At 44.5% G+C, this 52719-nt stretch carries 40 protein-coding genes and 1 tRNA gene; 10 read left to right on the top strand and 31 right to left on the bottom strand.

What is annotated here, in order from left to right; translation table 11 throughout:
- Window positions 1-111: 111 nt before the first annotated feature.
- On the top strand, window positions 112-630 hold the full coding sequence (locus A7K91_RS07880) for a DinB family protein (protein ID WP_068681409.1): 519 nt from the start codon (window positions 112-114) through the stop codon (window positions 628-630).
- Window positions 631-755: 125 nt separating this feature from the next.
- On the opposite strand, the gene A7K91_RS07875 is transcribed toward A7K91_RS07880, so the two are convergent.
- From A7K91_RS07875 to A7K91_RS07845, 7 genes are all read right to left on the bottom strand, one after another.
- Window positions 756-1889, bottom strand: coding sequence for a GDSL-type esterase/lipase family protein (locus tag A7K91_RS07875; RefSeq protein ID WP_068681407.1), 1134 nt, complete (start codon window positions 1887-1889; stop codon window positions 756-758).
- Between the two features lie 96 nt (window positions 1890-1985).
- On the bottom strand, window positions 1986-3647 hold the full coding sequence (locus tag A7K91_RS07870) for a DUF6138 family protein (RefSeq protein WP_068681405.1): 1662 nt from the start codon (window positions 3645-3647) through the stop codon (window positions 1986-1988).
- A gap of 18 nt (window positions 3648-3665) precedes the next feature.
- Window positions 3666-4760: a helix-turn-helix transcriptional regulator gene (locus A7K91_RS07865; RefSeq protein WP_082967300.1), complete on the bottom strand. Its 1095-nt coding sequence runs from the start codon at window positions 4758-4760 to the stop codon at window positions 3666-3668.
- A gap of 210 nt (window positions 4761-4970) precedes the next feature.
- Window positions 4971-6569, bottom strand: coding sequence for an S-layer homology domain-containing protein (locus tag A7K91_RS07860; RefSeq protein WP_068681403.1), 1599 nt, complete (start codon window positions 6567-6569; stop codon window positions 4971-4973).
- The gene (locus tag A7K91_RS07855; protein WP_068681401.1) at window positions 6566-12256 is read right to left on the bottom strand and encodes a hypothetical protein; all 5691 of its coding nucleotides are present in this window, start codon (window positions 12254-12256) and stop codon (window positions 6566-6568) included. Before A7K91_RS07855 ends, A7K91_RS07860 begins: the two co-directional genes overlap by 4 nt.
- A gap of 3 nt (window positions 12257-12259) precedes the next feature.
- Entirely contained in the window at window positions 12260-19147 is a 6888-nt protein-coding gene (locus A7K91_RS07850; protein ID WP_068681400.1) for a hypothetical protein, read from the bottom strand.
- Window positions 19148-19195: 48 nt separating this feature from the next.
- Window positions 19196-20851 carry a clostripain-related cysteine peptidase gene (locus A7K91_RS07845; protein WP_068681398.1) on the bottom strand — a complete coding sequence of 552 codons (1656 nt, stop codon included), beginning with the start codon at window positions 20849-20851 and terminating at the stop codon, window positions 19196-19198.
- Window positions 20852-21201: 350 nt separating this feature from the next.
- Here A7K91_RS07845 and A7K91_RS07840 point away from each other — a divergent pair, with 350 nt between their 5' ends.
- Together A7K91_RS07840 and A7K91_RS07835 are read left to right on the top strand one after the other, a co-directional pair.
- Window positions 21202-23028, top strand: a complete 1827-nt coding sequence (locus A7K91_RS07840) for a sensor histidine kinase (protein ID WP_068681396.1) — start codon at window positions 21202-21204, stop codon at window positions 23026-23028.
- Window positions 23025-24158 (top strand): response regulator, encoded by a 1134-nt coding sequence (locus A7K91_RS07835; RefSeq protein WP_068681394.1) that lies wholly within the window; start codon window positions 23025-23027, stop codon window positions 24156-24158. The genes A7K91_RS07840 and A7K91_RS07835 overlap by 4 nt, the downstream gene beginning before the upstream one ends.
- Before the next feature lie 15 nt (window positions 24159-24173).
- On the opposite strand, the gene A7K91_RS07830 is transcribed toward A7K91_RS07835, so the two are convergent.
- Window positions 24174-25286: a sensor histidine kinase gene (locus tag A7K91_RS07830; RefSeq protein ID WP_068681392.1), complete on the bottom strand. Its 1113-nt coding sequence runs from the start codon at window positions 25284-25286 to the stop codon at window positions 24174-24176.
- Complete coding sequence (locus A7K91_RS07825) at window positions 25283-26008, bottom strand: response regulator transcription factor (RefSeq protein WP_068681390.1); 726 nt, start codon at window positions 26006-26008, stop codon at window positions 25283-25285. Before A7K91_RS07825 ends, A7K91_RS07830 begins: the two co-directional genes overlap by 4 nt.
- 162 nt (window positions 26009-26170) lie before the next feature.
- Between A7K91_RS07825 and A7K91_RS07820 the strand changes: the two genes are divergently transcribed.
- From A7K91_RS07820 to A7K91_RS07800, 5 genes are all read left to right on the top strand, one after another.
- Window positions 26171-27043, top strand: coding sequence for an ABC transporter ATP-binding protein (locus tag A7K91_RS07820; protein ID WP_068681388.1), 873 nt, complete (start codon window positions 26171-26173; stop codon window positions 27041-27043).
- Complete coding sequence (locus A7K91_RS07815) at window positions 27040-28590, top strand: ABC transporter permease (RefSeq protein ID WP_068681386.1); 1551 nt, start codon at window positions 27040-27042, stop codon at window positions 28588-28590. The genes A7K91_RS07820 and A7K91_RS07815 overlap by 4 nt, the downstream gene beginning before the upstream one ends.
- Window positions 28591-28592: 2 nt before the next feature.
- Window positions 28593-29213 carry a DUF4097 family beta strand repeat-containing protein gene (locus A7K91_RS07810; protein ID WP_068681384.1) on the top strand — a complete coding sequence of 207 codons (621 nt, stop codon included), beginning with the start codon at window positions 28593-28595 and terminating at the stop codon, window positions 29211-29213.
- 312 nt (window positions 29214-29525) lie between these two features.
- Window positions 29526-30140: a stalk domain-containing protein gene (locus tag A7K91_RS07805; RefSeq protein WP_068681382.1), complete on the top strand. Its 615-nt coding sequence runs from the start codon at window positions 29526-29528 to the stop codon at window positions 30138-30140.
- 160 nt (window positions 30141-30300) lie between these two features.
- Window positions 30301-30666, top strand: a complete 366-nt coding sequence (locus A7K91_RS07800) for a DUF4870 domain-containing protein (protein ID WP_245697334.1) — start codon at window positions 30301-30303, stop codon at window positions 30664-30666.
- A gap of 84 nt (window positions 30667-30750) precedes the next feature.
- Here A7K91_RS07800 and A7K91_RS07795 read toward each other — a convergent pair whose 3' ends face one another.
- From A7K91_RS07795 to A7K91_RS07745, 12 genes are all read right to left on the bottom strand, one after another.
- The gene (locus A7K91_RS07795; protein ID WP_068681380.1) at window positions 30751-31800 is read right to left on the bottom strand and encodes a hypothetical protein; all 1050 of its coding nucleotides are present in this window, start codon (window positions 31798-31800) and stop codon (window positions 30751-30753) included.
- Between the two features lie 211 nt (window positions 31801-32011).
- On the bottom strand, window positions 32012-32167 hold the full coding sequence (locus A7K91_RS07790) for a small acid-soluble spore protein P (protein WP_068681378.1): 156 nt from the start codon (window positions 32165-32167) through the stop codon (window positions 32012-32014).
- A gap of 29 nt (window positions 32168-32196) precedes the next feature.
- On the bottom strand, window positions 32197-32373 hold the full coding sequence (locus A7K91_RS26700) for a hypothetical protein (protein WP_169833385.1): 177 nt from the start codon (window positions 32371-32373) through the stop codon (window positions 32197-32199).
- A 13-nt stretch (window positions 32374-32386) separates the two neighbouring features.
- Window positions 32387-32734, bottom strand: coding sequence for a hypothetical protein (locus A7K91_RS07785; RefSeq protein ID WP_068681376.1), 348 nt, complete (start codon window positions 32732-32734; stop codon window positions 32387-32389).
- A gap of 426 nt (window positions 32735-33160) precedes the next feature.
- Complete coding sequence (locus A7K91_RS07780) at window positions 33161-34363, bottom strand: hypothetical protein (protein ID WP_068681374.1); 1203 nt, start codon at window positions 34361-34363, stop codon at window positions 33161-33163.
- A gap of 867 nt (window positions 34364-35230) precedes the next feature.
- Complete coding sequence (locus A7K91_RS07775; protein WP_156739406.1) at window positions 35231-36502, bottom strand: hypothetical protein; 1272 nt, start codon at window positions 36500-36502, stop codon at window positions 35231-35233.
- Between the two features lie 117 nt (window positions 36503-36619).
- Entirely contained in the window at window positions 36620-36856 is a 237-nt protein-coding gene (locus tag A7K91_RS07770; RefSeq protein WP_068681370.1) for a hypothetical protein, read from the bottom strand.
- Window positions 36857-37757: 901 nt separating this feature from the next.
- The gene (locus A7K91_RS07765) at window positions 37758-38642 is read right to left on the bottom strand and encodes a helix-turn-helix domain-containing protein (RefSeq protein WP_068681368.1); all 885 of its coding nucleotides are present in this window, start codon (window positions 38640-38642) and stop codon (window positions 37758-37760) included.
- A gap of 190 nt (window positions 38643-38832) precedes the next feature.
- Window positions 38833-39030 (bottom strand): hypothetical protein, encoded by a 198-nt coding sequence (locus A7K91_RS07760; protein ID WP_068681366.1) that lies wholly within the window; start codon window positions 39028-39030, stop codon window positions 38833-38835.
- Window positions 39027-39386: a hypothetical protein gene (locus A7K91_RS07755; protein WP_068681364.1), complete on the bottom strand. Its 360-nt coding sequence runs from the start codon at window positions 39384-39386 to the stop codon at window positions 39027-39029. The genes A7K91_RS07760 and A7K91_RS07755 overlap by 4 nt, the downstream gene beginning before the upstream one ends.
- 313 nt (window positions 39387-39699) lie before the next feature.
- Complete coding sequence (locus A7K91_RS07750) at window positions 39700-40029, bottom strand: hypothetical protein (RefSeq protein ID WP_068681362.1); 330 nt, start codon at window positions 40027-40029, stop codon at window positions 39700-39702.
- Window positions 40030-40194: 165 nt separating this feature from the next.
- On the bottom strand, window positions 40195-40608 hold the full coding sequence (locus A7K91_RS07745) for a hypothetical protein (protein WP_068681361.1): 414 nt from the start codon (window positions 40606-40608) through the stop codon (window positions 40195-40197).
- Between the two features lie 194 nt (window positions 40609-40802).
- Between A7K91_RS07745 and A7K91_RS07740 the strand changes: the two genes are divergently transcribed.
- Window positions 40803-41147: a helix-turn-helix domain-containing protein gene (locus A7K91_RS07740; protein WP_068681359.1), complete on the top strand. Its 345-nt coding sequence runs from the start codon at window positions 40803-40805 to the stop codon at window positions 41145-41147.
- Between the two features lie 191 nt (window positions 41148-41338).
- Here A7K91_RS07740 and A7K91_RS26365 read toward each other — a convergent pair whose 3' ends face one another.
- The 10 genes from A7K91_RS26365 to A7K91_RS07695 all read right to left on the bottom strand — a co-directional run bounded on the left by A7K91_RS26365 (window position 41339) and on the right by A7K91_RS07695 (window position 50487).
- The gene (locus A7K91_RS26365; RefSeq protein WP_156739403.1) at window positions 41339-41485 is read right to left on the bottom strand and encodes a hypothetical protein; all 147 of its coding nucleotides are present in this window, start codon (window positions 41483-41485) and stop codon (window positions 41339-41341) included.
- On the bottom strand, window positions 41482-41697 hold the full coding sequence (locus A7K91_RS07735; protein ID WP_068681357.1) for a hypothetical protein: 216 nt from the start codon (window positions 41695-41697) through the stop codon (window positions 41482-41484). Before A7K91_RS07735 ends, A7K91_RS26365 begins: the two co-directional genes overlap by 4 nt.
- On the bottom strand, window positions 41697-42752 hold the full coding sequence (locus A7K91_RS07730; protein WP_068681355.1) for a tyrosine-type recombinase/integrase: 1056 nt from the start codon (window positions 42750-42752) through the stop codon (window positions 41697-41699). Before A7K91_RS07730 ends, A7K91_RS07735 begins: the two co-directional genes overlap by 1 nt.
- A gap of 135 nt (window positions 42753-42887) precedes the next feature.
- Window positions 42888-42976 (bottom strand) — tRNA-Ser (locus A7K91_RS07725).
- 129 nt (window positions 42977-43105) lie between these two features.
- Window positions 43106-44386 carry a serine--tRNA ligase gene (gene serS / locus A7K91_RS07720; RefSeq protein ID WP_068681353.1) on the bottom strand — a complete coding sequence of 427 codons (1281 nt, stop codon included), beginning with the start codon at window positions 44384-44386 and terminating at the stop codon, window positions 43106-43108.
- 68 nt (window positions 44387-44454) lie between these two features.
- Window positions 44455-45039: a pyridoxal 5'-phosphate synthase glutaminase subunit PdxT gene (pdxT, locus tag A7K91_RS07715; RefSeq protein ID WP_068681411.1), complete on the bottom strand. Its 585-nt coding sequence runs from the start codon at window positions 45037-45039 to the stop codon at window positions 44455-44457.
- A gap of 109 nt (window positions 45040-45148) precedes the next feature.
- Complete coding sequence (pdxS, locus tag A7K91_RS07710; RefSeq protein WP_068681351.1) at window positions 45149-46030, bottom strand: pyridoxal 5'-phosphate synthase lyase subunit PdxS; 882 nt, start codon at window positions 46028-46030, stop codon at window positions 45149-45151.
- Between the two features lie 120 nt (window positions 46031-46150).
- Window positions 46151-47467: a D-alanyl-D-alanine carboxypeptidase family protein gene (locus A7K91_RS07705; RefSeq protein ID WP_068681349.1), complete on the bottom strand. Its 1317-nt coding sequence runs from the start codon at window positions 47465-47467 to the stop codon at window positions 46151-46153.
- Between the two features lie 200 nt (window positions 47468-47667).
- Window positions 47668-49125, bottom strand: coding sequence for an IMP dehydrogenase (gene guaB / locus A7K91_RS07700; protein WP_068681347.1), 1458 nt, complete (start codon window positions 49123-49125; stop codon window positions 47668-47670).
- Window positions 49126-49269: 144 nt separating this feature from the next.
- Window positions 49270-50487: a GNAT family N-acetyltransferase gene (locus tag A7K91_RS07695; RefSeq protein ID WP_068681345.1), complete on the bottom strand. Its 1218-nt coding sequence runs from the start codon at window positions 50485-50487 to the stop codon at window positions 49270-49272.
- 270 nt (window positions 50488-50757) lie between these two features.
- Between A7K91_RS07695 and A7K91_RS07690 the strand changes: the two genes are divergently transcribed.
- Window positions 50758-52452, top strand: coding sequence for a methyl-accepting chemotaxis protein (locus tag A7K91_RS07690; protein ID WP_068681342.1), 1695 nt, complete (start codon window positions 50758-50760; stop codon window positions 52450-52452).
- The last annotated feature ends 267 nt before the right edge of the window (window positions 52453-52719 follow it).

The raw sequence follows: 52719 nt of genomic DNA, 5'->3' as shown, positions 1-52719 counted from the left end.
TTTAAATGACTCATTCGGCATCGAGGCCCTTAGTTCCTGTTTGTTCCAAAAATTCACTTAGTAGAGCACCTAAGTAGTAACAAAAATCAATAGGAATCGGAGGCTATGAAAATGATTGGAGCACCGTCATCAGAGGAGTATGGAGCTTTTTATGAAAAATATGTAAGGCTTATTCCTGAGGTGAGCATTGTTGAGCTGCTGGAGCAGCAGGGAAAGGACGTTCAGGCGCTGCTGGCAGGTCTGACGGAGGAGCAAGGAAATTTCAGATATGAGCCCGGCAAATGGAGCTTGAAGGAAGTCATGGGGCATCTTAATGACAACGAAAGAATCATGATTAACCGACTCCTCCGAATCGCGCGCGGTGACAAGCTGCCGCAACCGGGCTACGACCAGGATGTGCTGATGCAGAACAATCCTTTTGACTCCTACACCGTTGCCGAAATTGCAGAGGAGCATGCCGCGATTCGCCACTCGTCGCTTCTGCTTCTCAAAAAGCTTTCCCCCGATGCTTGGCTGCAAACAGGCGTCATGAGCGATTATCCTGCTTCGGCTCGTGCCATTGCTTATATTGTTGCAGGTCACGAGCTCCATCATTTGAATATCATTAAAGAGCGCTACCTCGCAAAATAAATCTATTTTTCAGCAGTTCCATCATAACTACCTCAAGCCCTACATGTCTCTACTCATTAGAAAAAACCTCTGGATGCCGGCACCGGCTAAGCCAGAGGTTTTTGTTCTTACTCATGTTCTTATTCTTACTGATTATTCCCAAGAATCTCGTCGATGCGTTGCGCCAGCGCCTCTGCTGCTTTGGCATGGGCGAGCTTGCCGGGATGGCTTCTTGCGCCTACTCCCTCTTCGTTCATTTCAGGAAGCTGGAAAACACTCGCCCGGCGGTCTCCCGACTCTTCGACGTAGTGATCGACGGCTTTGGAAATTGCGCTGAGCAATGAGGTGCCCAGCATGCCGTAAGCCCACAGCAGATACGCATCGGGATTACAGCGGCGCAGCTTGACCAGGAATTGCCGGACTGCCTGCTGGAAGCGCTCCAGGTCTTCAGGATGAAAGCTGCCGTCCTGCAGCAGACGCTGCTTGAACGCTTCTCCTGTCTCATCATCTCGCCACTCCGGCTGATAGAAGGCATTTTGATCATTGGTGCCCAAATTAATGACAACAACATCGGGCTGCCATTCCGTAAAATCATGACCTTGCAGCGCTCCCAGCTCTTTGTTTCCCTTACCCTGAAGCAAGCCGCATATCTGTTCATAATAACGGGGCAGATTGGAGTGCGGATTGTTATCCCAGCTGCTCAGCACTCCCCAGCCGCTCTGCGACAACACCCGATAATCTGCTCCGAGAGCATCGGCTGTCAGCTTGGCGTAGCCATGTCCCGCGCTGAACCACATCGGCAGCCAATCCATTTCTGCCCTGGCTCCAATAATGCCTTCGCCTGAGGTGATGCTGTCGCCAATAAACTCCAGCTTGCATGCTGCCTCCGCAACGGGGTGGAAGCTGCCATTGCTTGCTGCGGCATGCAGCTGAAACAGGCTTTTTTTGTCCCCGCTCATCGCCTGCACTTCTTTAATCACCTTTACGTTTTTTAGCGTATCGGGATTCATGCCGCGAAATACCGTTATCCACTGTCTGCCCTTCGGCAGCATCATCCGGCTAACCTCTGCTCCGTTGATCCAGATGCCAATCCACTGCTCGAAGTGGGAGTAGTTTGTTTCTATCTCAAGCAGCAGCTCGCTGCCGGTTACGTTCAGTTCAATTCCGCTAGCGGTCCAAAACAAAGTAAGCGGCGAACGCTCCTTCGTTGTACGACCATGCACCTTTACATTTTCCAGCTCATCCAGCCTGTACGTCGTCATGCCAGGTATTTGACTCATGTGCCGATCTCCCTCCGGGCCGGACTTTCATAGCCCGGGCCTAATCCCTTCGAAAGGGTTTACATAGTATAACTGTAAATGATTGCGAGGTTTTCATCAACAAAACTCTAATAGAGCCTCCAGCGACTGCTTTAAAGGCGCCTCAGCAGCTTTTATCGTCTTCTTCAGCTTCCCCGTATTGCCGAACAGCAGATACAGAATTTTGTCCCTTTCATATGACTCAAGCAATTCCAGCTCCATATACAGCGAATTAGCCAATTCCGGCGTGTTAACCCAATTAAGCTTGGACGGTTTGGCTGAATCCGTCACGCTTCGGAGAATCGACACTATAACCGGCATCCATTTCGGATCAGCGTCATGTGCTTCCAGAAAAGCCTCCAAATAATAATGATGAGCCATCTGATGCTCTTCATCAACCTGCTCCATATAGCGCTGAACCAGCGGGAAGTAGTCCGTGCTGTAAAGCCCTAGTCCCAGCACTGCATAAGTGCCTGGCATAACCGATTTTTCACCGGCCTCCACATCGCCATACCATGCAAAAGGCTGCATAGCCAGCTCCGCATATTGGGCCAGCACAGGATGTAAAGCAGGATAGTGCAGACATGCCGCAAAAAAACGATGAAGCTGCGATTTGGCGAGCCCTTTTATCGGCAGCAAGGTTTTATCCTTGTTTTTAAGCTTTAGGTTGTACGAACGAGGAAAGCCATCACTCAGCAAGCTGCAAATATACTGGAGCCCCTGCCGATATGCCTCCTCCTCTTCGGATAAAATACGAAGCTCAATAACCATCAGAATATCGTTAGCTTTGGCCTGAATCAGCCCGCTGCTAAGTTCATGCCGAAAAAGACCGCTGCCCTTCAATAAATAGTGCTCAGCCCGCTCCGAGCCTAATTCCATGGCCAGCTTGAAATAGGCTGCAGGAATCTCATGCTGCACCTCACCTATTTTTTTCGCGGCGTAAATAAAAAAGTCCATTTCCTTAGCTTCGGCATTGCTGCGTTCCCCCTCCGGCTTAAGCTCCCACTCCAGCCCATAATGGCCTGCGGAATTAAAATATTTCGGCAAAAAGCGCTCCTCTGCCCACCGTTTTAATGCTGTTGTACAGGTTGATCGCCATTCCTCTACACGCTTCTGGCCTTGGAGCTTGCTGGTCACCCTGTCGATGATCTCTCCCGTGAAGGCTTCGCTTTGTTCAATCAGCTCCGGATTCAACAGCGCATCCGCAAGAAAGAAATCATCCTCGGGCTTAGGCCTCGCCGGAGAATCCGTCATCACCTTTTGCCCAATAAAAGACTGGAGCTTCTCACGCACATATTCACGCTTAGCCTCATTCCGCAGCATCACGGATTGCTTAAATGCTCCTTGCTTCCACTCAACCTCCAGCACCAGCTCCAGCTTGTGGCTGAAGTAACATTCCTCCGGAGGAGCCTCCTGCAGCAAGGCGTTTACTCGTCTTTGAAGCTCGGGAAAAACCTCCTCCGCCAATATCTCCTCCGTCATATAGCTCATATAATCCAGCTCCGGCTTCAGCTTATGCGAGCTGTCGCTCCACGATAAAGGCTCGTACAGATCAATGGCGAACGTTCCGTCGGCCCATTGGAACCTGCCCTTTTGCCATGAAAATTTCAAATAATCATGCGAGCCCGTATACAACATGCTGGGGGATGGCGAAGAAAAAATACGCGTTTTGTCTTTTTCCAGCAGATTCAAATAAAAAGGCCACACTTCCTCCCAAAAAGCTTCTGCCGCATTATGCATGCTTCCTACACTCCTTTTCTACACCTCATCCTCATACATAACTTCTTCGATCATCATTTTATATTGTAAATCACCAAGCCCGTATTCGGGAAATAGAGCCAACAATTCAGCGACGAGGTTTTCCTTGCCTGCATTCCTTTTTATATATTTTACAATCGGGCTTTCGCTCGTGCGATAATTCAAATACATATCCACAGCTTGATAGGTCACGGGCAGCAGGTCAGCTGGCGGCTTTTGGCGGTTGCACAAAACAGCCCTGTATATATCCAGATAACCACTGCTGTCCATTTCAAACGCATGATCCAGCATTTCATCACGTCTTTCAAGCGCCATGCAAAATAGCACATCGCCCTTGTAGCCGGTTTGGTCCAAATACGCCAGAATCGTCATCATATTTATCTGACAAAACATGTCGTCCCCAAACCACAGGACAATAATCCCGTAATCCCCTTTGAATAGAGGTTCTAATGCTTCTAGCACCTTTTGCCGGTATTCTTCTTCCGTTGTCTGCAAGGATTGCACTCGAGCCTTAATAAAAGCAGGCGAAAATAGCTCCGTATCCGCCTCTCCCCAGCACATCGCTTCATTAAACGACACATACGTTGCATTTTTATTCATCAGCTTTTCGTTTGAAAATCTCTCCAGCATGCAGGAACCATTTAAAACATGGAGAATGCTCACATCGTACCTGGCTTCCATTTTCTCCTGCAAATTTTTTATGGTATCCTTCATAATTTCTCCGCCTCCTTTAGAAAATGAAAGCTTGTGTTTAGGATAGGTTTCCTGAATCGGCGTTTGTGTCCGTCTATATTTATGGGGCGGTACGCCAAACCTTTCCGCAAATGCACGGGAAAAAGCCTCTTGCGAGGAATAGCCGTATGTTATTGCAATATGGATAATGCTGCTGTCCGATTTTTTAAGCTCTTCTGCTGCACGGGTAAGACGGCGCTTTTTGATGTAGCTTTTCATGGTTTCCCCAACGCTTTGATGGAATAATACCGAAAGATAATACGGTGAATAGTTACAGTAACGCGCCACATCATTTAGAGAAAGATCATGTTCGAGATTTTCTTCAACATACAAAATTGCCCTCTCCAATTCAACTCGCATCATAACGCAGGCTCCTTTCGATGATAGAATAACATAATCACGGTGCTCTGCTTTGATATTAATTGTGATCTGATGCCAGCCTCACCTTAATCAATCTGACGCCCTACTAGGTTTCCTGTATCCCGATTAAAGCACAAATGACCCGGAAGAGGGTCACTTTTTAAAAGTGTCCTTCTTCTGGGTCACCGTTCAACATCGGCCAAGCCTTTAAATTTATTCCAACTCTTCAAACCTTTGAAGCATAGTGGCAACCTCTGCTCGGGTTGCAAGACCGGAAGGATTTAGAGTCAAATCAGAATTGCCCTTCATGATGCCCTTTGCCACAGCCCACGTAATTGACTCTTTGGCAAAGTCTGAAATTTTGTCGGCATCCTTGAAGATAAGGCTTGAACTTTCGGCATCGAGGTTAAAGCCTTTACCCTTTGCGTATCTATAGAGCATAACAGCAATTTGCTCACGGGTGATGGAATCATTGGGAGCAAATATTCCCTTGCCCTTTCCGTTAACAATTTTGCTTTGGTTTGCCCAAATAACAGGCTCCGAATACCAGCGATCGCTTTGAACGTCAGAGAACACATCTCTAAATTCAACTTCCGGCTCATTTTCCATACGATACAATACTGTCGCAAGCATGGCACGGCTCATTTTCCCGGAGGGTGAAAATGTTGTTTCAGTGGTTCCCGTGAAAAGCCCCTTGTTATAAGCATACCTTACAGAAGAATAGAACCAATCGTCATGTGCTATATCTGTAAAAGGAGTTTTTCTTGAAAATGTAACGACAACCGTTGTGTCGCGGCTAACCTCTGGAATGGTGTAGATGTCACGGCCTACAAACTTTTCGCCGTTAACAAAGATATATTCCGTTTCATACCCTTCATCAGGAATCATTCTGATGGTGGCAGAGGTGGTTGCACGAACGGTTTGAACCTCAAAGCCATCGGCTATTCTTCCATTTCCGCCTTCAACAGAAGCCTTCACTGAGTATTTAAGCTCAGCTGCTATGTTGTTTCCCGGAGCAGCCCAGCGCTTCGGACCGATTATTTTTGAGCCTTCAAAGTTGGAAAAGGCAATACCAAGCTTTTCGATGGCTGCTGAAATTTCAGAATCCAGAGCATTTTCTTTATCCAAAACAGCCTCAGCCTCTGCAATACTATGCCTCAAATTTTGAGCAGATTTTGTAGAAAACCAAAAATCCGGGCTATAAATGGTTTTGGGATTATCCGCGATAGTAACGGAAGCAAGGTAAGCTTTTGCAGCAGCTATGTCTTCATAGAGTGAAGACTTTGAAGCTTCCTTTATACCAGAACCAACAATGACTTGCACATCTTCAACCGGTTCAATATACCGAGGTGTCGCATCCCTGTTGGTCAGAATGAAGTTACTTAAAGAAAAGCTGAACGTTCCGCTGTTTCTAGCCTGAAAAACGGCAGTTCCCAAATGCTGAAGCATGGAATCCGCTTTTCCGCCTGCAGTCATATCCAGATAGATATAGTTGATGACACCATCGGAATAGTTCATTAAAATGTCGTTTTGCATTCTAACACTGGTGTGCTTCAGAACATAAGAATCAAACTGAAGCTTTCCTTGAATGCCATAGACGGGCGCTCTTCCGGCACCCGTATAGGAAAGACTAAGCTGAACAAAAACCTCTTCTCCGACTTCGAAGGATGTCTTCGGAGATCCCGAGCTATCCGTTACTTTGATGTCTACACGATAGGCAAGGTCTGCGGCATCGTTTGCGCTGAAAGCATAGGATGGCAAAACAGTCGCCAGAAGCATTATGCAAAGAATACTTTTCAAATATTTTATCATCTTCTAAGCGCCTCCATTAATGTAAGCTGCGCATCTGTAATGTCAACAATGCCGTCGCCGTTTTTATCAGCTCTCAGCCAGTTTTCCGAAGAACTAAATCCTTTGTAGACGTTGTTAAAAATAGCATCCATTGTTGCCGAAACATCGCTTTTATCAATAGTACCGCTGCCATTGGTATCTCCGCGAAGAAGAATAGGAGATTTGACCGTTGGTTCAAAAACAAGGTTGGCCGTTAATTGCTCGCCTGTGACAAGTGACCTTGAAGAACCAATATAGGCTTTCTTAAGGTTGTCATATAAAAGAGTTTGTTTGTTGCCTTCAATCACAACCGTTGCTTTGCCCATATTTATTTCAGTATATAGGGTGAACAACGAAAATCCTTGCGTTTGACGGACTTCATAACGATAACCAAGGTCCTTCACACTAATTTTGATAACATCTGACAGCTCTTTATAGACCGTCTCCCCATCTTGACCTTCAAAGGCGGAAAGTCTGTAGCTAACCTTGATGGCTGTTTCGCCGGGAGCTAATGCTTCAATGGTTCCATCCTGTGAAAGACTGATGATGTTCTGATTATAAAGAACATGCCACACAACATCGTCTGCTTTTAAGATGGTATTGCCAACTGTACGAAGAGCTTTAACAGAAAGCTCCGTTTTCCCGCCTATGCCAAGCTCGATGTAATCCGGTTGATCATCGGAGCTTTCAAGGTCGGAGATGAGTTTAATGCTTTCAAACTCTGACAAAGCACGATTCACAAGGTAAACCTGAACAACCGTTTCGTTTCCAGCATCGTCAACCGCTTTAAGTATCAGCGTTTGGTCTGGGTCTTCACTTGTGGTTATACGATTAACAACGAAGGTTCCGTCCGGATTTCTAACCATTCCTTCTGAACTTCCGTCTAACGTTAAGGCTGCAGATGGTTCAGTTACACCATGGAAGCTATAGCTTCCATTCGCGCCAACAAAAACAACTTGATTGCTGACGGTATTCTCAACGTTGTCCTTATCTAGGCTTGTTTCAACCTCTTCGCCAAGGAGTAACGCTGGTGCTTTTGTGTCTACAGTAAACCCAATTGCGCCTGATGACCTGCTGCCTTGGATGGTGTCACGGTTTTCACCAACCGCTATAAAGTCAATCAATTGCTGTCCGTCTTCAAGACTTTCTTGGAATGACCAAACCGTCTTGAACTCTTGGGGCGTGCTTTTTTCTTCTGTGTTAAGAATAGATGTCATTTTTACAGGCTTATCGAAGGTGTACGTGATCTCTAGTTGGTCCGTATTTAAATAATAGAGCTCTTTTGATCTGTCTATATTTGTTTCAACGCTTAGAAGCTTAGGTTTATCCATTGAAGGCATAACAAAGCTTTGCGATGATGCAAATTCGGCTGAGCGATAGTATTCCGTATGTGCAAGAGGATCCTCCACAATTCTAACAGCCTGCACTTTAACCAAATAAGTCTTGCCTTCCTCTAATAGAGGCCGGTTTGTTTTGTCTTCTAATGGTTTTAAGATGATGTCATTATCAACCTTAAATTGACCAAAGGAATTTTCAACTTCAACACCATCTTCGTCTTGGATAGCCACGAAATAGTGTGTTGCCGTTTTGTCACTTCCCATTACATCCACTTTCACATAGCCATCACCACTATAGACTGCAGAAACAGACTGTGGTTTTTGGGGAAGCAGCGGATTTGTGAAAGCCACTGTTGAAGAAGTCATCTTCTTACTCATTCCACCTTGATGGTTAACAAGCATGGCAACAACATGATAGTCCCCCTGAGGGAAGGACTCAGGAAGGGTAAACACATGCGAACCTGATTTAATCTCATCTAATTCCAGGTTGCCAATACTAATTAAAGATGAAGTATCTTGAATGTTCAATGATTCAATGGATTGCAGAGTTGATGGATCACTTGTGACATAAACATTAAGCGCACCTGAATAGTTGCTTGGCTTATCTGTTGTCCAGGAGACCTTAATGTCACGGCTTTCATTTTTGCTGTTTGAAGCACTTATTCCTGTAAGCTCTGGCATATCGTCAACACTGTTCACTTCAAAGTTGTCGATATAAACATCAGGCGTTGCAACTGAAATGGACCAGTTACCCGCAACAACAAGAGAGGGATCAGTGATTGAAATATACAAATAATTAACGCCATCTAAAGATTGAACCAGATAGTTTCCGTTGCCTTTATCATCGTCTTCAACCATTGTCAGTTTCGTCCCATCTGGATTGGTGACAATGATTTCGGATGCAGAAGGTTTAACAAATCCACGAAGTGGGATTTCAAACAGAAGTGAATCTTTTGTTGCCGGGCTAACCTCTTTGGTAACGCCATTCCCGGCTCGGGTTTTAGCCACTGCCTTTGTAGCGAGTCTTCTCATATTCGTTCCATATGCCATGGTGGTGGGCACAAGGTTGCCGTTTTCGTCTAGCGCTTCCGATTGGACATAGTGAACGGCCTTCCCTCTTGAAGAGAGGTCAATCGATCCGCCAAAGCTTAGGTCGCCGTTCCAATAGTAGATAAAGCCAAGCTTGATTCCGATGACCTTAAAGTTTGCGCCAACAAAGTCGGATGAAACAGCTGCCTCGACTCCTCCAATCTCCTTGCCTCCCACAAACGGGATGGAATCCGGAATGAACAGTCCTGCGTAAACATACCCATAAAAATAATCTTCCGTAATTTTTATCGTGATGCCGCCACGAATAATTCCGGCGTGAATGCTAATGCTGCCATAGGCATTTAGCTGAAAAGGCGATATCCATTGAATATTCATTCCCGCTTGAATATTTAAAATTCGTCCATCATCGTCGCCATTAAGATGGGCGGAACCTTCAATGGACAGCCCGGATAGCTTTGCATCCAGCTTAAAGTCGCCTACCATAATGAGATTAATTAAAAGCCTTGTTTGCAGATGGATCGTAAGCGGCGGCAGCTGGCCTGCCGGTTCTCCAGCAATGGTGTCTGCAAGGTTTGATATGCCTCCGCCAAGTCCCATGATAAATACATAAGGCGAAACCACTGGAATTCTCGTATTATCTGATGCTAAAAAGAACGTAATTTTATCAAGCATCATTTTGGGAACAGAGTTAATCGAAACCTTTTTTAGTGCCAATGACCCTTCTACTTCCAGTACGGTTATCTTAACACCAGCATCAATGCTATAAATATCTTCAATGGTGTTAATGGTTATTTCGGCCTTAGCGCCAACCTCGTTTCCTACTAATGGGCCTAATATATCTTCCGGCAGGTCGACAGATAACGTTGTGTTAACGCCGCGAAAACCGATGTCACCGTCTTTACTTCCATAGAGAACATCTTCAACGTTTGCCGTTAATGAGCCTTTATATTCATCAGGCTCGTCGCCCTGCGATGGATCAGGAGCCTTTAAAGGAAGTGAAATCCTTCCGCCAAAGCTAATTCCGAAATCATCATCATCCTGGGTCATAACCCCGTATTTAATATTGATCAAAAAACCCGCAATATTTTGCAGCATGGTTCCGGCGTCTCCAAGCTTAAGCTCAAGCGCTTGTGCCTCATCCTCGGAAACAGCCTCCCCATCCAGGCTGTATTTGGTTCCATTTTCGACTTCATAATGCCACTTGTTGTGCCAAATATTGATAGAGTTAATCACTTTGATGGTACCGTCGCCTTCCAGCTTTGCACCATTGTTATTAACGGTCATCTTAAGCGCTTCGTTGCTGTCATAGGTCAAAATGTTATTGATGGTAATGTCGCCATCGGCTTTACTAGCCGAATAATATTGCTCTGTGCCCGTACCCATCAACCTGACTTTCCCGCGAAGCGTCAACAAAATTTCTGTTTTATCCTCTTCAAATTGTATGTTTTTATGAAGAAGGCCATCTCTTTTTACATCGCCAGATAAAAATTTCTTCATGACATCTTCGTTTGCAAAACTAACGTAGTCATACAACTGTCTGTTGTTCGAAGCATTAGTTAAACGAACAAGCGAAACAATACCATAACTTGCACTTTTATCCGCTACATTATTTGTGACATCCAATGTAGTTGTTGCTTTGATTTTTGTACCAAAGGCATCAATTAGCTGCTGATTTGTAAATCTAAATTCTATATCATGCTTGCCAACTGCCAACGTTTGATCCGTTGAAAACGCAAGCGTTTGACCTTCTTCAATAAAACTTATTTTTCTTTTGTCAATCAAAGCAGCCTCGCCGCTTGAAGATGAAACAAGGTAAAGACTCCATCCATCGCTTCCCGAAAGGGCCTCATCCAAAACCTTCATATCCCCTGAAACCGTAATATTTTTGTCGCCTTCATAATAAACGGCCGCCGGGAAAACATGCTTCATTGAAACTTCCGGAGTTTTTCCTTCGACCGCAGGAATCAAAATGTTTGTATTCGCACTATAGTCAACCAGTTTATGTGTGCTGGAATCAATAATTTCCGTTGCATTTAACGAAACGATTAAACGCTTGGAGGTTATCATAGGCTGAGCCTCTGCGATAATTTCAACATTCGGAATATCAAACACCGTTCCAATGTTAAGACCGCCCGTAATTTGCACATTGTATTCCCGTGTATTCGTTGCCGCAAAAACAAGTCCCTCATCCAGGCTAAGCTTCACAACAGGTTCCAGGAGTTCTCTCGCTCCCGAGACACTATTGTCAATGGTTACGGCAGCTTTGAAAACACCATTGTTTTCATATGCTTTTTTGTCGTTAGTCAATACTACGTTTTCGGTTTGAATCCCTATCGAAATATGCTCCTTTTGGGTCTGATCGGAAAAGTTGCCGATCCCATAGAGCATTTCGGAAATTCTGACTGCACCTGGCTCAATTGATTTTTCGTTCCAATAATAAGCAGTTGCCGTGTCGGGAACTAAATATTTGTTTGAATAATTGGTAAAGTCGACATTAGGGTTTGGCGTATAATCATATCTTGTGTTTGCAAGATTAACCCAGTGACCCACAATCACTTTATCAACGTTTACGTCTTGTTTGCCGCTCCAGCCGGACAAAAGGGCATAAGCCATTTTGTCCGAAGCCGAAAGAGAATCCACATATCTAATTTGCTGCGGAAGATTGTCGCCGCTATATTCGGTTTCAACGATGGTTGGTTGCGTTGGGTCAACTAAAACATGAGGCGAATCAATTTGTGAACCAAGCGCGTTGTCCAGAAGAAGACGAATACCCACTGTTCCAACTTTAGCATTGTTATTTTGCACATCATAGGAAATACCAATGTTTCCGGCTCTTGAGTTGTTAGGATCAATCGAAATAGACACCTTCTGCGTGATGGTATACCCCTTGATGTCCCATGCGATGGTCAAAAGCCTTCCTTGCTCGGAAACGACAGGTTCATGCAGCTTGGTATCTATTCCAAACCAGCCATACTCCTGACCAAAAATATAATCTTTGCCGTCGATCCGAACGGTTGTGAAGGATGTTCCGTTGCTCCTTGCCGTATCTTCCCTATAAAGAAGCGGCAGGTTGTTGTCGAACGCTTTTTGCGGATGTCCGTCAATGGTTTCGATTGAAAAACCACCCGTTTTTGAGTTTATAGAATACTTCATAAATTCATTTGCAATGGAATAATCCGTATTACTAGCATCTGCACGAGCGGGGAAACTGGCAACGCCGAATAGCATGGCTAAAGCAAGGGTTGCAGCCAAGCTGCGTTTTAATAATCTATAAATTGTCATTGCCTATTTCCCTCCTTGTTTTGGAGCTTTTGAAACATATACCGAAATGTTGAAATAGTCCCGTTTATCCGTTTGGATATATACGGTATACCAACCTTCCGCTACATTATCCATTGTAAAAACTCCGTTTTTCTCCCGAAGGACCGTTCCTTTTGTTTTCATTTGACCTTGTGTTAAAATCCCTTTTTCATAACGTGCATAAGAAATTCCGGAAAAGTTTTTCAGTGAAATTTCAACTTTATTTCCAAGAACGGTTGCCGTATTGGTGCTATCCGGCATAACTCCGTTAATTAGGGCTATTGTGTCATAAAGACCCACAAGGCGAACGGTTCGACGAATGGTGGTTTGATTTCCTGCATCATCGCTTACTGTATAGTCGATATAATAAGGGTTCGAGCGAATAAATTCATTCGCTGAGATGTTGTCAGGGTTGAACACTCTGCCGCCTGCTCCATAGTTTATGGTGACTCGTTTTGTCAGATCAACCTTTTTACCTGCAACCTCGTCCCACGCTTCGAAGTCCAGAAGCTTTGACTTGTCATAGGCAATGGAGGCATCCTTTTTAGGCGTCATTCCTTCGATGAAGATCAGCTCTTCGCCATTTTTAAGCTTGAGCACAGGCGGTGTTTTGTCGATTAAGCCAATGTTGACACCGTACGAGGTATAGTCACCCGTTCTTCCTTCAAGGTTAAAATTATAAAGTCCATTTTCTCTATAGTTCATCGACTTCTCTTGTGCCCACGGGTCTTTTCCACCTATAAACTTGGCGTCTTTGTCAGTGATTACTGTGACATTCACATTCTGGTTTGTTGTTGGGTTTTTGTCGATTCCCACAACGTAACCTGCTTCTTTTCCAGACGTGTCCACACCAACAACAATCTTGTTTTGATGATCCTTTTCTACCCACTCGCCCTTTTGGTTTTGCTCAAGATATTTATAGGTCCAACGAACCTCTTTAACACTTGGTTTGCCAACTTCAATGCCTTGAACAGTTAAAAGAATTTTTTGTGTTAATCCTGTTTTGTCTCTCACCAGAAAGACGTGCTCCCCGTTTGTTTTAACGTTAATAACGGCATCCTTATAGGACACAACATCGCCGTTTTCATCTTTTACCTCTGTTAAAAGTGCATGTTCATAGCCACGATAAGAAACTCTAAGGTCTGTCAGCTTTCTAAGAATGTCCAGCGGAACCCCGTCACTGTCACGGATTTGGTCAAATGTTACATTAACACTCAGCTTATTTTCCGCTAATGCTGCAGTTGCTTGGATTTGCGGCGGCGTAGAAACAATATTTGAAATGGTAATAACCTCATGTCCTTCGTTACCGTAGTCGTCAACAAAAAACATCGTAACCGTACCATTTTTCTTAAAGCGAACCGCTTTTGTGCCAGGGATATGCACGATATCGTTGGCAGTCAGACTTCCAGTACGTTCTACACCGGTGACTGTAATGTTTTTGATATCTTTGCTAAACTGTGTCAACTCTACATTTACGCTTTGTGTAGTTATTGTGCTTGGAAGCGTGCTGTACGTCTTCGCGGTTGCAGTTGGCACTACTTTGTTAATGTTTGAAACGGTGATCGGAGAAGTCCACTTGTTTCCGGCATAGTCATAGGCCGTCACATAATAAATCCCCGAGCTATCAAGCTCAACGACATATTCATTTTCAAGCGGCTCGCCTTTGAATGGATATACCACATCGCCCTTTTTAACCTCTGCAAATGCTATTTCTCCTGAATCATCCGTTAACGTGATCGTTGCAAAAATATTTTGGTTGGTCTTGGCCGTGTTTGATAACACATAGGAAGTTTCACCGATTGTGTTGTCAAAATGGTCATAACTAACCGTATGGGAAGCTGTGTTTCCTGCACGATCCCTGAACTGGAATGTGAATGTATTAACATCCTGCGTTAATGTCCTTGAAAGCGCCCCGCTGTTGTTTGTCATAGAAAGAGTTTTTTCTTCACCGATAAACTTGAGCGTCGCCATAACTCTTCTATAGGCTTTTCCTTCCTGAATGGGAACCCAGTTACCTAGATAGTTCTCGTAGGTGTATTCCACCGTATAGTGAACATCCTCCGTAATTGACGTCTTATCAATGTTTGAAACCTCGACCGGCACGACTGCTGTCATTCCTGCTTTGTTGGTCACTTTGAAGTAGACCGTTGCATTTTGTGAAAATGTTTCCGTGTGCGAAATGATGGAATCTATTTGGCTATAGTTGATGCCGTCATACGAGCGTTCCAGCCTTAAGATCCCGCTTTCCGGGTCGGATATAGAAAGTACTGCATTAACATTCTGGTTTGTTGGCTCAGTGGTTGAATAGCTCACACTAGCAGTAGGGGCAGTTTCGTCCACCACCGATATTGCAACGTATTCATCCTCCATTCGATCAGCTTCCATACCTTCTGTTGTATATGCTTCGAAATAAGCCGATTTTGTTGTTTTGCCATCTCTTAATGCTTCAAATACAAGCTTTGAATACCCTGTTCCTCCTCCTTTATATGTTGAGTCAACAACGCTTAGCTCTGTATTAAGCTCTAATCCAGACAACACTACATTTTCAACAAAGAAATATTGTCCCGAGTAATTGGGATTCGGAACGACAACATAATAAAGCGTATCGCCCTGGTTATAGGATATAAATCCTCCATTTTGGATCGCTTGGCCATTTTTCTCCACATGACCCGTAATGTCAAAGCCGGCAACAAATTCAACATCCGGTGTGAATTCTACAACAGCATCCCGTCCGGCCTCGTCCTGAATATAAAGGCTGACTGGATTGTTATTTTGAATGACAACATCATAATCCATGACGTATTCAGCGGACGTTGATAACAGTCCTGTATAAAGAAGGTTTGACTTTGCCATATCCTCCACAACATCACCCTCATTAGGTGCGTAAGGCATAACGGTTACAGGTACGTTAAATGAAACGGTCACCGTTGACGTTGTTTTTGTTGTTGTTGGATTTGCGTTAACACTTGTGATTGATGCTTCAGCATCAACCAGGTTCAGCCTCGAGCTATAGAATACTTTTTCAGTAACATTTCCTGCCGTGTCGACAGCCTTGATCCCAATGGCATAGGTTCCGCTAAGCCCTTTCAAAGCAATGGTGTAGGTTTTCTGTTGTTTCCCTTCGCCATTAAGGACCATCTGACCACTCTGCATGCTCACTGATTGACTATTGCTGAACAACTCGTAGTCCTCTTCTGTTAAGACATGTTGCTCCGTCGGATCTTGAATAAGCGCAAAGGAAACAGTTGTCTCACTCTCGTCTGCAACATCAACTGTAATAACGCCATCTTCTCTCGCACCATTGGTCACAATCTCACTAGACGCAATTGCAGATGGAGCTTTCTTGTCAATATTAGTAACAGAGATGGGAACAAGAACCTTATTCCCTAGTGCATCTTCTAAGGTAAGATTTGTTGTGACATTCTCTCTAATCGTTACTGTGAATGCCCCGTTTGTATAGGGTGAAATTGAAATCTTGCCAGCATCCTCTGGCGCAACTGTCAGCTTGCTTATTCCCGTACCAACATCATTTGCTACTATTGTTGCGGTAACAGATTCTTTTGTTGGTTGAATCGTGCTGTAGTCCGGCAATTCAAAGGTTGGTGCTTGGCTATCATAAAGAATGGTGAGCGGTCTTGCATCTGTCAAAAATTCGGGTCTTTGATCAGCAGGATGATTTAAGAGTCCAAACTGAAGATAGATGGTGTTGACACCTTCTTGAAGCTGTACTGGTGTGTCAAGTGTGAAGCTATACGAAGCGCCCCTGTTACGAGCTGTATCAAACTGAGTCACTACAATGCCGTTATCTGTTGGTGCGCCATCAGTTGTTGCATAGTATACCGGTCTTTGATTTTTTGTTCTGGAGTCAAGACTAGCATGTGAGGCTGATTCCCATGCTTGATGAAGCTCACTGAGCACACTATAGACCTTATAGGTGCCATCCGATGTTGCGCCCATTCCGTTAATCGTCTTTGTTTGCCTATGTTCTAATGTATCAATTTGAGCCGGCGCTGACCTTATCCCAACGTAATGGGACAACGATGATTTTCTTGCATTTTCTACGCCAAGCACATCCCGTGCAACCACAACAATGCTGTATGCGCCTGTCGGAAGTCCCGTCAGTGTCAAGGTTTGATCAACCTCTAATTTATTTTCATGGTTTGGTGTCAATGTCAGCGGATAATTTGGCATATTAGGAATTCTGGTAAATGATCTTGCCTCAGTTATATAGTAATAGGCACTTTGAAGTCCACTGGTATCTGCCACTTTCACGTTAATCTGATGTGAAGGTTTAAAAAGCATATGCTCGCTTCCCATGGTAAATGTAACTGACGGGCCATAATAGTCATAGTTGTATTCTCGTGAGAATTGAGCACTGTTGCCAGACTTTTTATCTCTCACCTCATATTCGAGTATATATTTCCCGTCCAGCGATATTCTATATCCGCTCCCGTTTCCATCAAACTTATCGTTATGGCCAACAGTATCTTCACCTCTATAAAGCTTAAATATTTGTGAGAAGTTAGGGGTTCTGGTATTGCTAGGATGAGCATACCATCTATACTTCGTTTCAATATCTGGATCGCTCGTGTCGAAACTGATGCTGTAACTAACCTTTGGAATACTGGGATCCTCGGTAATGAGTGTATCCACAACATCCCCATTAAAAATCTGTACAGATCTTTTATAGTATCTTGACACTTGCTCATTTCTTGAGTCATTTCCAAGCGAGTCTACTGTGAAATAATAGAGACTTCCATCAAAGCTCTCACCTTTAGGTATGGATAGCATAGCCGTTGCGCTATCGCCTTCCGAGTCTACAAATGCCCACTTCCCTTGCGTCGAAGCTATTTCTCCTGATGCATTTTCAATTTGACCAATAGGTATGTCAGAGGGCGTCGCAGTTCCGTTTATAAAGGTATAATACGTCCTTGACCAGCCGTTATTGCTTTGCTGAAGGTCGGTCATTTCAAAGCTATAGTTATTTATTTTGCGGAGCTCTGCGTTTTGCGCATGTACCGTTTCGGTAATGGTTACTCGCGGAGCCAGGTTATCGATTTTGATATTCTCAATTTCTGTGTATCCGGCATCTCCGCCTAATGGATTGTCAGCTCTGTCCCATCCATAAAGCCGCAGCTTGAACTCGCCTTCTGTTGGAACAACTGGACTTAGTTTAATGCTGACTCCATTCAAAACCTGTGTGCTGATGGGCGCTGTAACCTTTGTTGTATCACCTGTACCATCAAAACTCGTTACTCTTGTCGTTGTTGGTTCATAAGAATCACCGGTTTTCTTGTACAGCTCATATTTTAAATAGTTTTGATTGGCGCTAGTGTGGGCGACATTTCCATCCGGATACAGCACTTCGCTTGAAACCATATAAAATTCATGCATCTTTTTGAAATTGCCCTGAATGGAATCGGCTCCCACAAGGTCATTTCCCTGTTGATTCGTGACTCTTAAGGTTGGTGTTGTTGTATCCACCTTGTGAGTTGAAAAATAAAAGCTTTGTGATGTTGTTGATTCTGGTGTTGGAAACTCCAATTGATAGGGCTGATCCACACCTTTCTTATTTAGATGGGTAGACACATTATCAAGCTGAAGCCTTATACCCTCTCCTTCAACCTCGCTAACATCCATTGGCACTTTTCCAGTAAACTGAAGAATGCCGTTTGGTTTCCCGTTCTCCCCATGCAGCTTTGTCATAGTAAGGTTGGCAAGCGGTGTTGTCGTATTGTTGCCAAGGTATAACAAAGGTGTTGCTTGGAAATTTGTTATGAGCTCCGTCTTTATTTCCTGGGTCATCGGTTTTTTATGAATAGAAGTCGGTTCAACCGTAATCGTAACATCTGTAAATTTCCGATTCATATATTTATTATCAGTACTAGGCGAATAGGTAATCGTTTGATTGATATTAGGATTGCCAAGGTTATAGATACTGCGATAAAACTTATACGTTACATCTTTATAATAGTAATCCTGGTTGCCAATCTTTGTTGTTAAATAGGTTTTAGCTCCAGCATTTCCTGAAGTGGTGTGCGCAAAGGTGCCCCCCAGACTTTCAGTATTGGTCGATTGAGCAAGCAGCGCCACCCTATAGGTTAGCGAAACCTCTGCTACTTTCGCTGCAACCATTGCATCGTGAAGCTTCTTACGATCAATATCCAATATGAAATTTTGAGTTTTTGTTGGCTCTGTAAATGTTAACCAATTCCGACCTACTGCATCATCCGAAACGGTATAGCTGAACACAGGAGCATCATCATATTGCATAATGTCATAGTGACCGTATTGATCATTGACCTTTTTGTCCCAGTTTACACCTTCAGAGCCTGATAGATTAGAACTAGGATCAAGATAGAACTCTCCACCTTTGGTATCAACGTTACCTATGTTTGTGAACTTTCTTTTTGTCACGTCTGAAATATCTCTATACATTCTGCCTCTATTTTTTGTCGGTGTGTATAGATTAAGCGTCTTCGCCTGTACTGGATTGATCTTCCCATCATAAAAGGGAAGCCAGAGAGTCACAAAATCTACCTCCCATTCATCAGATCCCTCCAGCCAAAAAACAAATTCATTCATTCTCCAGGGTGGCACATTCTTCGCCCAAAAATCATATTGCTTTTCAGTATTAGCATTAAAGTTGGTGCCACTTGCAACATACCTTGAAGTATGATCAGACTGCACACCTGTTTCGTAGGTACTCACGCCCATATGAACAACATCGTCAGTTCCGGCATGCTCGCCATTCCTCGTTTTCACATTGAACACATATTTGTAATCGGTTGCCACATTCGCATGTACAGGTGCTGCTGGTATTAGTGGTGTTAGCAGCGAAAGTACCAGTATCAAACTTAAAATCTTCTTCATGTAATGCCTCCTCGTATAATCGTACTTGTAAGCTCATTGCATTCTTTTCTAATTTTCGTTGAAAATCGTTTTGATATAGGTTGAGCTAAGACCAATGGCTTTTAGCTCCTCTTTCATTTCATGGGTGTGCTCGACTTTCAGGTTAGGGACATATAAAGCGATGCCGTTGCGATTTTTATAGCCTGCTGAATTTCTTACTTCGAATGCAAGCGCCTGGGCTGCAGCAGTGATTTCTGATGATTTCCCCATTAAATCAATCAAATCATATTGATCGAATATCCCATCGTTTTTACCTAATAGCTCTGAGTTCTTTGCAAGGTCTGTTAATGAAGCATCCAATTTTTCGTTTTCTATGACCTTAACCAATGATTCCGCCTGTGAAAGCTTCATCATTGACATTGTTGTTGGCATACTAGCTTCAATGCCGGAATGAAGGGTAAAGGAATCCAGAATTAAACGCCCCACTCTTTCCGTGCTAATCTGCGGGTTTCGCTCCATTGCACTGATCCATGTCGTATAATATAACCCTGCGGCGGGGGTTGAATCTTCAGAAGCAATGAGATATTTGCCATGGCTTCTAAGGGCATAGGCTGTTTCAACGGTACCCATAAGACATGCATCAAAAACGATTAAGTCGAAATACATATCTGATGCTTCGATTGCCTTTGAAAGCTCCGAAACCTTCATCGTTTTTCGTTCGTTTAGCTCATCTGCCCCAAATCCACCCATTGCGCCATATCCATGGTCCCATAAAATCAGAATATAACGCTCGCTCGGCGCAACGGTTTTGCCCCAATTCAGAAAATCCCTTAATGTTTTAGGGTCAGATGCGGCGGTTTGGATGCGGCTTTCGTGCTTGTTAAGTCGTCCATTGCTAACTTCAAAGCGTTCTGATGCTCCATCCGTCATGTATTTGTTGTGATAATTGAGCGTCCCTCCTGTTTGAATCAGGACTTTCGTATTTTGGTTTGGCTGACCACGAAAAATTTCTTCCAAATCATCTGTTAGCCGGCCTTGTTGCGATTCAAGATCCGAGCCAACAGCATAGATTAGTATCGTTGATGAAGCCACATCCCCATCCTGCTCCCAAAGCGACCTTGCCTCGTTTAAACGTTGCGTTGTAAACACACCTGTTTCAGTATGGATTTGGCCTAGTGTTGCAAGCTGGTTTTTGGGTCTTGTGTTTAAAACATAACTGCTTATTTTTGCAAGTGTTCCCCGATTGAACTCTGCTTCTTTTGCCAGGTCTATTCCTAGAACCTTTGAGGCGAAAGAAACCGCGGTTTTATAGGTAAAGTCGCCCTTTGTTTCTGAATATCCCAAAACCCTTAAAACCATTGAAGCATATTGGTTTAGAGAGGTTGGCTGCTTACCTCCGAAACGATGTTCGCTCATTCCGTTAACGATGCCATTTGCATAGGCAAACGACACATAGGAACTCTCCCAAGTCGTATCTTTAAATGGATTATTGTGAGTGTTATTCAGGATTTCTTCTTCCTTCCCCGACAGACGAAGCATCATCACAAGGGATTCCGCTCGGGTCGGCACCCTCGAAAGTTCATATCCACCCCCTCCATTCCCCGTTCCACTGAACAATCCCAAGCGGTTAAGGCCTTCTGCATAGCTTGCGTTTTGTGCCGAAGCCGATGGAGCTATTGCAAGAAGAATGAATAAAAAAAGGATTAAACTCAGGACATTTTTCATCAGATTTCGCCCTTTCAATATGAAAATTTCCTTTTCAGTCTCCTTTATAGCTTGCTTGTTGTCATACTTGTACCTCCATTTGACTCCATTTGACAATTAATGCGTACTGTTAATCCAAGCTTATCTCATTGCAATGACAAAATTATGATCAACTCTGATTGGAGCAATTTGATAAACTAGAAAGAGAAATAAAGATAATAAGAGGATTTGTTTGAGGGCATTTTCATAAATTTATCATTAAGGTGAGATAAGATGAATGAGACAGTAACCGTGTTGAGAACATTGCTCAGCTCGCCACAAATTCTAGTTTTACTTGCAATTGAACGAAGATTATTGGAGGAATTTACCCCGTGACCTATAACTTTGCACTTTCAGCCATTTTAATCATGTTCACCTTTGGCTTTATGATATTGCTGAACTATTCCTGGCAAAATAGAGAAACCCCCATTTCGGTTAGCTATGGCTTAGGTGTTATAGCTGCTTCCTTTTATACATTTGGTTATGCGTTTCAGCTTGTAGGTACGACAGTGGAACAAATGATCTTTTGGATACACGTTCAATATTTAGGCATTCCTTTTTCACCCTTGATATGGGTTATTATGATCCTGCAATTCACAGGCCATCAAAGATTGATAACAAAAAAGAACATTGCTATATTATCCATTGGTCCACTCTCTTCATTAACCTTCCATTTCACAAATGAATGGCATCATTTATTTTACAGGAGCATGGCTTTAGATTATTCTCAAGGCTTTCCGCTTATTGTTTTAGATAGAGGACCGCTTTTTTACTTACATATCACTTACATTTATAGCTACTATTTAGTTGGCATATACTTATTAATTCGGATGTATCTAAAGGCAGCTAGAATAAGAAAAAAAGAGGGGAACAAACAAATTGTTTTAATGATGATAGGTTCCTTTTGCATATTTATACCGCCATTCATCCATTCAATAGGTGTTTTCAACATACCAATCGATATCTCGCCCTTCGGACTAGTGATTTCCGGCTTATTTTATTTTTGGGGAACCTATCAGTTTAACATGCTTAATTTATCACCCTTGGTTATGAAGAAGGTGTTTGAATCCATACATGATGCAGTCCTTATTTTTGAAATTGATAATACGTTAAGAAGCTATAACAACTCTGCCGATATATTGCTTAAACCGTTCCCCGATAAAAAGCGGATTGGTTGCCCTGCCTCACAAATACTGCTTCCTTTTCCGGCTTTATTAAAGCTTATTGAACATCAATCGGACCCGCATAACGTTACGATACGTTCAATGCAGCTAGAAGACAGGTATTATCATGTTCAATTTTCATATATACATGGGCGTCATAATAAGCCGGTCGGCAAGATGCTGATCTTACATGACATTACGGAGTCCGTCCGGTATGAAGAGAGTTTAGTTCAGCAATCCCGGCAATTAACCGAGCTAAACATGTTTAAAGATAAAATGTTTAACGTAATTGCACATGATATTCGTGATCCGCTTGCTGTACTCGTTAATTTAATGGAGCTAGTGGAGGAGGATATGCAGGAAGCAGACTTAATCAAACGTCAAGGGAGTCAAGAGCTGCTTGAGGGAATGGGGGAGCAGATCAACAATACGTTTCAGCTCGTTGAAGGTTTACTGGAATGGTTTCATACCCAACGCGGAGGCATGCTGTTTAACCCTGTTATTAGAGATTTAGGAGACGCTGTTCAAAAAACGATGACTATGATGAACGTGAAATTGAATAGTAAACAAATTAACATAAACTCAACTATAGCTAAGGATGTCTACGTTTACGCAGATAAAGATATGCTGGATCTCATTATTCGAAATCTGTTATCAAATGCCGTGAAATTTACTGAGATTGGCGGGGTCATTCAATTGAGCTCAGAAGTTTTGCAAGACAAGGTTGTCGTTGCCATTCGTGATACAGGACAAGGGATTTCTGTTGATGAAGCAAGCTGCTTATTACAGGATGAATTCCCCATATCCAAAAGAGGAACGGCTGGCGAACAGGGGGTCGGCCTTGGACTATCCATCTGCCGGGAGTTCGTTCATTTAAATGGAGGGGACATTTGGTTCGATAGTTCACTGGGCGTGGGCACGACCTTTTATTTTTCACTCCCGATCGCTTCAAATCCCGCGATTGATAAAACTGTTGTGAAGGAGGAAATCGTGTGAAGGTTGTCGTCGTTGATGATGAAAAAAGCATGCATATAATCATGGAAAGAATGCTTAAAAAAATAAACGCTATTACGTTAGCGGGCTGTTTTCTTGATACGTGGTCAGCCTACGCATATTTATCCGACCATGATGTTGATCTGCTCTTTATTGATATCAGTATGCCAAAAGAGAGTGGAATCGAGTTTGCGAAACGTTTAAGAGAGGAAGGGCGTGAAACGAAAATTGTATTTTTGACCTCGCATAAAGAATATGCTCTTCCTGCGTTTGATGTTTATGCTTTGGATTACATGCTGAAACCTGTTAATCAAGAACGGCTTAAGCAAACAATAGAACGGGCAGCCGCAGATTATATGGAGACAAAAAAGAGCAGCGCCAAACAAGCTGAGCAAGAAAAAAAGCTGATCTACAGCTGTTTGGGCGGCATGGAGTTAAGAACACCGCAAAATGAAATTATAAAGTGGCGCTCGAGTAAAAGTGCGGAGCTTTTCGCTTATTTGATTATGCAAAGAGGTAAATATGTTTCAAAAGCAAAAATCATAGATGATGTATTCGAGCATATGCCATTAAAAAATGCGGATACTTACCTTAATACAACGATCTATCAGCTTAGAAAATTGCTGGATCGTTATGGACTTCCTCAGGTGTTGCTTTCCGGTAATCAGTATTATGTCTTAGATCAAACCCAAATTGAAGTAGACTTGTTTCAATTTGAAGATCTATGTAATACGCTGGACTTCAGTGATGCTATGCAAGTTAACCAGGCTGTTGAATGTGAAAAAAGCTATAAAGGGAAGTTATTCGGCGAGCATGCTTATGGATGGGCGCTAAATGAAATAGAGAACTTATCTTTATTGTACATTTCGTTTTCACATAAGCTTTGTGAAGCATTATTAAGCAGAGCAGAGATGGATGAAGCCATCGTTATTTTAAAAAAGCTGGTTGACAATTATGACCTTGAGGATCGGACGATTATGCTTTATTTAGAAGCTTTGGCTTTAAAAAAGGATGAGCTAGGATTAAAAAGGCAATATAAAAGGTTTGCTGAAATGATGCTTGAAGAGGTTGATGTAGATATATCCAAAAAAGTAACGGATTATTATTACCGGCTGATTGAGAAATTTAATTAATACATGTCGATGGAGTCATTTGACGATTTCAGGCTCGGAAATGCTGTCATGTACCATGAACAATTCGACAGTTGTTCCCTGTCCGAGACCGCTCATGATATGAAACTCCCACTTATGAGCATCCACAATATGCTTCACAAGCGACAAGCCCAGGCCGCCGTTACGACTGTCGGCTTCCTTCGGACGGTAATAGCGTTCCATAATGTGCTGCAAATCAGATTCCGTGATTCCGGTTCCATTGTCACTGACAGACAGCACTGTCTGCTGCTGACTCGTGTTTACAATGATAACCTTAATCCGGGTTCCTGCGGGATTATGATGAATCGCATTCATCACCAGATTTTGAAGCGCACGGAACAGCAACCATTCATCCGCATAAACCGTGACTTCTTCCTCACTGCACAGAAATTCCAGCTCGTACACGGCAGCGTTCGGATGATTGGCGACATCGGCAAGCAGTCTTCTCGCGAAATCCACCAGATCCAACCGTTTGAGTTGCAACGGATAGGAAGAGGATAAGGCATCTAGCTTAAACGACAAATTCAGATCACCGATCCATTCAGCAATAACCACGCTTTTGGCATGAATTTCATGCAAAAAGCGTTTTTTTTCTTCTTCGCTCCATTCTTTACGATCGTCAAGCAACAACGAGGAATAACCGGTGATATAGGACAACGGCGTCTTCAGGTCATGCGATACCCCGGCAATCCAGTTGGTCTTCGCCTCTTCAAGCTTCTTGCGCTCCTGCTCGGACTGTTGCAAATGCTGCGACAACATCGACAAATCGGCCAATGCTTCGCGATACAAGCGGTACCTTCGCTTTATACGCCCGTTTCTTCGATAAAATGCAGTATCATCATGCTCGTAATGACCTTCACTCGTTGTCAGCTGTCTCAGGCGGGCGATAATCATGAGCAACGGCTGAACCAACCACATCCCGAGCAGAACACCTCCTGCCAGGAATGGAAGAAGGATCACAGCCAGTTCAACAATCGGCAGCCACGTGGCGGGGATTGGCACCCTGGGCAATACAACATCCATGGCAACCATGATAAAAACACCCATGAGTACAATAAATAAGAACAAACCGCCGACAAAAAATCCGATAAACCGCAACCGGATACTCATGCGCCCGTTCTTCCTGGCGGCGGAACAAACCGATAGCCAATACCTCGCAGATTCTGAATCAGCAGCGGCGTCTGTTCGTCTCTGATTTTCTTGCGCAGCCGGGAGATCTGCATCGAAACCGCCTTGTCATCTCCCACACTCCACTGTCCCCATATCGCCTCGTAAAGCTGAGACGCGGTAAACACCCGCTGGGGGTGTCGGCAAAAATATAATAGCAGCTCATACTCTTTTGCCGTGCAATCCACAGGCTGGCCTTCCACGGTGATGGTTGCATGATTGGCATTCAACACAAATCGGCCATAATCGTAAATCCCGATGGTCGTCTCTTTGTGCTGTTCTTCCTCCCTGGCATACACCCGCCTGCGCAGCATTGCCTGAATCCGGGCTGCCACCTCAAGCGGCTCAAACGGTTTCGTGATATAGTCATCCCCGCCGATCGCCAGCCCTGACAATTTATCCAATGTGCTATCGCGAGCAGTAAGGAAAATGATCGGTGCAAGTGTAATTCGGCGCAGCTCTTTGCATAGATCAAATCCGGAAAAATCGGGCAGTCCGACATCCAATACAATCAGATCAAAGCTGGTTACGCGAGACTTCTCTAAAGCCTCAGCCGCGCTTGAAGCACAGACGATATGCGAAAAATGCTCCTTCTGCAAGGTAATCCGCAGTAATTCTAGCAGCCCCTCCTCATCATCAACTAGCAGGATTTTCTCCTCTCTCATGATCTGTCCCCCTTCCAATACTTGACTGTATTGTGTCATATGAAATCAGGAATCACAAGCGGATTGGCCAAATGTTGCCCACATGTGGATCAATTGCAGTTCCATTGTGGATTTCATTCGTTATGATACAAGCAGCCGCAAAACCTAAGGAGGAGTCTTAACATGTTAGCCATCCAACATCTAACCAAACAGTTCGGCGCCAAGCCGGCACTCCGTAACATCCACCTTACTTTTCGTCCCGGCGTGACCGGGCTGCTTGGACCCAATGGAGCGGGAAAGTCCACTCTGATGCGAATTTTGGCCACCATCGATCAGCCGACAGACGGAGGTGTCTTCTATCACGGACAGAATATTGCTAAAAAACCAAACGTATTCAGGCAAATCCTCGGCTACTTGCCGCAGGATTTTGGCGTGTATCCGAACTTGAGCGCTACGGAGTTTTTATCCTATATGGCCGCGATGAAGGGGTTGCGGCCAAAAGACGCCAAGCGACGCATTCGCGAACTATTGGAAATTCTCAATCTGACGCATACAGGGAAGAAAGCACTGGGCGGCTTCTCTGGCGGCATGAAGCAGCGTGTCGGCATAGCGCAGGCTTTGTTGAACAACCCCAAGGTGCTCATTGTGGATGAACCAACAGTCGGTCTAGATCCACAAGAGCGCATCGAGTTTCGGAATCTGCTCGTCACCCTGGCCTCCGACCGAATCATTATTCTTTCTACCCATATCGTCAGCGATATCGAATCGATTGCTCCGCAAATTGTCGTGATGAAAGCCGGCCATGTGCTAGCAGACACCACGCCTGAGCAATTGATTCAGGAAGCCGAAGGCAAGATATGGCAAGCTATCGTTTCGATTTCACAATTGCCAGAGATGCAGCAACAATTTCTCGTTAGCAACGCAATTCAAAGGGCGGACGGCATCCATCTTCGCCTCATCGCGGATCGCAAGCCAATTTTGGGCGCCAATCCCATTGAACCGACGCTTGAAGACGCGTATTTATTGAAAACCGGTGAAAAAAGGGGAGGCGTATGATAAACACCTGGACGGTCATTCAAGTCACCCTGCTGAAGCAAATGCGAAGCGCCTCTTATCTCCTCCTGGTTGCAATCAGTATCCTGCTTGGTTTCCTTTGTGTGCCCGGCATGTCAGATGGGTATCAGGTTTTTTATTTAGGGGGGGTGCGCGGTGTATACAATTCTGCTTGGTTGGGAGCCGTTGCTGCCATGTTGCCTGTCATTTTATTGTGGTTACCCGGTTTCTTCTTATTACGCAGCCAGATAACGCAGGATCGCGAATTGCAGCTCGGCCAATCGATCGCAAGCTCACCGATTCGCACCATTCATTATGTCATCAATAAATTTCTTGCAAATTTTTGTGTGCTGCTGTCCTTCTCACTCTTATTTATGATCGCCATCGTCGGTATGCAGTTGCTGCGCGGCGAGAGCATGTCGATTCAGTTGATGTCGTATTTCCTACCCTTATTGTTCCTGACCATTCCGTATCTGCTGGTTTTGGCTGCGCTGACCATTGTCTTCGACATTGTACCCGGACTGAAAGGAATGTGGGGCAATCTGATCCTGTTTTCACTCTGGCTGACACTAACCAGTCTGTCGGTCGGCATGCCGGGACGAGGGTCGGATCTGTTCGGCACCGGTATGATCATGGATCAGATGTTGGCTGGCGCACGATTCATTTATAGCGAGTTGCCGGGTTCCGCAAGCTTCGGCTATTATCCCCATACAGGCTCAATACCAACCTATATCTGGAACGGTATTCTGTGGGAGAACGGCTTTTTGCTGAATCGTCTGTGGTGGGTACTGGCAGCATTCCTGCTTGTCCTCGGCTCCGGACTCATCTTTGATAGGTTTCGCACACCAAAATTTCGCCATCCCCGACAACAGACCACACAGACCGTTTCGTCCTTGCAATCTGTGAATCTGACCCTGTCGCCTGTGCGTCAGGTTCGCTATGCGAACATATCGATGATGCTGCGAGGTGAACTTAACTTAATGTTTTCCGGCAAATCTTTAGGATGGTATGTGCTCAACCTCTCCATCATTGCGCTCAGTTTCTTTGTTGTTGTGGGTGACGGCTTGAAATGGATCTCCCTCCTGCTGTTGCTGCCCGTCGGTGTCTGGTCACTGCTCGGTTGCCGAGACCGGATCTACCACACGCTGCCGCTGATTCACTCCAGCAGCTCAAAAACCTTGAAGTGGCTGGTAAGCTGGATAGCAGGCGTGTCCATCGGTTTACTGTTCTCCAGCGGCATTCTGCTGCGCTTTGTTAATAGCGGTGCCATCGAACACGTAGTTTCCTGGATCGCAGGCATTTGTTTCGTCGTCTCGCTGGCGCTGGTGGGCGGGGCGCTCTCGCGAAGCCGACGACTGTTCGAAGGCTTGTTGATTGTCCTTCTCTATCTGGGACCGATCAACAACATCGGGCCGCTTGATTTTCTGGGTGTACAAACGCAGCAGCCCATGCTTTACCTGCTGCTATCCTCCTTGCTGCTTGGCGGCGGTCTGCTCTGTTCTTGGCTGGATGATCATCGGATGACAAAATTGACTACAAAGGAGCGTTAATCATGAAATACGGGTTAAAAAGAACAAGTGTATTCCTGATGCTAGCATTTCTGCTCGTCGTGTTATGCGGATGCACGGATTCTGGGAAAGGCATTACCACAAAATCGATTCCCAGCGATCAGCTTCAGCATCTGGTGATCGAGACAGGCGCCCATGATATCGTCATTCGGTCCTCAGATGCCGAAACCCTATCGGCCTCTGTCGAAGGATATAAGGGAGAGCTACTTACACAAGAACAAGATACCGTTCTCATCGCGATTCCGATGCCCGGGGGCGGCATCCACCTCCGATCGCCGCAGCCGCTGTATGTGGATCTTCCCCGTCAGGGGATCGTTGGCTCCCTGACGGTACGGTCCGAGTATGGACAAGTCCGGCTCGAAGCCGTATCCGCTGCTGAAATATCCGTCACGACCGAACACGGGAATATCGCACAGTCGGGAGTCAGCGGACAACTTACAGCCAAGACCAAGCTTGGTGACATTCGTTCCGCATTGGAGCTTGAACAAGCGATTGTGACCGGAACGGATGGAATAGGTGCCTTCTATGAAGGCCCGTTACTGGACAAAGCGAACTCGCAAACCATAAAATTGTCTACAGAATTCGGCCAAATAGAGCTACAATAATCCTGATCCCAAGCGCTTCAAGTTCTAAACATTGCAATCGTTGCTTTACGTTTGCTTTACGTCTAGCCGCCACGTCTTCCGTGGTGGCTTCTTTAGTAAAATGAACATGAATTTTGTGACACTCCAATACGGTGCAATACGCTAGTTCTCTTGAAAGTGGCCTCTCAAACTCATGAGCCAATGCCAACCGCAAAAAATCGGCTAAAAAGCTATATTCACAGGACTTTAAGCATGGTATAGTGGAAGCGGCACTACATGTAATTTTATCCAATTTAAATGAATTCCATTATAGGGTGATAGGAGGAATAAAAGATGAAAACATTTATAAAAACAGGGTTTATCACATTAACCATTTTGTTACTTTTTACAACCATCGCATCCGCGCATTCCGGCAGAACAGATGCAAATGGAGGCCATAACTGCTCGCAAAAGTCAAAAGATAAAGGATTATGCACAGGCTATCATTATCATAATTCCGGGAAATCGTCAGGAAGCTCCCGTTCATCCAGCGGGACAAGCTCCGAGTCAGGGGGCTCCGGCAGCAGTACAAAGGACAATACAGGAGGAACAAATTCAAGTTCCGTCGATACAAAAAACACAGCTGCGAAATATGCAAAATCCTCGGTCCAGCTATACGTCAATGACAAGCAGGTTGCTTTAAAAACAAGCCCGCTGCTTAAAGACAACACCAACTACTTTCCAGTCAAGGAAACAGCAGCGGCTCTTGGCGCGACGGCAGAATGGAATGCCCTAAACAGTGAGTTGACCATTGTCAGGGAAAAAACAAAATTTGTTCTCGATCCCAAAAAGGACAAGCTGCTGCTGCAGGATGGGACTGATTACATACCGATACGTATTATCGTTGAAGGGCTTGGAGCAACCCTCACCTTCGACAAAAACAAAAACATTATTAATGTTAAACTTTAATCAAATTCTGGGACTTTTAGCTCATTCCTGCATGATGCGCGTTAGAACTATTTTCTGTTGTACAGCAGGACTGAAATTGGTATATTGAAGCATATATTTACAAAAGCGCCCCAAGTGTTTAAATGGTGAGGCAGCTTGCATATTCGAGGAGGTTTTTTTGTTGTACAACAACGAGTTTAATTACGTGCCATCCAAAGAGGAACGCACCTACGGAATGCTCTGCCATCTACTGGCGCTTAGTACATTTATCGTTCCTTTAGGAAGCATTCTTGGGCCTCTCGTGATGTGGTTGATCAAGAAAGACCAATCGCCTTATGTGGATGCTCAAGGCAAGGAATCACTAAATTTTCAAATCAGTATCGCTATTTACGCGATTGTAGCGTCGATTCTTATTCTTATCCTGATCGGGGGCATTCTCCTGATTGGTATCGGCATATTCTGGCTGGTATTCGTCATTATCGCCAGTACAAAAGCCAATGACGGTATCGTATACCGCTACCCGCTTACCATTCGTTTTTTAAAGTAATAGACGATGCGTTGTATGAGCAACGTATAAAAACAGCCCTTGCAGACCCGCCGGATGGCGAAGCCTGCAAGGGCTGTTTTTGCACTACAAGCCAAATGGCAGCTTGATGGAGGACATGACTTCCTCCATCGTTATCGTGTCCATCGGCAGTTCATTCTGAAATTCGACAACTTTTCCGATGTCGGAATAGGTTCCCGTAAAAGATACATCCAGCTTTATATGATGACCGATGTCGGAGTTGGTTGCATCAACCGCAATGCGTCCCTGCTGATGCACGAGGTAATCGTCCTGAATGGCCCCAGTCAGTTCAAGGGCTGTAAGCTTCACTTCATTCTGAAGCACATTCAGCAGCTCCGTTTTATTATTTTGCAATTCATCCTTGGCTTGCTCCAGCTTGGTTTTTTCCACCTGCAGCGTTTCCAGCAATGCGCTGTTGGCGAGCAAAATGTCCACCAGCTCAGGCAAAACGTTATTTACCAGCGTTTCCACCGTTTGCGGGTACTGCTCCTCCGTAATGGCGAATTTAATAACTTTGTCCGGCTTAATATCTGCCGGAAGATTTGCATCCTCCAGCTTCAATTGACGGAAATAGGCTTTGTCGTCAAAATGCTTCAACACCGCAGCAGAAATCTGCTGCCCCAGCTTTTGTTGAGCTTCAATATTGATTTCGCCTTGTCCCTGCTTTTCCGCCAGTTCCTTTAAATCCATTGCAATATATTTGCTGGTAACCTCCTGCGGAATTTGAAGGATCGGAATCGATGGTAGCTTCATATAAAGGATGTCCTTCGTCATAATAAGCGGGAAGGTTAGCTTCATCTCCATCATGCCCGGCAGCACCAGTTCCAGATTCATATCGGTACGGCTTTTTTCCTTATCGTGTTGAGCATTAATATGAATAATGGCGTCTTTGAGTATTCCGGCCATGCTGATTGGCGTTAAGCCAGCAGCACCGTTTTGCGGCAGCTCGAGCTCTTCCATCTGCATCGTCATTGACAGTCTGTAGGAGCTGGCATCCATCGTGTTAAGCATTGCTTCCTGTAAGGACGCCTTGGGCGTTTTCCCAGTACTGCAGCCCGCCAGTGCAACCATCAGTGCCAACAACGCCGTCAATATAATAGATCGGGTTGTTTTCATTGCTAACCTCCGCTTTCTTTTTTCGGCACAAGTCGAACGGTTTAGCACCATCATATGACGGTGCTAATGCCTAATTGCGGCCACCTTCATTTTATACTAAATGAAGGTGGAATAGAAGCATAGCCTATGTACCTCCCCCGAGATAATAAATAGAAAAACCGTACCCCGGCTGATCAACTTGACCATCCGGGCACGGTCCTCCATGGCTTCTTCAGCCCTCTGGATTGTTATGGTCGACATGATTTTTCTGCTTGGTCTTTTTGGAGCCGGATAGGGGCTTTGGGTTGGCTCCATTCCTTTCACGATGACCTCCGTCGCTTCCCCCTGGCTCATTTCCGGGAACCGGAACAGATTTGGGCTTGCTCATGCTGCGTGCAACCTCCTTCTACTATGTTATCAGCTGCGGGGATGACTGAGATCGGTTGGTTGATCGAAGTTAATGGAATCCTTATGGCGCCGATCATTTTTATCCTGCTGTAATTGCTGGGCATGATGGCTGTTAACGGGAGTGATGCGGAAAGCTTCCGTTACGTTTGACAAATTTTTATCCAAGCCGTTTTTAGCTTTACTCATCGCGATTGCCTCCTCAGGAATGGGTTAAGCTATGCAGCGCCTGGGCGCACTCATGCAGATGGCGCTGGTAATCATGGACAAGCTGCTGTATAATATCGCCGCGCTCGTCAACTGACACATTATCCTTTTCCACATCCACCAGCTCGACACGAACTTCGCGGCTATCCACATATGCCACCTTGTAATCAAGCTCGTACATCTGATGGCCTGGAACCTGTATCGTAATCCGTAATGCTTTAGGATCGCCTTCATCCTTGTTCACTTCGCAGCGTTCGGACTTATTGAGCACGTGGGGAAGCCGCTCCCTCCAGGCCGCTGCAAGCCGATCCTGATCTATTGCAAGCTCATCTGCTTTTGCCATTGTCCTTGACACCTCCACATGTTTAAGATGTCATTACGGCACTTTTTTTATTCGGATTAGTGAGTATGCAAAAAAGCCGCTTGAACGATTATTCGTCCAAACGGCTGTTAAGGTCGATATGCTGGCGGAGAGGAAGGGATTCGAACCCTTGTGGGCTTGCACCCTAACGGTTTTCAAGACCGCCCCTCGTTATAAATTCCCGCCGCCCCTTGTAATGACTGGCTTTGTGGCACTTTCTGGTTGAACCGCTACAGCGGTCTCAGTTGATACATTCATTTCGGTACATGACCGTTGGATAGCTCCATCTTATTATTTTCAGAAGGCGTAGTCAACCTATATAGAAACCACTTTATTAATGATAAAAAAGTCCGTGAATTTGTAGTACACATACTAAGCTAAGAACGGTAACTTATCAGAAGACAACTGTCAATTCACTTCATCTCTTTCGTTATTAGAATTACTTTGATTTATTATCAGCACTAAAGCTATAACAAAGGCCTTCAAATGGATGAACTCATCCGGTTCAAACTGCTCGTTATGCTCCAAATACAGTTCTTCGGAATCGAGGTTCAAATAAGACAAATAAGCTTCGTCGTACCGATTATTCATGTGATTTTCTGATTCTTTAATTTTTTTAAAGGTGTCGCTATCAAAACCGTCTAAATAGCGAACTGACTTTGTATTGGTTGTATAGAATGGCCACCCACCTGAAAAATATAACGACGCTATCTTTTTAGACAAACCTACTGTTACAACTGCAAGATAATCTGTTCTTGTCAATAAATGAGCTTGATTAAGAATCTCGTTAATCCTTTCATTGTCTATGTGCTGAAACTTAGTAACATCAAGTACGCAAGGCTTCATTTGTTCCTTGTTCATAAAATATTCATGAAAACTGTGGTATATTTCCGTTTGCTTATAGGCTTCAATGGCCTTCTGACCAACATATTTATAAACAAAATCATCCGAATAGGACTCCGTTAACAAATCCCCCGTCCTTGAGTAAATTTCAGAATCCATCAACAATACTGGGAGCGGGTCTATTGCAAGCCTGAATACGGCGATTGCGCCGATACAACTAATGAGACAATCCTCAAAGTCCTTTGTGAGAGCACTTGTATCAACTTTAGCTGAGTGCCTTCTTGCTACATAAAATGTATCAAACCCTTGCTTATGTACATATTTATTCATGCTTTCTTTTACTTTTTGGAGTTCATCAAAATAATTCTTCATCTTTTCCCGGATATCAGAGAATGCATTGCCGTTCTTGTCTAAAAACTTTATCATTTGGCCATACATCGGAAACTTGCTTTTAGTCCTCCATTTTTGAAGCTCTTCTGTTTTCATATCCGGTTCAAGCTCTGTCAGGTATACCATAGTCGTGGATACTTCTATTGACTGTCTGAGTGAATAGTAAGCGCAATCTAGATAACCCTGCTCGAATACAACAATTGCATTAATAATTAGCTGAACAGCTTCTTGAATGAATGTATTGGCTAATTGTGCATCCATCCTGCCTGTCCAACTGTCCTCCAAATTTACAAGGTCTGTATAATAGGCTTTTTTGTCAGGCAATTCTAGCGGAATTAGATTCTTGATTTCTTTATATTTAGTGAAGTCAAAGCTCATTTTTAGTCCTCCCGCTCCCTTATTGGGCTATTCATACTCGACTCTACGTTTATTATCTATGAAAGTAATTCCCAAGAAAAGGGCGTAAGTATTACTAAGCTAAGGGTTCAGCCCACACAAAAACACCGCTAATCAAATCGGCGGCTCTATATTTTTTTCAACCGCCTCGCCGATTAAAGCTGTAGTTCCCTGATGATTTGTTCATATCTTATAACGTTTTGCTTTAAACTGTTCACTTTCCCTTTTTTGCATTATAGCCGATAGCGCTAATGCCTCTTGTGGAGCTTTCTCAGCTTCTTGTTTCGTGGAGCGTAGCATTTTCCAAGACCGCCTCTGATTAAAAAAAACCGCTATCCCTTATTATGACTGGCCTTATGACACTTTTCTATTGAATAACTACATCGGTCTGATTCTTCTGCTTCATGACCGTTACAGAGGCAAACTCGCCCTACAAAAAAACAGCATAGCTTACAGCATATCGTCCTTCCCCGCTTCATGATTCAGTTTGAAGCCTTCATCTTGAAATTCTCTTCCCTGTTTTCTATTGCTTCCTTACTCTCCTGCTTATGCTTCACATAATGTACGTTAGACTAAGTCGGGACCGTAGGGGTAATTCAAAGCAAAAGTATCAAACCCATTCCAATTTGCCTGTCGCTGGTTCACTTACATAACAAGTCGCCCTCAAGGTATGGGGGCCTAAAAACTGAAGCATTCCTCTGCCCGTGCCTAATTAAAGTCGGGTCCCTAAAAAATATCGCCTCAGCTTTCAATAATTTTCTAATGAATTGGCAGTGGCAAGAATATGTTTATTCAAATAAAAAGGGGAATGTTCCAGTCTTTACGACTTACGGAACATCCCCAATCACATCAAATCCCAGATAGTTTTCCTAAAAATACACGTACATCATTCTCTGCTTGCTTAATAGCCATGTCGGACGATAATCCATATTTTTCATATAGCTTTTTCCCATTCTGTAATGCAAATTCTAGGCTAGAATACGTTACATACTTATTGATAAAGTATAAATCAATTTTGTACCCAATAATATCTATAGGGTCGAACGTGATATTATAAACTTGTCCAATAGCGGTTAAGTACGTTTCAATGAAATCGTATTTGGAATTGCCTACCTCATCAAGGTTTAAACTATTAACCGAGTAAATTCTTCGTTCGTCTGTTTTTTGAAAGCTTTGTAGCATGTCCATTTCAACTTGATTAGCAATATCTATACCATAACCACCTGCAATTGAATAAAAGTTGATTCCCGCAGTTTTTGCATCATTAACTTTCGTTGGGTCAGCTTGGGCCTCTCTTAGATATTGCGCATAAACAGGGATAATCACATCTAGAACAGTTACTCTTGACATGTACGCAGAACTGTTAACGACTTGGAGTAAGTAATCCTCCAGCGACATCTCACCTGACACGTCAAATTTAACCTGTAAAGAAGCCATTTTTTTATCACTTAGGATTCCTTGATACAATTCCGTACCTACTTGTACGGCTTTATCCTTAGCAATGGAGCTATCACCCGATTGGTACAACAACTTCGCGTACTCTTTAACAGTTGATAGTTGGTTTGTGTTTAAATTATAATCAACATTGTTATATAGCAAGTACTTCTCAATAGTAGCCACATTCTGATTGCTATCATACTTATAGCTAGGATATTTTGCTTTCGGCAGAAGCGTTGATATATTTTGATAGCTAAAGTTGTCTTTCACATAATCATTAGCATGTGTACGAAAATGGGGTCTTACATAGGTGCCGTCTGCTGTATAATATCCTTTTACAAAAACAAGTTTACTGGCATCTGCTGTTCCTACATATTTCTTTCCTTTGTATAGATTTACAATATTTGTTGCACCGTATGTAGTATCACTTGATGAACTTGATGAACTGGAAGGATTGGAAGGACTGGAAGGGCTAGTGGGTGTTGTTGAGGTACTACCACTGCTTCCCCCACTACTACTGCCGCCGCAACCTCTCCAGTATCCACTTACATACTTACCATTGCGAGTATGCCCCTTTACCCAGTGGCAACTAGCAGATGCTTCGGAAGGTAATACAGTTAGTACTGGAAGCAATAGTAGTATAAAGCCCAATAAATATATGATTACCTTTTTAGCTTGTCTCACTAAGCATAACCCCTTCTCAATAAAATCATCGTATCCATATATTAACACGAATGTATGGCTCTCGCCATTGATATTTAATGAGTCAATATGTCGTTATTACTAGATTTCATTGATTGTTTAGCTCAAATGGGTAAATAGTCTTGCTGTTTTCTCCGCATCGTTTCTAATTATAGCTTCTTCTTTCAAGTGCTCAAACATCCCTTTATGTTTTGCTACTGGTTTAGGCTTATTATCAACAGGTATATTAGCGGGCGCTACAGGCTTCCTTAGCGATTGCGCTACCAGTTGGTCAATTTCCTTACTGCTCATGATTTTTGCTGATGGTATCGCACCTATTGCTTTATAATACTTCATGTTCTTGTCTCCTTCTCGTTATGATTTGTATAACGTTATATTTGCATAAGCAAGTAGATATACGGATTCATTAGCTGTAACTTGCCAATGTCATTCCCATATTCCTATCTTGTATACTCACTTCTTTCGGTTGAGCTCATTAACCGATTAGAAGTGAGTTCAAGCTTACGTTCTGTTTGCATTGGCAAGTAAGTAAGGTTGAACGAATCTTTACTGACGCGCTATCGCTTGTCGCCCCGCCGAACGGGGCAATCTTTAAACCTTTATTATTTTTGCATTGGCAAGTAACAGTTATCCTTCAACCGATACTTATCAATCCTGCCCGCTTCAAAATTTGTGTTCGTAAACTGTTCCCTTTTCGTTTAAGCAATCTATAACATATAATCTAATATTCGACGCTAACGATAGCCCGAACGATTATGATTCATTATCTCCACTTCCTGTGCATTATCAGCGAAAGGATATCCCGAACGGGAAAGATAAAAGATTTTCCCTTGCCACTGCACAAAACTTTACCATTTGCCCCATTTATATTGCTTCCGTAGGAGCGGGGCGGCAAGCGGTAACATCAGCAAAGGTAATAACCAGCGCGGCAGAAAAAGAAGTATTCTTCTTACTGCTTTTCCTTGCCTATGCAAGTTCTTATCCCTTAGCAGGGAGCTAATCATCTATTCTCGACTTGTGTCGGCCCTGGTTCTTGTCGAGAAAGATGCTTGTCTAATGACTTGTTGCTTACGCTATTTATTGGATTCATAATCACATAATTAAGATAAGAGAGAAACCTATTTCCAATATCGCTGGAATCCCTTGCGGCTCTAAGGCTCAAGGCGGGTTTTCAAATGCAAGAAAACCCCTTGATTGTACCTTATTCCTGCAAAAAAAACCCTCGATTGTATTAGGATTAGCGGCTCTGCTTCGTCAAAGTAAAGTCTGATTTTACTAATTCCGGCGCAATACCTCGATAGAATAATGACGGATTAACCTTGTACACGCTGTTTCTGCCCGCCTTGAACGAACCGAAGACATGCACTCCCGACAACTTGATTCTAAGATGCTCCTTAACATTGCTTTCATCCATACCAGTGATTTCTACAATATCCCTTAAAGATAGTGCTTCTGCATAGGCGAAATCTTGTTCGTATGGATGCCTAACAAGGTGATTGCTTTCATAGTGCATATACGGCAGTATACGATACAAAAAGCCAATATCAGCGGGCTTTATATCCTTCTGGCTGTAAAGTTCATGTATTGCTTCAATGAAAACCTTTACTAACTTGTTCGTTCGGCTACTCCCTCTTAGACAATAGTTCTCATTGATATAAAACGCATTATATTCTTGCTTAAATAGAGTAATCTTTTTGCTATGTATTAATCCTAGTTCCATGAATTTATCAAGCAATTTTGAATATGTCCTTTTATCTCTTATCCCTAGCACCTCTGCTAGTTCCTTCTTTGTCATAGGTAGTCTTGCGAATGTCTTTATTTTCAGCATATTTTTATAGTCAATATATGATTGAAGCATCAAAAAGTATCCTAATTCCTTTGTGTTTAGTATTTCCTTTGCTAGCAAATCCCTAGCCCCCTCCATATGCACCATTGTAAAATGAATGTCCCACCCGTTCCTATAAGTCTCTATCTCCTTTCTTCTCCTAGCCGCTTCCTGCATTTCGGGGGTTATTACTATGCAATCGGTTCGTTCTTCTCCATTCCCATCTATGACTCTGTTCGCTCTTCTTCTTTTTAACCTTTTGTCTGCTTCATCTAATAGCACACGCGCTGTACTCATTTACTTGCTCTCCCCTTCATTTCCATTCATTATTTCTATCTCGTTATGTATTTCTTCACTTTGCCCCGTCCTTAAAAAAATCGGCGGCGGGAAGACTGATAAAATATATATCTTCCTTGCCAATGTAGCCAACGGCGTATATATAGCGCCCCTGTTCATCAGAGCCGCTATATATTGATTCTCACTATGGTTACTTCACTCGACGGTTTTGATAGATATAAGCTTCGTATTGTTTTGCCAGGTCCGGATTACGCTCTAGCTCTTCATCAACTAAGCAAGTCAAGAACTCTGCCATTGTCAATCCTTCATGCATAGAATGAATTTTAATAAAGCGGAATACATAATCTTCTACTCTCAGCGATAATGGCGTTTTTGGGAAATCATTCATCTTCTATTCCCCCTTTCTAATTCGATTTCTTCTTGTAACCTTTTTACTTTGCTCTTGATTACGCTTAGTAAATGGGCATCAATTCGCTCGGCAAAGCAGGAACAGACCAAGTTCATATCCTTTACTCGGATAGCCAGCTTTCGACTGCCATTTGCTACATATACCGCCACAAGTGAAGCCTTTGCGACCATCTCAAGCGATTCCTTAAAGTTCTTATAGGGCATCCCTAGAGCCATGGATAGCGATTCAATGTCGAGATAATAATCTACTGCGTTATTGAATATTCCGCGCTTTTTGGCTTTGTACGCCATTAAACCGCCGAATGAGATGACTTTTCTTGCCTCAACCATTTCCATATTTTCAATCCCTTTCGCATTGGTTTGATGAGGGGATAGAAGTAGATATCCCCTCTGGAGGAATACGGGGCAGAAGGTGATGACAACCTATTCCCGTATACACTACATAATCTTCTGCGACTGGCAGATTTCATGCGTTCGACAATTCCAGACTTCTATCAAGCCAGACATATATATATTTAAGAATTGCTTTCGAAAAGTCTGCACATTTCACATAAAAATTCTGGCGGCGCAAAATAGAGCTAAAAACAGCAAATAAAAAGCCCTCCACTGTTAATGGAGAGCCGTAATGTACCTATATAACTGCTTATGCTCAATAATCGCTAATGTCTGTCTTGAATATTTGGATATCCCATTCTTTCCCGAACTTTTCAAGTACATAAGAGAAGCGCTTTTTCCCTTTTGCGATTTCAAATGTTCCTGTTGCCTCTGCATATTGACCTGATGGCGTTGATACGGTTTCCCTCATCCTTGAAACGTCTGTTTTGGAGAAGATTATGTTTGACGCATCGTCGTACTTCCTCATGATATTACTCGTTACGGTTTCCTTTACCGATTCTATTTCATTGGCAGTTCCGCACCCAGCCAATACTAAAAGGAGCGTGGAAATAATTAATCCCAAAACGATATTACGTTTCCTCATTCTTGCTACCTCCATAATTGAATATTATAGCGTTCAGCCAATGAAGTGCTAACCTCCCTGCTATCTCCCCCCGATACTCCCCAGGGTCATTAAAATATTCAAAGTGTTCGTAAATCTCGATTGTATCTATAGCAATCTAAGCTCACTAGCTATTAGCTCTGTAGCTCAATTTTCGTCAAATTTACTAGTCAACTTATTGGCTAACTTATATTCCTGCTCTGCTTTTAATAATGACTGTTCATATACATCATTATCCCCTTTTAATAAAGCAACGCTTGAATCATACATTCGTAAAGTAAATGCAATATAATGCTCATGTTCGCTTTTGAATTTCTTAGGAGGAGTAAGTGACTCAACTTTATCAACTTGTTTTTGCATGAGGGTACAAATCCCTTTCATAACTGACTCAAATTCATTCTTATCATCTAAATTACGTAATGCTCTTTCTGTCAAATCAATTGCTTTTAATACCCCCTCATTAACGCTTTTTATTTCAGTAATGTATTCCTCTTGGTTTCCTCCACTGCATCCTGCTAACATCATTATGACTGTAATTAATACCACAACTGACTTACGCATTCGTTTTCATCCTCCATATGTAGTTGATAAAGTCCCCTTTATGTTCCATACATACATTTCCTATTTTGGGCCTCGGGGAAATAATAACACGATTATAGTCTATAGGCTATACTTTGTTTAAAACTTCCTCGATTGACGATTGGATTGCCTGTCTTCTTCAACTACCGTTTTAGTTGTAGGAGGCTTGATGAATTATGAGTGATGCAATTTCAAAGGTATTAGGAGAACGATTACGAACCTATAGAAGACGCAAAAATATGACGCAAGAGGAATTAGCTCACAGAGCTTCATTTTCGACTTCGTTCATCTCCGATGTTGAACGTGCTGAAAAATCGCCAACTATAGAAAGCCTCGTTCGCATTACTGATGCGCTTGGCATAACCTTAGAGGAATTATTCGCAAATACTCAAGCGGGAAAGAAAACGAAAGAAGCAGAAACGATTTCATCAATTATTGGAAAAATACATAACCTGCCCCCGCAGGAGCTACAATCAGTGAACCAAATGGTTGACCTACTGCTTGGTTTTAGAAGAAAGTAAAGGAGCCTAATGAACAGGCTCCTATTTTTTTAGCGGCGGGAAGAAACCGAAATCAATCTGATTCCTGCTTCATTTGCGCCATTTTAAAAGCGTATAATCCTTTCTCTATTCGAACCCCCACCAACTCAATTACTACCCGCTCCTGTACGCCCTGTAGCGCCCCTAACAACGATTCAACGACTTTAATATCGTTAATAATCCTCATTGGCAATAACGCCCTGTATGACCATATCAACGGCATCTGTACACGTCTTATTCTGCCTATGCAGATTATCCAATTGTTCCACTAGAAGCTCATATCGGGCGGCTAGAACGTTAAAATCATGTTCAGCGTTCATACGCTTTCCCGCTCCGCAAACCGTTCTAACAAGGCATTTCTAGCCGCTCGTAGACCTTCAATTTCCTTAATAATAGCCCTGCGCCTTTCAAGAGAGGTAGTAGCTCTCCCATGCTCTAACGCCAGCTTACAATGCAATCTCGCGGTACTTACAAGCTCTCCAGCGGCAATATCATCCTTCATAGCCAACCATATGCTTCGTGACATTGCCATTATTCGTTCCCCCTGCTCATGAACTTTTCATACTGCTCACGAACATCGGAGGCATCCTGATTAACGTAACGATTGACCATTTCCATGGAGGAATGCCCAAGCAATCGACGTAATGAAAACGGGTCGCCCGTTGCTTTTATATAACGTGTTGCAAACGTATGTCGGAATGTATGAGGGCTAATTCGAACACCAGCAATTTTTGCCCGCTTGCCTATGAAACTGATACATCTCGTTGCCCAATTTTTGTCCAACGGCTGACCGTATTCGTTGAGGAACAGGTTTGGAGCCTGTCCGTTTTGCTCATGCCAAGCCAGATAAATGACCAATAATTCTTGTGTCCTTGAGCCGAAATAAACCAATCGCGCTTTTCTGGTTTTAGCCGACTCTGCCCGAACAGATGCCGAACGGTTCTGCAAATCAACTTCTTCTGCAAAAATCCGCATACATTCCCCAATACGCAAACCTGTATCAAGCAGGAATGACATTAACAGCGCATCGCGCAATCCTGTGAAAGTCGTAAGCTCACAACAATTAAACAGCTTCCGTTCCTGTATTTTTGAAATCACTTGAAAATCCTCTTCGGGGACTCTCAGCAATTCTACATTGTCGAACGGGGATTCCTTTATAATTCCCTCAGTTATCGCCCAGTTAAACATGGCTTTAACCGTTCTCAATCTGATGTTTATTGTGGAGGGCTTTAACTTCTGCACCGTCAACATATGTGAAATCCACGAACGAATTACATCGCGATTAGGTACAAAGTTATCTAGACCGCTGTACTCTGATGCCAAGAAACAGCGAAACCAATTCATGTGTTTCCTGTAGTCTTCCAAGGTGCGTTCTGCCGCTCCCGCCGCTTGCCGTGCGGTGTAATAACGGTTAAACAGCTTGTTTAGAGTCAACGTCTCATTCGGGGCTTCTTCAACTTTTTGTTGCGTAGAGCGCGGCGTTTCCAAGACCGTAGGAGTTAGACGGTCTAAAAACCGCTGTGGTATATCCAATGTATTTTTCCTTTGCCCGCGTTTATGCGGTGTTTTGCCTGTACTTACGCTCATATTTCCGTACCTCCCGTTAGATTATCCTCTAACGGTCACTAACACAAAAAAACGCACCAGACCGCTGTTCAACAGTCAAGTGCGTTTCAGTCAATATCGCCGCAATCCCTTGCGCGATGAGCATTTTAAGTAAACTGGCGGAGAGGAAGGGATTCGAACCCTTGTGGGCTTGCACCCTAACGGTTTTCAAGACCGCCCCGTTATGACCGCTTCGGTACCTCTCCGCAATAATAAGTGTAACAAAAGGTATTGTACCACAGGTCAAAATTGAAGTGCAACTTCTTTTTGCTCCCAGCTCGACCTGTGGCTAATTTTAAGATGCGATTTGTGATTAATCTGCAACACAGCTTGGCTTATCGCGGCGCGATAACTTCAAGACCGCCCATGTAAGGACGAAGCGCCTCAGGAACAATCACTGTTCCATCCTCTTGCTGATAATTTTCCAGAATGGCGGCAACCGTACGGCCTACCGCAAGTCCGGAGCCATTCAGCGTATGCGCGAATTCCGGTTTGCTCTTCGGTTCCCGGCGGAAACGAAGTGCAGCGCGGCGAGCCTGAAAGTCCTCGCAGTTCGAACAAGAGGAAATCTCACGGTATGTACCCGCGCTTGGCAGCCAAACCTCAAGATCGTAGGTTTTGGCAGCGGAGAAGCCCATATCCCCCGTACAAAGAGCCAAAACACGATATGGCAAGCCCAGAAGCTGCAGCACGCGTTCAGCATCGGCTGTCATTTTCTCCAGCTCTTCATAGGATTCCTCCGGCTTGGTCACTTTAACCAGCTCAACCTTATTGAATTGATGCTGACGAATCAGGCCGCGTGTATCCCGGCCCGCAGCTCCCGCTTCGGAGCGGAAACAAGCGCTGTACGCCACAAAACGTTTAGGCAATTCCCCTGCATCCAGAATTTCATCGCGATAGAGATTAGTTACCGGCACTTCTGCGGTCGGCGTCAGGAAATAGTCCGAACCCTCCAGCTTGAACAAATCCTCCGAAAATTTCGGAAGCTGGCCCGTTCCCACCAGACTGTCGCGATTGATAATATAAGGCGGAAGCACCTCGTCATAGCCATGACGATCGCTATGCAAATCCATCATAAAGTTAATCAAAGCACGCTCCAGACGAGCGCCCAAGCCGCGATAAAATACAAAACGCGAGCCTGTCACCTTGGCAGCCCGTTCAAAGTCCAGCAGGCCCAGCTCCGCCGCCACATCATAATGCGCTTTTGGCTCGAAGGCAAAGGCTGTTGGTTCCCCGACGCGGCGCACTTCCACGTTATCGTCTTCGGATGCGCCTACCGGCACGCTTTCATGGGGCAGGTTAGGAATAGCAAGCAAAAGACCATTCACTTGCTCCTCCAAAACTCTAAGCTCATCGTCGATTTCCTTGATCCGGTCGCCAACCTCTCTCATTTCCAAAATGAGAGCTTCCGCATCGCCGCCCGATTTTTTCAGCTTCGCCACTTCTTGCGAAACCGTATTACGCCGGTTTTTGAGCTGCTCCGTTTCCATAATCAAGCTGCGGCGTTTTTCATCCAGTCTTGGGAAATCGGCAACCAGCTCCATGGACACGCCACGGTCGCCAAGCCCCTTCTCCAGCTTCTCCCATTCTGCGCGCAGCAATTTAACATCCAACATATTTGTAAGCCCCTCTCCATATCGCCTCCGGCATTCCTCTGCCTGAACGGCCCATCCTGTCGTTTCCTTTAAGCCTTCGACGCTGCCGCTTCCTTCGCCATCTCCAGAAAATAAGCATGAAGACGGTAGTCATCCGTTAATTCCGGATGATAGGAGGCAGCCAGGAAACGCCCTTGGCGCGCTGTCACGATTTCGCCCTTGTAAGTCGACAAAACCTCAACGCCTGCTCCAACCGATTTAATCAGGGGAGCGCGGATGAAGACCGCACGAATGGGATTGTCTATGCCTTTAACGTCAAGATCCGTTTCAAAGCTTTCCCGCTGACGGCCAAAAGCATTGCGCGCAACCGTCATATTCATCAAGCCAAGATGAGCTTCCTCCTGGCCTTCAATTTCACTTGCCAAAATAATAAGGCCCGCGCAGGTTCCAAAAACCGGCTTGCCTTGCGCAGCAAAATCGCGCACCGCATCCATAAAGCCGTATTTCCGCATCAGCTTGCCGATGGTTGTGCTTTCTCCCCCCGGTATAACAAGACCATGAAGGTCTTGCAGCTCCTCCGTGCGCTTGACGGCGACGGCTTCAGCGCCCGCCGATTCCAGGCTGCGGATATGCTCCGAAACTGCCCCTTGCAGCGCCAATACTCCTATTTTCAACATAATGTCGCCATCCTTTTTTAAAAGGCCGGCCTCTCCAAGGGCATGTTTGCATACACGCCCTAATGGACAGACCGGCTTGGAATTGATCCGTATAAATTGCTGTGGACTAAATGCCGCGGTCCTGCATACGCTCAGCGGCGTTCAGCTTGGAGATTTCGATGCCTTTCATCGGTGTGCCCAGGTTTTTCGACACTTCAGCGATCAGCTTGTAATCCTGGTAATGAGTGGTTGCTTCTACAATCGCACGAGCGAATTTCTCAGGGCTGTCCGATTTGAAAATACCGGAGCCAACGAATACGCCGTCAGCGCCCAAATGCATCATCAGTGCTGCATCGGATGGCGTTGCTACGCCGCCAGCAGCAAAGTTGACGACAGGCAGCTTGCCTGTCTCGTGTACGCCCAGCAGCAGGTCGTAAGGAACACCCAGCAGCTTGGCTTCATTGTAAAGCTCGTCCTTCGACAAGCCTTGAATTTTGCGAATTTGACCATTAATCAAGCGAAGGTGGCGAACAGCCTCTACGATGTTGCCCGTTCCCGGCTCGCCTTTTGTACGAAGCATTGCCGCGCCTTCCTGAATACGGCGAAGCGCCTCTCCCAGATCCTTGGCCCCGCAAACGAAAGGAATGGTGAATTCATTTTTGCTAATATGGAAAATTTCATCCGCAGGGGTCAAAACTTCGCTTTCGTCGATGTAGTCAACGCCCATGGATTCCAGCACTTTAGCCTCTACGTAATGGCCGATACGAGCCTTTGCCATAACCGGGATGGAAACAACCTTCATAACCTCTTCCACGATTGTAGGGTCAGCCATGCGGGCAACGCCGCCCGCCGCACGAATGTCGGATGGAACCCGCTCTAGCGCCATAACCGCCGTTGCGCCTGCCGCTTCTGCAACCTTAGCTTGCTCCGCATTCATGACGTCCATAATGACGCCGCCTTTTTGCATTTCTGCCATACCGCGTTTAACGCGCGATGTACCTGTCTCCATTAGCTTCGTGCCTCCTATTTTATCCATCAAAATATATAATTACCGCAGTTGCTCTAACCATTGATTTTACAGGAACAGCGGATAATCGACAAGCCTTATGTCCATGTTATGGACTCGGATTTAGAACAAATTTACGATGCTGTCGAACAAGCCTGCAAAAAAGTCGCCGATTGCCCTGAAAAAGAGCTTGAACCAGCCCGCTTTTTCCGCTTTCTCCGCCGTAACCAGATTAACGGTATAAGATAAATCTTTACCTGTTGCCTCATCGCTATACGTATAAGTAACTGTACCCACTTTGGTGCCTGCAGCTAGCGGAGCGATAAGCTCCTCTTCCGGCATCACCTGACTTGCGGTCATTTCGATTTTGGGCTCGGCGTCTTTTTTGACGATAAACGTAATGTCTTTGTCTGTTACAATAGGCACCGTCTTATTGACGCCTTTTTTTATTTTTACCGTTTCAAGGCCTTCTACAACCGTCTTAGGCGGAAGCGCCGTTTTTTTCTCAAAAGCGCCGTAAGCATAGTCATAAAGCTTCGCCGTTTCATAGAAACGGGTATTTTTTGTTGCCGTATCCATGACCACGCTAATAAAGCGCAAATCATTCCGCATGACCGTGCCCGCAAAGTTGTAACCCGCCTTTTCGGTAAAACCAGTCTTCATGCCATCCACGCCTTGATAGGTTAGCGGCTTAAAGGCTGCATCGGTATGGGTTTGAAGCATGGAGTTGATGTTGACGATAGGGGACTTGTCCCGTGTTCTAAATTGATATTTGGAAATGCTAGAAAACTCCAGAAATTCGGGATGCTCCTTCAAAATAACACGGGCAAGCTTGGCAATGTCACCTGCGGACATGACAGATAGCTCCTCAGTTTCGGTAACTTCAAATCCAGTCGTACTGTGAAACACTGCCGTTGTTAAACCAAGCTCCTTGGCTGTTTCGTTCATCTTGGCTACAAAACCGTCGATACTCCCGGCAACCGTAATCGCAAGCTGCTTGGTGGCATCATTTGCCGAGCCTACCGCCATAGCGGTATACAGCTCCTTCACTGTATGGATGTCGCCAGCCGCAAGATATATCTGTGACTCGATCGGAAGCGTATTAGCAGCATCCGCGCTTACTGTAATCTTCTCATCCCAGCTAAGCCGGCCTGTCGAAATTTCCTTCAGAACGATATACTCCGTCATCAGCTTTGTCATGCTTGCAAGAGGAAGAGCCTCATCCGGATTAACCTGGAACAGAACCTGCCCCGAGTCCGCTTCGATCAATATCGCTGCTTTCACCTGCAAGCCCAGAGCATTTTCCGTGCTAGGCCGATTATTATATCCGACTGCGAGTGCGGTTGATGCACCCTGCGACAAGACGGCCGTCCAAATCATTAGACAAGCGGCCATTAGCGACCAGAATCGAAACGGTCTTCCCTTTGCTTTCACAATCATTTCCCCATTTCCGCATTAAATTATACGTTCATAATTGTAACATAGGTAAGCACCCCTGTTAAACCTCTTTAAAAAATGGAAAAACCAAACCGGCACATCCCGATTGGGACATGTACCGATTTGGCTTTTGTCTGGATATGATCACTGATTGCGAAGCATGTCTCATGGTACTAGAAACCGTACATTTTGAAACCAAACTTTTACAGCGAGTAGTTTGGCGCTTCCTTTGTAATTTGCACGTCATGCGGATGGCTTTCGCGCAAGCCCGCGCCTGTAATACGAACAAATTGTGTGTCGTTACGCAATTCATCCAGGCTGCTGGCTCCACAATAACCCATGCCGGAGCGCAAGCCGCCAAGCAACTGATGAGCTGCGTCTGCCAAAGGTCCTTTGTAAGGAACACGGCCTTCAATGCCTTCCGGCACCAGCTTGTTTTCGTTTTCCTGGAAATAACGGTCCTTGCTGCCTTCCTTCATAGCTCCAAGCGAACCCATGCCGCGATATACCTTAAAGCTGCGGCCTTGGAAAATTTCCGTTTCACCCGGGCTTTCCGCTGTACCAGCGAACAAGCTGCCGATCATAATCGCGCTTGCGCCTGCTGCGATTGCTTTCGTAATATCGCCGGAATACTTGATGCCGCCATCCGCAATGATAGGCACATTGTATTCACGCGCAACAGTTGCGCAATCATAAATGGCTGTAATTTGCGGAACGCCGATACCTGCAATAACACGCGTTGTACAGATGGAGCCTGGTCCAATGCCAACCTTAACGACAGAGGCGCCGGCTTCAATCAGGTCACGAGTGGCATCGCCAGTCGCTACGTTGCCCGCAATAATTGTTAGATCCGGATAAGAAGCACGCAGACTGCGTACCGCATCCAAAATATTAATATGGTGGCCGTGAGCGGAATCAACTACCAGCACGTCAATACCGGCTTGTACCAAAGCAGCCGCGCGATCGGCTGTATCTTTGGAAATACCGACAGCTGCGCCGCAGAGAAGACGTCCATGGGAATCCTTAGCCGCGTTCGGGAATTGAATCGCTTTTTCGATGTCTTTAATAGTAATAAGGCCTTTAAGCGTGTTCTCCTCATCGACAAGCGGCAGCTTTTCGATCTTGTGGCGCTGGAGAATGCCTTCAGCCTCCTGCAGCGTTGTTCCGACTGGCGCAGTCACCAGATTGTCGCGGGTCATCACATCGCTAATTTTAATAGAATAATCGTGTACGAAACGCAAATCCCGATTTGTCAAAATGCCAACAAGCTTTTTGTTTTCATCCACAATCGGAACGCCGGAGATCCGGTATTTGCCCATCAGCTCTTCCGCGTCGTAAACATGATGATTGGCTGTAAGCGAGAATGGATTAGTAATAACTCCGCTTTCCGACCGTTTGACCCGATCCACCTCTTCAGCCTGTTGAGCTACAGACATATTCTTATGAATAATGCCGATCCCGCCCTCACGAGCTATTGCAATCGCCATGGCAGCCTCCGTGACGGTGTCCATGCCTGCGCTAATCAATGGAATGTTCAGCTTGATGCTGGAGCTCAGCCTTGTCGAAACACTTACTTCTCTTGGCAGAACTTCCGATTTGCGCGGAACAAGCAACACATCGTCGAATGTTAGCCCTTCCTTAGCGAATTTCGTTTCCCACACGAGTTGTTTCCTCCCTTAATTATGATGCCTCTCACGTATATTATTAGCAATATTAGCAGAGGGGGTAGGGGCTGTCAAGGAGGATTAAAAGCCCCGGAAGCCGCTTGTTTCCTGCCTTCAACCTAAGCTTGCCCCTTCATTTGCTTAGAAAAAATCAGGCAGCCACGTAGTTTGTTCGGGTATACGGCATTGTAAGCGATTTATCGACTCCGGGCTGCCGCAAATAAGGCCAGAAGCCGATAATTGTTTACCACTGCGATAACCTAGCAGAAGCATAACAAGCGCTCCTATATCTGCGCTTATAACAGAATCATCCAATGTATCCTTTTGAAATCGTCCATCTTCACCCTGTATACTCAGCTTCTGAACTTGTACTTCCCCTTTAGCGTTTATAGCCAGCTCATATATGCCTTCATTCCAAGGCGCATACTTATCCGTAATACAGAGCTTGAACAGGTCGTGCCTAGTACCGCTCTCAAACGGATATTGCCGCAAAAAGGACTCCACATCCACGATCCGCGCCATAAAATAAGGCACTATTTCCTGCGTGATTCTGGGATCGGGCAGCCTGTCAGGCAAAGTATCATCTATCGGCACTTCTATCCGTACTTCCTTAATCATGGAGTCATGCTGTCCGATGAAGCTCCATATCGCCATTTCGGCCTGATGGTCCAGAGCCATCAGCTCATGGACTACAAGCTGCCTGTCCTTTACCGAATACAGCAGATACCCCCGATCCCGCCCGCCTTGGTCAACATATACAGCAGCTTGCGCCTCATTGCCTCCCCTGGCATGATGCTTCCACCACAGCGGAGTTCTGACCAGGCTGCCATTATAACGCGATGCAACGGCATGATATAAATCATGAAGGCTGTCGCGGCTGCTTCTCCGTTCCATCTTTCCGGAATAGGGGACGCGCGGCGGCAGCTGCGCAACGGTAAGCGTATATTTCTTTTTGTCGGTATATAGCTCCCAGCCGAATTTTCGGTAAAAACCTACTTCAAAAGGAGACAGCATAGATAACACTTGCCCTTTGGCTTTCATCTCTTGTAATGAATGTACCAGCAAACGGGATACCAGCCCTTGTCTCCGATATTCTGGCCATGTCGCGACTCCGGCCACTCCCCCGGCTTTAATGACGCGTCCGCCTACATAAAACTTCAAATCCAGTACGGTGGCTTTTGCCGCTATGCTTTTTCCATCATAAACAATCCAGCGATCTGCGGGTTCTTCCTGATAAAGAACTTTCATATCCTCCAGCTCGGCCGGGGTCAACTTATATTGAAATGCAAATTGGGACAACTCCAGACTTTCCTCGAAACCGGCTGGCTCCAACCGTCCAATACGCAGCTCTACACCCATATAATCCAACTCCCATTCGCTTTATCTGAAGCCTAACATCTCTAGCTGTACCTCATCACGCGATGCAGTTCCTGTTGATTCAAAACTATATCATATAAAAACCGTTTAATCTGACTTTAAAACATTTTTTTTGCTAAAAAGCAGGCATTAAGAACTGCATTGCCGAAATATACATGCACAAAATAGTGTTTAGGCACTACATATGTTATGATTATCTCTATTCGTTCATCTATCTAACTATTATCTTACTTGGAAAACGGGAGGCAGCTTATGAGAAACATGACGATTCGCACCAAGCTTTTTACTGGATTTTCGGCAGTGATTGCATTACTTATTATGATCATCTTGTTAGGCTTGTACCAAGTATTTACGTTGGATCGTACATATACGAAGCTACTGGATGATCGCGTCCAGAAGGTTATACATATCAAGGATATGCTCATAACGGCAAAATCGCAGCAAATCGCAGCACGAGGTTATGTTCTGATGGGCGACGAACCTTCGTTCAACAATATACGCAGCACACATGACCAGTTTGTTCAAATGATGAATCAATTAAGGCAAACCTCTAAATCGACTGATATGAAAGATATGCTTGACCAAACTGAAAAACTGGAATCTGAATATCACAGTCTGGTATTAAAGCTGGTCGATTACAAAAATGCCGATAATCAGCAGGGGGCGATAGACCTTATCGTAACCGAAAATCGACAGAAAATTATGGAGCTTGAGGAAGCTTTGGATAATATGATCTGGTATCAGGCGCAACAAATGGAAGCAGGCGTTGAGGAATCCAACAACACGATCAAAAGCATGGAAAGCCTAATCATTATTTTGGGCATTATAGCAATTGCACTAGGGGTCGTCATTGCTTTAATAATGGGCAAAATGATTGCAACTCCTCTTGTATCGATTTCCCGCATCGCCCAAAAAATTGCCTCTGGTGATTTAACCGGAGATAAAATTCAAATGAAAAGCAATGATGAGATCGGCCAGCTAGCCAGTACATTTAATTTAATGTCTAACAACCTGAAGTCTATGATCATTCAAGTCAACGAAGGCTCGAAACAAGTAACTGAAGCTGCAGAAGAGTTAAATGCAAATGCCGGACAAGCAACAAGCGTCACAGAGCAGATCGCTACAACGATGCAAGATTTGGCATCGGGCTCCGACACTCAGGTACAGCTGGTAACGGATGGCCTGCAAACAACCAACGAAATGTCCGCGGGCTTCCAACAAATTGCGGCAAGCACACAGAACGTTTCCACCAAAGCCGATGAAGCCACTCAAAAAGCGGATATCGGAAACCAATCCATTACAACTGCCGTACAACAAATGAATGCGATTCAAACGAAGGTTAAAGGCTTAAGCTTGATCGTAGATGAGTTAGGCGGTCATTCCAAAGAAATCCGTCAAATCATCGAAACCATTACCGATATCGCAACACAAACCAATTTGCTCGCCTTGAACGCTTCTATTGAAGCAGCAAGAGCCGGAGAACATGGACGCGGATTCGAGGTTGTAGCAGGGGAAGTACGTAAACTGTCACAGCAATCCGCCCAATCTGCAGAACAAATCTCATCTTTAATCAGCTCCATAGCAAATGGCGTAGATAAAGCTGCCGAGTCAATGAATAACGTTTCAGAGGAAGTACAGGCGGGCCTAAACACCGTTCATGTCGCAGGCGAGTCCTTCCAACACATAAGCGAAGCTGTTAACGCAGTGGCAGTCGATACGGTCGAGGTTTCCTCTGCAATTCAGCAAATGACTGCAGGAGTTGAACAGATGGCACATGCCATGAAGGTTATATCTGGCGTAACCGAAAACACTGCTGCCGGCACAGAGCAAGTTACAGCGTCCACCCAGGAGCAGCTATCCTCCATGGAAGAAGTATCAGCCGCGGCACAAACCTTGTCTCAAATAGCTGACCAGCTGCAAACCACAGTTAGCCGCTTCACCGTCTAACAGCTCTGCAGCACCCAGTATGTCTCCATCAATCACACCACTTGTTGAGTAACCTGGTAGCGATTTGATGTTTAACTCAATATGAACTCAATATGTAGTTTGTTACTTTTGTTTTAACGAACATTCCAACAAGTTGCCTGCCTAATGCAGGCAACTTGCATTTTATAGGCTTTCTGGAACGCCCCATGACGTAAAACAACAAACAGCCTACCGTCTCATACGTACGGTAGGCTGTTTGTGCTTGGCGATGGCCATTCCGCACCGGGA

The organism is Paenibacillus oryzae, from assembly GCF_001675045.1.
GTDB lineage: Bacteria > Bacillota > Bacilli > Paenibacillales > Paenibacillaceae > Pristimantibacillus > Pristimantibacillus oryzae.
Note: the sequence above shows the minus strand (reverse complement) of the source record. Positions and strands in the feature narration are given on the sequence as shown.

Coding starts and splice junctions, on each gene's coding strand:
- A7K91_RS07880 (WP_068681409.1), top strand. CDS start 112: ATGATTGGAGCACCGTCATCAGAGGAGTATGGAGCTTTTTATGAAAAA.
- A7K91_RS07875 (WP_068681407.1), bottom strand. CDS start 1,889: ATGAGTCAAATACCTGGCATGACGACGTACAGGCTGGATGAGCTGGAA.
- A7K91_RS07870 (WP_068681405.1), bottom strand. CDS start 3,647: ATGCATAATGCGGCAGAAGCTTTTTGGGAGGAAGTGTGGCCTTTTTAT.
- A7K91_RS07865 (WP_082967300.1), bottom strand. CDS start 4,760: ATGATGCGAGTTGAATTGGAGAGGGCAATTTTGTATGTTGAAGAAAAT.
- A7K91_RS07860 (WP_068681403.1), bottom strand. CDS start 6,569: ATGATAAAATATTTGAAAAGTATTCTTTGCATAATGCTTCTGGCGACT.
- A7K91_RS07855 (WP_068681401.1), bottom strand. CDS start 12,256: ATGACAATTTATAGATTATTAAAACGCAGCTTGGCTGCAACCCTTGCT.
- A7K91_RS07850 (WP_068681400.1), bottom strand. CDS start 19,147: ATGAAGAAGATTTTAAGTTTGATACTGGTACTTTCGCTGCTAACACCA.
- A7K91_RS07845 (WP_068681398.1), bottom strand. CDS start 20,851: ATGAAAAATGTCCTGAGTTTAATCCTTTTTTTATTCATTCTTCTTGCA.
- A7K91_RS07830 (WP_068681392.1), bottom strand. CDS start 25,286: ATGAGTATCCGGTTGCGGTTTATCGGATTTTTTGTCGGCGGTTTGTTC.
- A7K91_RS07825 (WP_068681390.1), bottom strand. CDS start 26,008: ATGAGAGAGGAGAAAATCCTGCTAGTTGATGATGAGGAGGGGCTGCTA.
- A7K91_RS07820 (WP_068681388.1), top strand. CDS start 26,171: ATGTTAGCCATCCAACATCTAACCAAACAGTTCGGCGCCAAGCCGGCA.
- A7K91_RS07815 (WP_068681386.1), top strand. CDS start 27,040: ATGATAAACACCTGGACGGTCATTCAAGTCACCCTGCTGAAGCAAATG.
- A7K91_RS07810 (WP_068681384.1), top strand. CDS start 28,593: ATGAAATACGGGTTAAAAAGAACAAGTGTATTCCTGATGCTAGCATTT.
- A7K91_RS07805 (WP_068681382.1), top strand. CDS start 29,526: ATGAAAACATTTATAAAAACAGGGTTTATCACATTAACCATTTTGTTA.
- A7K91_RS07795 (WP_068681380.1), bottom strand. CDS start 31,800: ATGAAAACAACCCGATCTATTATATTGACGGCGTTGTTGGCACTGATG.
- A7K91_RS07790 (WP_068681378.1), bottom strand. CDS start 32,167: ATGAGCAAGCCCAAATCTGTTCCGGTTCCCGGAAATGAGCCAGGGGGA.
- A7K91_RS26700 (WP_169833385.1), bottom strand. CDS start 32,373: ATGAGTAAAGCTAAAAACGGCTTGGATAAAAATTTGTCAAACGTAACG.
- A7K91_RS07785 (WP_068681376.1), bottom strand. CDS start 32,734: ATGGCAAAAGCAGATGAGCTTGCAATAGATCAGGATCGGCTTGCAGCG.
- A7K91_RS07780 (WP_068681374.1), bottom strand. CDS start 34,363: ATGAGCTTTGACTTCACTAAATATAAAGAAATCAAGAATCTAATTCCG.
- A7K91_RS07770 (WP_068681370.1), bottom strand. CDS start 36,856: ATGAAGTATTATAAAGCAATAGGTGCGATACCATCAGCAAAAATCATG.
- A7K91_RS07765 (WP_068681368.1), bottom strand. CDS start 38,642: ATGAGTACAGCGCGTGTGCTATTAGATGAAGCAGACAAAAGGTTAAAA.
- A7K91_RS07760 (WP_068681366.1), bottom strand. CDS start 39,030: ATGAATGATTTCCCAAAAACGCCATTATCGCTGAGAGTAGAAGATTAT.
- A7K91_RS07755 (WP_068681364.1), bottom strand. CDS start 39,386: ATGGAAATGGTTGAGGCAAGAAAAGTCATCTCATTCGGCGGTTTAATG.
- A7K91_RS07750 (WP_068681362.1), bottom strand. CDS start 40,029: ATGAGGAAACGTAATATCGTTTTGGGATTAATTATTTCCACGCTCCTT.
- A7K91_RS07745 (WP_068681361.1), bottom strand. CDS start 40,608: ATGCGTAAGTCAGTTGTGGTATTAATTACAGTCATAATGATGTTAGCA.
- A7K91_RS07740 (WP_068681359.1), top strand. CDS start 40,803: ATGAGTGATGCAATTTCAAAGGTATTAGGAGAACGATTACGAACCTAT.
- A7K91_RS26365 (WP_156739403.1), bottom strand. CDS start 41,485: ATGAACGCTGAACATGATTTTAACGTTCTAGCCGCCCGATATGAGCTT.
- A7K91_RS07735 (WP_068681357.1), bottom strand. CDS start 41,697: ATGGCAATGTCACGAAGCATATGGTTGGCTATGAAGGATGATATTGCC.
- A7K91_RS07730 (WP_068681355.1), bottom strand. CDS start 42,752: ATGAGCGTAAGTACAGGCAAAACACCGCATAAACGCGGGCAAAGGAAA.
- serS (WP_068681353.1), bottom strand. CDS start 44,386: ATGTTGGATGTTAAATTGCTGCGCGCAGAATGGGAGAAGCTGGAGAAG.
- pdxS (WP_068681351.1), bottom strand. CDS start 46,030: ATGGAGACAGGTACATCGCGCGTTAAACGCGGTATGGCAGAAATGCAA.
- A7K91_RS07705 (WP_068681349.1), bottom strand. CDS start 47,467: ATGATTGTGAAAGCAAAGGGAAGACCGTTTCGATTCTGGTCGCTAATG.
- A7K91_RS07695 (WP_068681345.1), bottom strand. CDS start 50,487: ATGGGTGTAGAGCTGCGTATTGGACGGTTGGAGCCAGCCGGTTTCGAG.
- A7K91_RS07690 (WP_068681342.1), top strand. CDS start 50,758: ATGAGAAACATGACGATTCGCACCAAGCTTTTTACTGGATTTTCGGCA.